This is a genomic window from Peribacillus alkalitolerans, from assembly GCF_010882125.1.
Classification (GTDB): Bacteria; Bacillota; Bacilli; order Bacillales; family DSM-1321; genus Bacillus_BN; species Bacillus_BN alkalitolerans.
In genome coordinates this window covers 403,701-461,371 of sequence record NZ_JAAGVZ010000001.1, presented here as the reverse complement: position 1 = coordinate 461,371, position 57,671 = coordinate 403,701, and the positions used below count along the sequence as shown (strand labels likewise).

At 40.4% G+C, this 57,671-nt stretch carries 60 protein-coding genes and 2 other annotated features (2 of these 62 cut by a window edge); of the genes, 56 read left to right on the top strand and 4 right to left on the bottom strand.

Annotated features, from left to right (window positions below; all coding sequences use genetic code 11):
- Nucleotides 1-934, top strand: the 3' portion of a protein-coding gene (locus G3O09_RS02230) for a CTP synthase (protein WP_163099576.1). It extends 668 nt beyond the left edge of the window; 934 of the gene's 1,602 nt are visible here — the last part of the coding sequence; its start codon lies off the left edge, out of view; the stop codon is at nt 932-934.
- 54 nt (nt 935-988) lie between these two features.
- On the opposite strand, the gene G3O09_RS02225 is transcribed toward G3O09_RS02230, so the two are convergent.
- The gene (locus tag G3O09_RS02225) at nt 989-1,534 is read right to left on the bottom strand and encodes a DUF2529 domain-containing protein (protein ID WP_163099574.1); all 546 of its coding nucleotides are present in this window, start codon (nt 1,532-1,534) and stop codon (nt 989-991) included.
- A 259-nt stretch (nt 1,535-1,793) separates the two neighbouring features.
- Between G3O09_RS02225 and G3O09_RS02220 the strand changes: the two genes are divergently transcribed.
- From G3O09_RS02220 to G3O09_RS02065, 32 genes are all read left to right on the top strand, one after another.
- Nucleotides 1,794-2,165: a response regulator gene (locus G3O09_RS02220; protein ID WP_163099572.1), complete on the top strand. Its 372-nt coding sequence runs from the start codon at nt 1,794-1,796 to the stop codon at nt 2,163-2,165.
- Nucleotides 2,166-2,371: 206 nt separating this feature from the next.
- On the top strand, nt 2,372-3,229 hold the full coding sequence (locus tag G3O09_RS02215; RefSeq protein WP_163099570.1) for a class II fructose-bisphosphate aldolase: 858 nt from the start codon (nt 2,372-2,374) through the stop codon (nt 3,227-3,229).
- A 173-nt stretch (nt 3,230-3,402) separates the two neighbouring features.
- Nucleotides 3,403-4,047: a fructose-6-phosphate aldolase gene (gene fsa / locus G3O09_RS02210; protein WP_163099568.1), complete on the top strand. Its 645-nt coding sequence runs from the start codon at nt 3,403-3,405 to the stop codon at nt 4,045-4,047.
- A 218-nt stretch (nt 4,048-4,265) separates the two neighbouring features.
- Complete coding sequence (locus tag G3O09_RS02205) at nt 4,266-5,552, top strand: UDP-N-acetylglucosamine 1-carboxyvinyltransferase (RefSeq protein ID WP_163099566.1); 1,287 nt, start codon at nt 4,266-4,268, stop codon at nt 5,550-5,552.
- Nucleotides 5,553-5,842: 290 nt separating this feature from the next.
- Nucleotides 5,843-6,805 (top strand): class II fructose-bisphosphatase, encoded by a 963-nt coding sequence (gene glpX / locus G3O09_RS02200; RefSeq protein WP_163099564.1) that lies wholly within the window; start codon nt 5,843-5,845, stop codon nt 6,803-6,805.
- Between the two features lie 406 nt (nt 6,806-7,211).
- Complete coding sequence (rho, locus tag G3O09_RS02195; protein WP_163099562.1) at nt 7,212-8,489, top strand: transcription termination factor Rho; 1,278 nt, start codon at nt 7,212-7,214, stop codon at nt 8,487-8,489.
- Nucleotides 8,490-8,659: 170 nt separating this feature from the next.
- On the top strand, nt 8,660-8,860 hold the full coding sequence (rpmE, locus tag G3O09_RS02190) for a 50S ribosomal protein L31 (RefSeq protein ID WP_108668837.1): 201 nt from the start codon (nt 8,660-8,662) through the stop codon (nt 8,858-8,860).
- A gap of 238 nt (nt 8,861-9,098) precedes the next feature.
- On the top strand, nt 9,099-9,719 hold the full coding sequence (locus G3O09_RS02185; RefSeq protein ID WP_163099560.1) for a thymidine kinase: 621 nt from the start codon (nt 9,099-9,101) through the stop codon (nt 9,717-9,719).
- A gap of 541 nt (nt 9,720-10,260) precedes the next feature.
- Nucleotides 10,261-10,734, top strand: coding sequence for a hypothetical protein (locus G3O09_RS02180; protein WP_163099558.1), 474 nt, complete (start codon nt 10,261-10,263; stop codon nt 10,732-10,734).
- Nucleotides 10,735-10,851: 117 nt separating this feature from the next.
- Nucleotides 10,852-11,922, top strand: coding sequence for a peptide chain release factor 1 (prfA, locus tag G3O09_RS02175; protein ID WP_163099557.1), 1,071 nt, complete (start codon nt 10,852-10,854; stop codon nt 11,920-11,922).
- A 1-nt stretch (nt 11,923) separates the two neighbouring features.
- On the top strand, nt 11,924-12,787 hold the full coding sequence (gene prmC / locus G3O09_RS02170; RefSeq protein WP_163099555.1) for a peptide chain release factor N(5)-glutamine methyltransferase: 864 nt from the start codon (nt 11,924-11,926) through the stop codon (nt 12,785-12,787).
- Between the two features lie 386 nt (nt 12,788-13,173).
- Nucleotides 13,174-13,935 (top strand): stage II sporulation protein R, encoded by a 762-nt coding sequence (gene spoIIR, locus G3O09_RS02165; protein WP_163099553.1) that lies wholly within the window; start codon nt 13,174-13,176, stop codon nt 13,933-13,935.
- Between the two features lie 119 nt (nt 13,936-14,054).
- Complete coding sequence (locus G3O09_RS02160) at nt 14,055-14,495, top strand: GNAT family N-acetyltransferase (RefSeq protein ID WP_163099552.1); 441 nt, start codon at nt 14,055-14,057, stop codon at nt 14,493-14,495.
- Nucleotides 14,496-14,693: 198 nt separating this feature from the next.
- Nucleotides 14,694-15,734 carry an L-threonylcarbamoyladenylate synthase gene (locus G3O09_RS02155; RefSeq protein ID WP_163099544.1) on the top strand — a complete coding sequence of 347 codons (1,041 nt, stop codon included), beginning with the start codon at nt 14,694-14,696 and terminating at the stop codon, nt 15,732-15,734.
- A gap of 184 nt (nt 15,735-15,918) precedes the next feature.
- Complete coding sequence (locus G3O09_RS02150) at nt 15,919-16,473, top strand: manganese efflux pump MntP (protein ID WP_163099542.1); 555 nt, start codon at nt 15,919-15,921, stop codon at nt 16,471-16,473.
- Between the two features lie 296 nt (nt 16,474-16,769).
- Nucleotides 16,770-17,210, top strand: a complete 441-nt coding sequence (locus tag G3O09_RS02145; protein WP_205439583.1) for a low molecular weight protein arginine phosphatase — start codon at nt 16,770-16,772, stop codon at nt 17,208-17,210.
- 22 nt (nt 17,211-17,232) lie between these two features.
- Nucleotides 17,233-18,522, top strand: coding sequence for a methyl-accepting chemotaxis protein (locus G3O09_RS02140; RefSeq protein WP_163099540.1), 1,290 nt, complete (start codon nt 17,233-17,235; stop codon nt 18,520-18,522).
- Nucleotides 18,523-18,603: 81 nt separating this feature from the next.
- Nucleotides 18,604-19,053, top strand: a complete 450-nt coding sequence (gene rpiB, locus G3O09_RS02135) for a ribose 5-phosphate isomerase B (protein ID WP_163099538.1) — start codon at nt 18,604-18,606, stop codon at nt 19,051-19,053.
- A gap of 18 nt (nt 19,054-19,071) precedes the next feature.
- Nucleotides 19,072-19,638, top strand: coding sequence for a TIGR01440 family protein (locus tag G3O09_RS02130; protein WP_163099536.1), 567 nt, complete (start codon nt 19,072-19,074; stop codon nt 19,636-19,638).
- A 476-nt stretch (nt 19,639-20,114) separates the two neighbouring features.
- The gene (gene glyA, locus G3O09_RS02125) at nt 20,115-21,356 is read left to right on the top strand and encodes a serine hydroxymethyltransferase (RefSeq protein WP_163099534.1); all 1,242 of its coding nucleotides are present in this window, start codon (nt 20,115-20,117) and stop codon (nt 21,354-21,356) included.
- Between the two features lie 145 nt (nt 21,357-21,501).
- A complete protein-coding gene (upp, locus tag G3O09_RS02120; protein ID WP_163099533.1) occupies nt 21,502-22,131 on the top strand; it encodes a uracil phosphoribosyltransferase in 630 nt (209 codons plus the stop codon).
- A 229-nt stretch (nt 22,132-22,360) separates the two neighbouring features.
- Nucleotides 22,361-24,580, top strand: coding sequence for a S8 family serine peptidase (locus G3O09_RS22685; RefSeq protein WP_275898289.1), 2,220 nt, complete (start codon nt 22,361-22,363; stop codon nt 24,578-24,580).
- A gap of 235 nt (nt 24,581-24,815) precedes the next feature.
- Complete coding sequence (locus G3O09_RS02110) at nt 24,816-25,037, top strand: AtpZ/AtpI family protein (RefSeq protein WP_163099531.1); 222 nt, start codon at nt 24,816-24,818, stop codon at nt 25,035-25,037.
- A gap of 8 nt (nt 25,038-25,045) precedes the next feature.
- Nucleotides 25,046-25,414 (top strand): ATP synthase subunit I, encoded by a 369-nt coding sequence (locus G3O09_RS02105; protein ID WP_163099529.1) that lies wholly within the window; start codon nt 25,046-25,048, stop codon nt 25,412-25,414.
- 22 nt (nt 25,415-25,436) lie between these two features.
- On the top strand, nt 25,437-26,171 hold the full coding sequence (atpB, locus tag G3O09_RS02100; RefSeq protein WP_163099527.1) for a F0F1 ATP synthase subunit A: 735 nt from the start codon (nt 25,437-25,439) through the stop codon (nt 26,169-26,171).
- An 81-nt stretch (nt 26,172-26,252) separates the two neighbouring features.
- Entirely contained in the window at nt 26,253-26,477 is a 225-nt protein-coding gene (gene atpE / locus G3O09_RS02095; protein WP_108668857.1) for a F0F1 ATP synthase subunit C, read from the top strand.
- A 176-nt stretch (nt 26,478-26,653) separates the two neighbouring features.
- Nucleotides 26,654-27,169: a F0F1 ATP synthase subunit B gene (atpF, locus tag G3O09_RS02090; protein WP_163099526.1), complete on the top strand. Its 516-nt coding sequence runs from the start codon at nt 26,654-26,656 to the stop codon at nt 27,167-27,169.
- A gap of 2 nt (nt 27,170-27,171) precedes the next feature.
- Nucleotides 27,172-27,708: a F0F1 ATP synthase subunit delta gene (locus tag G3O09_RS02085; RefSeq protein ID WP_163099524.1), complete on the top strand. Its 537-nt coding sequence runs from the start codon at nt 27,172-27,174 to the stop codon at nt 27,706-27,708.
- Between the two features lie 24 nt (nt 27,709-27,732).
- Nucleotides 27,733-29,241 carry a F0F1 ATP synthase subunit alpha gene (gene atpA / locus G3O09_RS02080; RefSeq protein ID WP_163099522.1) on the top strand — a complete coding sequence of 503 codons (1,509 nt, stop codon included), beginning with the start codon at nt 27,733-27,735 and terminating at the stop codon, nt 29,239-29,241.
- 42 nt (nt 29,242-29,283) lie between these two features.
- Complete coding sequence (locus tag G3O09_RS02075; protein ID WP_163099520.1) at nt 29,284-30,141, top strand: F0F1 ATP synthase subunit gamma; 858 nt, start codon at nt 29,284-29,286, stop codon at nt 30,139-30,141.
- An 80-nt stretch (nt 30,142-30,221) separates the two neighbouring features.
- Nucleotides 30,222-31,619, top strand: coding sequence for a F0F1 ATP synthase subunit beta (gene atpD / locus G3O09_RS02070; protein WP_163099518.1), 1,398 nt, complete (start codon nt 30,222-30,224; stop codon nt 31,617-31,619).
- 24 nt (nt 31,620-31,643) lie between these two features.
- Complete coding sequence (locus G3O09_RS02065) at nt 31,644-32,048, top strand: F0F1 ATP synthase subunit epsilon (protein WP_163099517.1); 405 nt, start codon at nt 31,644-31,646, stop codon at nt 32,046-32,048.
- A gap of 657 nt (nt 32,049-32,705) precedes the next feature.
- Here the strand turns inward: G3O09_RS02065 and G3O09_RS02060 are convergent.
- A complete protein-coding gene (locus G3O09_RS02060; RefSeq protein ID WP_163099515.1) occupies nt 32,706-33,392 on the bottom strand; it encodes a DUF421 domain-containing protein in 687 nt (228 codons plus the stop codon).
- Nucleotides 33,393-33,777: 385 nt separating this feature from the next.
- Between G3O09_RS02060 and G3O09_RS02055 the strand changes: the two genes are divergently transcribed.
- The 19 genes from G3O09_RS02055 (at nt 33,778) to trpA (ending at nt 52,917) form a co-directional block, all read left to right on the top strand.
- Nucleotides 33,778-34,152 carry an NADH-quinone oxidoreductase subunit A gene (locus tag G3O09_RS02055; RefSeq protein WP_163099513.1) on the top strand — a complete coding sequence of 125 codons (375 nt, stop codon included), beginning with the start codon at nt 33,778-33,780 and terminating at the stop codon, nt 34,150-34,152.
- The gene (locus tag G3O09_RS02050; protein WP_163099511.1) at nt 34,143-34,655 is read left to right on the top strand and encodes a NuoB/complex I 20 kDa subunit family protein; all 513 of its coding nucleotides are present in this window, start codon (nt 34,143-34,145) and stop codon (nt 34,653-34,655) included. Before G3O09_RS02055 ends, G3O09_RS02050 begins: the two co-directional genes overlap by 10 nt.
- Nucleotide 34,656: 1 nt before the next feature.
- A complete protein-coding gene (locus G3O09_RS02045) occupies nt 34,657-35,970 on the top strand; it encodes an NADH-quinone oxidoreductase subunit C (protein ID WP_163099509.1) in 1,314 nt (437 codons plus the stop codon).
- 3 nt (nt 35,971-35,973) lie between these two features.
- Nucleotides 35,974-37,074 carry an NADH-quinone oxidoreductase subunit D gene (locus tag G3O09_RS02040; protein WP_163099507.1) on the top strand — a complete coding sequence of 367 codons (1,101 nt, stop codon included), beginning with the start codon at nt 35,974-35,976 and terminating at the stop codon, nt 37,072-37,074.
- Nucleotides 37,074-38,081, top strand: a complete 1,008-nt coding sequence (nuoH, locus tag G3O09_RS02035; RefSeq protein ID WP_163099505.1) for an NADH-quinone oxidoreductase subunit NuoH — start codon at nt 37,074-37,076, stop codon at nt 38,079-38,081. Before G3O09_RS02040 ends, nuoH begins: the two co-directional genes overlap by 1 nt.
- A 114-nt stretch (nt 38,082-38,195) precedes the next feature.
- A complete protein-coding gene (gene nuoI, locus G3O09_RS02030; RefSeq protein ID WP_163099504.1) occupies nt 38,196-38,615 on the top strand; it encodes an NADH-quinone oxidoreductase subunit NuoI in 420 nt (139 codons plus the stop codon).
- Complete coding sequence (locus tag G3O09_RS02025) at nt 38,612-39,127, top strand: NADH-quinone oxidoreductase subunit J (RefSeq protein ID WP_163099502.1); 516 nt, start codon at nt 38,612-38,614, stop codon at nt 39,125-39,127. Before nuoI ends, G3O09_RS02025 begins: the two co-directional genes overlap by 4 nt.
- Nucleotides 39,124-39,438, top strand: a complete 315-nt coding sequence (gene nuoK, locus G3O09_RS02020; RefSeq protein ID WP_163099500.1) for an NADH-quinone oxidoreductase subunit NuoK — start codon at nt 39,124-39,126, stop codon at nt 39,436-39,438. The genes G3O09_RS02025 and nuoK overlap by 4 nt, the downstream gene beginning before the upstream one ends.
- A 311-nt stretch (nt 39,439-39,749) precedes the next feature.
- Nucleotides 39,750-41,618: an NADH-quinone oxidoreductase subunit L gene (gene nuoL / locus G3O09_RS02015; RefSeq protein WP_163099498.1), complete on the top strand. Its 1,869-nt coding sequence runs from the start codon at nt 39,750-39,752 to the stop codon at nt 41,616-41,618.
- Nucleotides 41,615-43,135, top strand: coding sequence for an NADH-quinone oxidoreductase subunit M (locus G3O09_RS02010; RefSeq protein ID WP_163099497.1), 1,521 nt, complete (start codon nt 41,615-41,617; stop codon nt 43,133-43,135). Before nuoL ends, G3O09_RS02010 begins: the two co-directional genes overlap by 4 nt.
- Nucleotides 43,136-43,141: 6 nt before the next feature.
- Nucleotides 43,142-44,665, top strand: a complete 1,524-nt coding sequence (nuoN, locus tag G3O09_RS02005; protein WP_163099495.1) for an NADH-quinone oxidoreductase subunit NuoN — start codon at nt 43,142-43,144, stop codon at nt 44,663-44,665.
- 273 nt (nt 44,666-44,938) lie between these two features.
- Nucleotides 44,939-45,640 (top strand): metallophosphoesterase family protein, encoded by a 702-nt coding sequence (locus G3O09_RS02000; protein WP_163099493.1) that lies wholly within the window; start codon nt 44,939-44,941, stop codon nt 45,638-45,640.
- Between the two features lie 285 nt (nt 45,641-45,925).
- Nucleotides 45,926-46,190: a binding site (T-box leader), on the top strand.
- Between the two features lie 44 nt (nt 46,191-46,234).
- Nucleotides 46,235-46,488: a binding site (T-box leader), on the top strand.
- Between the two features lie 60 nt (nt 46,489-46,548).
- Nucleotides 46,549-47,928, top strand: a complete 1,380-nt coding sequence (gene trpE / locus G3O09_RS01995; protein ID WP_163099491.1) for an anthranilate synthase component I — start codon at nt 46,549-46,551, stop codon at nt 47,926-47,928.
- Entirely contained in the window at nt 47,925-48,554 is a 630-nt protein-coding gene (locus G3O09_RS01990; protein WP_163099490.1) for an anthranilate synthase component II, read from the top strand. The genes trpE and G3O09_RS01990 overlap by 4 nt, the downstream gene beginning before the upstream one ends.
- Nucleotides 48,523-49,545, top strand: a complete 1,023-nt coding sequence (trpD, locus tag G3O09_RS01985; protein ID WP_163099705.1) for an anthranilate phosphoribosyltransferase — start codon at nt 48,523-48,525, stop codon at nt 49,543-49,545. The genes G3O09_RS01990 and trpD overlap by 32 nt, the downstream gene beginning before the upstream one ends.
- 15 nt (nt 49,546-49,560) lie before the next feature.
- The gene (gene trpC / locus G3O09_RS01980) at nt 49,561-50,328 is read left to right on the top strand and encodes an indole-3-glycerol phosphate synthase TrpC (RefSeq protein ID WP_163099488.1); all 768 of its coding nucleotides are present in this window, start codon (nt 49,561-49,563) and stop codon (nt 50,326-50,328) included.
- Nucleotides 50,325-50,936, top strand: coding sequence for a phosphoribosylanthranilate isomerase (locus G3O09_RS01975; RefSeq protein ID WP_163099486.1), 612 nt, complete (start codon nt 50,325-50,327; stop codon nt 50,934-50,936). Before trpC ends, G3O09_RS01975 begins: the two co-directional genes overlap by 4 nt.
- A complete protein-coding gene (gene trpB / locus G3O09_RS01970) occupies nt 50,933-52,135 on the top strand; it encodes a tryptophan synthase subunit beta (RefSeq protein ID WP_163099484.1) in 1,203 nt (400 codons plus the stop codon). Before G3O09_RS01975 ends, trpB begins: the two co-directional genes overlap by 4 nt.
- Entirely contained in the window at nt 52,132-52,917 is a 786-nt protein-coding gene (gene trpA, locus G3O09_RS01965) for a tryptophan synthase subunit alpha (protein WP_163099482.1), read from the top strand. The genes trpB and trpA overlap by 4 nt, the downstream gene beginning before the upstream one ends.
- Before the next feature lie 40 nt (nt 52,918-52,957).
- On the opposite strand, the gene G3O09_RS22920 is transcribed toward trpA, so the two are convergent.
- The gene (locus G3O09_RS22920; RefSeq protein ID WP_420850316.1) at nt 52,958-53,458 is read right to left on the bottom strand and encodes a DivIVA domain-containing protein; all 501 of its coding nucleotides are present in this window, start codon (nt 53,456-53,458) and stop codon (nt 52,958-52,960) included.
- A 142-nt stretch (nt 53,459-53,600) separates the two neighbouring features.
- Here G3O09_RS22920 and G3O09_RS01955 point away from each other — a divergent pair, with 142 nt between their 5' ends.
- The 4 genes from G3O09_RS01955 (at nt 53,601) to spoIID (ending at nt 57,231) form a co-directional block, all read left to right on the top strand.
- Entirely contained in the window at nt 53,601-53,840 is a 240-nt protein-coding gene (locus tag G3O09_RS01955; RefSeq protein WP_163099480.1) for a DUF1146 family protein, read from the top strand.
- Nucleotides 53,841-53,975: 135 nt separating this feature from the next.
- On the top strand, nt 53,976-54,698 hold the full coding sequence (locus G3O09_RS01950) for a YwmB family TATA-box binding protein (RefSeq protein WP_163099478.1): 723 nt from the start codon (nt 53,976-53,978) through the stop codon (nt 54,696-54,698).
- 32 nt (nt 54,699-54,730) lie between these two features.
- Entirely contained in the window at nt 54,731-56,035 is a 1,305-nt protein-coding gene (murA, locus tag G3O09_RS01945; RefSeq protein ID WP_163099476.1) for a UDP-N-acetylglucosamine 1-carboxyvinyltransferase, read from the top strand.
- Nucleotides 56,036-56,199: 164 nt separating this feature from the next.
- The gene (gene spoIID, locus G3O09_RS01940) at nt 56,200-57,231 is read left to right on the top strand and encodes a stage II sporulation protein D (RefSeq protein ID WP_163099474.1); all 1,032 of its coding nucleotides are present in this window, start codon (nt 56,200-56,202) and stop codon (nt 57,229-57,231) included.
- Nucleotides 57,232-57,442: 211 nt separating this feature from the next.
- Here the strand turns inward: spoIID and G3O09_RS01935 are convergent, their stop codons facing one another.
- Nucleotides 57,443-57,671, bottom strand: the 3' portion of a protein-coding gene (locus G3O09_RS01935) for a VanZ family protein (protein ID WP_163099473.1). 194 nt of this gene lie beyond the right edge of the window; the window shows 229 of its 423 coding nt (coding positions 195-423); its start codon lies off the right edge, out of view; the stop codon is at nt 57,443-57,445.

The window sequence follows — 57,671 nt, the reverse complement described above, 5'->3', positions numbered from 1 at the left end:
TAAAATTGCATTGTTCTGTGATATCGATAAAAAGTCTGTGATTGAAGCGCGTGACGCGGACACATTATACTCTGTGCCTTTAGCACTTCAAGATCAAAACTTAGATCAAATCGTATGTGATCATTTAAAGCTTGAAGCACGTGAAGCGGAAATGACAGAATGGAAAGCACTTGTGGATAAGGTATTGAACTTGTCCAAGAAAACAACAATCGCTCTAGTAGGAAAATATGTTGAATTACAAGATGCTTATATTTCAGTAGCGGAAGCATTAAAGCATGCAGGATACGCGTTTGATGCGGATATACAAATCAAGTGGATCAACTCAGAGCATGTCAATAAAGAGAATGTTGAAGAGTTACTTGGAAATGTTGACGGAATTCTTGTTCCAGGTGGGTTCGGTGACCGTGGGGTTGAAGGAAAAATCGTTGCAACTGAGTACGCACGTGTAAACAAAAAGCCTTTCCTTGGTATTTGCTTAGGAATGCAACTAGCATCCATTGAATTTGCTCGTAACGTTTTAGGATTAGAAGGAGCACATTCGGCTGAAATTGACCCGCAAACTGCACATCCTATCATTGATTTACTACCAGAACAAAAAGATATCGAAGATCTAGGTGGCACGCTTCGCCTTGGTTTATATCCTTGTAAGCTGATTGATGGAACAAAAGCAATGGCAGCATATGAAGACGAAGTAGTTTACGAACGTCATCGCCATCGTTATGAGTTTAACAATCAATACCGTCAAGCAATGGAAGCACAAGGCTTCATTTTCTCTGGAACAAGCCCGGATGGCCGTCTAGTTGAAATCATTGAATTGGAAGACCATCCTTGGTTCGTGGCTTCTCAATTCCATCCTGAATTCACATCTAGACCTACTAGACCACAACCATTGTTCCGTGACTTTGTTGAAGCATCTTTAAAATCTGCGGAATAAAAACATTTGTAAACAAAAACAGGCGAATCCTTCAAAAGGACCGCCTGTTTTATTTTATAACTCTTCTTCCTCATCTTCTAATTCACTCAATATTTCATCGAGGGTGAACTTGATACCATGATAGACGAATAAAGCAAGCATAAGGGCAGGATATCCAAATCGATTGCCTAATTCATCAGGCAATAACCCTTTTAGCAGCTTCAAGTCAATGTGCACATCCGCAATCGTATGTAATCCCACTTCATCTTTTTTTTCTAGGGTGGAAACTGCAACAAATGGAATACCTTGTTGCTCTAAAGTTTGGGCGATTTTTAAAGCTTCCTCATCATGTGAAAAGCGAGAGAAAAGCAGGGCGCGATCTATTGGTGTACAAGGTAATTCACCTGCAATCCATTCCAAGGACTTAGCGCGTGGAAATGGCTCTAAACCAAACAAAGCCTCTGACAAAACCCCGCCCATTTCATCTGAACCGTATAAATACACAGCTCCTTCTCCGACGATTGCTTGGGCAAGTAAACGGGCAGCTTCTTCTATAGAACCTTCATCATCTACAAATGGTTTGAATTTCCCTTGTAGTTGCGTAGAAAAAATTTTTAACATAAACGTTTTCCTTTCCTCACAAAACTCAATAATTCATGAAATTAGTTCAAATTATAAAGCATCGAACCTTTAAATGCGAATGTATAGGATACAAAGCGTTATAATAAAAATTAGTCCTTGCAGAAATTGTCTTTTCAACTTTTTTAAAATAGGAAGGAAATTTGAGCATTTTTACAGAATGTATAGTTTAGATATGTATACTAGAACAAAGAGTAGGATTTTTTCATAAAAGGGGTAACTATAAAAACGAGGTGCTGGAATGGGAGAAAAACTATTAATCGTAGATGATCAATTCGGAATAAGGATATTATTGAATGAAGTATTCCAAAAAGAAGGTTATAAAACTTTTCAAGCTGCAAACGGCATTCAAGCATTAGATATTGTTACCAACCATGCGCCAGATTTGGTGCTATTGGATATGAAAATCCCAGGAATGGATGGGATTGAAATCTTAAAACGTATGAAAAAACTTAATCCTGATATTCGGGTCATTATTATGACTGCTTATGGTGAACTTGATATGATTCAAGAAGCGAAGGATTTAGGTGCACTTACACACTTCGCAAAACCGTTTGATATTGATGACATGAGGAAGGCTGTAAGACAATACTTACCAATTAAAACATCCTAATCGGATGTAAGGCCTTTCATACATAAAATGTACGATTACACAGTGTATTTGTTGCCGTTTTATCGTTCAATTGATATGCTAAAGGTGTATTTTTTGTAGGGCTTATAAAAGGTTAGTATAGGGATTCTTCTTTTTAGGGAAAATTGAAAAGGGGATCTTACACCTTACAGCACTTTGGATAGTTTCTACTACAAGGAGGAAATAAAATGCCTTTAGTTTCAATGACTGACATGCTCAACAAAGCATTAAAAGAAAAGTATGCAGTAGGCCAATTCAACATTAATAACCTTGAATGGACTCAAGCTATTCTTGCTGCAGCAGAACAGGAGAAATCTCCGGTTATCCTAGGTGTATCCGAAGGTGCTGCTCGCCACATGGGTGGGTTCAAAACGACGGTTATGATGGTAAAAGGTCTGTTGGAAGATATGAAAATAACAGTACCAGTTGCAATTCACCTTGATCATGGATCAAGCTATGATAAGTGTAAAGAAGCGATTGAAGCAGGGTTTACATCCGTAATGATCGATGCTTCCCACGGTCCTTTTGAAGAAAATGTTTCCACTACTAAAAAAGTGGTTGAACTTGCTCATTCTAAAGGAGTTTCTGTTGAGGCTGAGCTTGGTACAGTTGGTGGCCAAGAAGACGATGTCATCGCGGATGGCGTAATCTATGCTGATCCAAAAGAATGTCAAGAGTTAGTGAAGCAAACAGGTGTCGATTGCCTTGCGCCTGCATTAGGTTCCGTTCACGGACCTTACAAAGGTGAGCCTAACTTAGGCTTTAAAGAAATGGAAGAGGTTCGTGATTTAACGGGCATTCCATTAGTATTACACGGCGGAACTGGAATCCCTACTAAAGACATCCAAAAGTCTATTTCTTTAGGTACGTCCAAAATCAATGTAAATACTGAAAACCAAATTGCATTTACAAAAGCTGTAAGAGAAGTATTAAGCTCTAATACTGAAGCTTATGATCCACGTAAATATATCGGCCCTGGTCGTGACGCGATCAAAGAAACAGTTATCGGTAAAATGCGTGAATTCGGTTCAAGTGGTAAAGCTTAATCCAAATACTTAAATTTAATGATGATTTTTGAAACCGCCCCATACAGGCGGTTTCCTTCGTCCTATCAGCATTGTCAGCTTAGATGTAGCTGTGTGTTGAAGTAAATAGAAAGTTTACGAGTAACTAAGCTAATAATAAAAAAGACAAAAGAACATATTTTGGAGGTATAGAGATGAAATTTTTTATTGATACTGCAAATATAGATGAAATTCGTGAGGCAAATGAACTTGGTCTTTTATCTGGGGTTACTACAAATCCATCATTAGTAGCCAAGGAAAAAAATATTTCGTTTCCTGAGAGATTAAAGGAAATCACAGAATTAGTAGCTGGATCCGTAAGTGCGGAAGTCATTGCACTAGACTATGATGGGATGATTAAGGAAGGCCTAGAATTAGCCGCGATTGCTCCAAATATCACCATTAAAGTTCCAATGACACCAGATGGTTTAAAGGCAGTCAAGACCTTTACTGAAAAAGGAATCAAAACGAATGTAACATTGATCTTTAGTGCTAACCAAGCCTTGATGGCTGCGCGTGCTGGGGCTACATATGTTTCACCATTTTTAGGGAGATTGGATGATATTGGTCAAGATGGATTGAAACTTATTTCTGATATTGCCGATATTTTTGCTATTCATGGAATTGAATCAGAGATTATCGCTGCATCAATCCGCCATCCAATGCATGTGACGGAAGCGGCATTAAAAGGGGCACATATCGCGACGGTACCATTTAAAGTGATTATGGGTATGTTCCACCATCCATTGACAGACAAAGGTATAGAAGCATTCTTAAAGGATTGGGCAGGAAGATCATAATGTAAGGGAATCTTTCTGTATAAACCGTTCGAATATTGTTACTATATCCTCATTTTAAAATTTTTTATCAAAATTTACATGAGAATAAGAATTTTGTGTAAACTATATAGATAAGAATAATGTCAAATTATGTTTGAATTTGTTGGTAAAACATGGATATAAATGAAGATGGTAATAAATTTCACTTTCGAACGGCTTTACGCAGAAGGGAGTATAATATGGAAAAGCTTAAGATTGCAGGCGGTTACCCTCTTAAAGGAACCATTCGTGTAAGTGGTGCAAAAAATAGTGCAGTGGCTTTAATTCCAGCAACCATTCTGGCAGATTCCCCAGTTACGATTGAAGGATTGCCAGAAATTTCGGATGTTGAAATCTTAAAAGGATTATTAGAAGAAATTGGCGGTACGGTTTCATTTAGCGATGGGGAAATGAGAGTCGACCCGAGCACCATGATTCCAATGCCCCTTCCAAATGGTCGCGTGAAAAAACTCCGTGCTTCTTATTATTTAATGGGTGCCATGCTTGGACGCTTTAAAAAAGCGGTCATCGGGCTCCCTGGAGGATGTTATTTAGGTCCAAGACCAATCGATCAGCATATAAAAGGCTTTGAAGCACTTGGGGCTCAAGTGACAAACGAACAAGGTGCGATTTATCTACGTGCTGACGAACTAAGAGGCGCAAAGATTTATCTTGATGTGGTAAGCGTAGGTGCTACTATCAATATCATGCTTGCTGCCGTCCGTGCTAAAGGGCGTACAATTATCGAAAATGCGGCGAAGGAGCCTGAAATCATTGATGTGGCCACTTTACTAACGAATATGGGTGCCAAAATCAAAGGGGCTGGAACCGATATTATTCGTATTGATGGTGTAGACAGCCTTCAGGGCTGCCGTCATACCATCATTCCTGATCGTATAGAAGCAGGAACGTTTATGATTATGGCAGCTGCAGTCGGAGAAGGCATCCTTATCGATAATGTCATTCCGCAGCATTTAGAATCATTGATTGCAAAGCTAAGGGAAATGGGTGTCAGTATCGAAACAAGGGATGATCAAGTCTTTATTTCACCAGGTCCATCCTTCAAATCTGTCGACATTAAAACCTTGGTCTATCCAGGTTTTGCGACTGACTTGCAGCAACCGTTTACTACTTTATTGACGAAGGCAACAGGTTCCAGTGTGGTGACGGATACCATCTATGGTGCCCGCTTCAAGCACATTGACGAATTGCGTCGAATGAATGCGAACATCAAAGTAGAAGGACGATCTGCTATCATCAATGGTCCTATTCAACTCCAAGGTGCAAAAGTGAAAGCTAGTGACCTTCGAGCAGGTGCAGCCCTTGTCATTGCTGGTCTAATGGCAGAAGGAATCACTGAGATTACAGGCTTAGAACATATCGATAGAGGCTACAGCCATCTAGTGGACAAGCTCAATGGATTAGGGGCTACAGTGTGGCGTGAAAAAATGACTGAAGAAGAAGTGGAACAACTGAAGAGCTCTTGATGATATAAGTTGAGCCTATTTTCAAACATATTTTGAGGATAGGTTTTTCTTATGTATTTTAGGTTATGTTAAACTTGTTGAATTCCGCTCCAATTACCAAAGTGCTATATCAACAATGAGCTTCAACAGAGCTTTCTATTAAATGTTTAACACTTCCATTAAAAAAATCTTGTTTACCTGTTACTAATCTGCACTATTGTGCTACAATATATTCGTCAATGTGTTATACGGATTATTAAGCGCATGTACCTTGTGCTTTTCTATATCGTTTCGTTTAGGAGGAAATCAGAATGGAAAGAAGTTTATCAATGGAACTTGTTCGCGTTACAGAAGCAGCTGCATTAGCTTCAGCTCGCTGGATGGGACGAGGAAAAAAAGATGAGGCAGATGGTGCTGCAACTTCTGCAATGAGAGATGTTTTTGATACTATTCCTATGAAAGGGACAGTTGTAATTGGCGAAGGTGAAATGGACGAAGCACCAATGCTTTACATTGGTGAAAAATTAGGGACTGGATATGGCCCTAGAGTGGACGTGGCTGTAGATCCATTGGAAGGGACGAATATCGTTGCTTCAGGTGGTTGGAATGCGTTAGCAGTGTTGGCTGTTGCTGATCACGGAAATCTGTTGCATGCACCAGACATGTATATGGAAAAAATCGCAGTTGGGCCTGAAGCTGTGGGTCTAATTGATATTAACGCTCCAGTTCTGGACAACGTAAGAGCAGTTGCAAAAGCGAAAAACAAGGATATTCAAGATGTTGTAGCAACAATATTGAATAGACCAAGACACGCGGAACTTATTCAAATCTTGCGAGATGCAGGTGTCCGAATCAAGCTGATTAATGATGGAGACGTTGCGGGTGCCATTAATACAGCGTTCGATCAGACAGGTGTTGACATCCTTTTTGGTTCTGGAGGAGCTCCAGAGGGAGTAATTGCTGCAGTAGCATTAAAATGCCTAGGAGGAGAACTTCAAGGTAAGCTACTTCCACAAAACGATGCTGAAGCAGAGCGTTGCGTGAAAATGGGCTTAGATACCAATAAAATCTTGCTAATGGAAGACCTCGTACGTGGCGACGATGCCATTTTTGCTGCTACTGGTGTCACTGACGGTGAACTTTTACGTGGGGTGCAGTACAAAGCCAACTATGGAGAAACACACTCACTAGTTATGCGTGCTAAGTCTGGAACTGTCCGTTTTATCGATGGTCGTCATAGTCTAAAGAAAAAACCGAATTTGGTAATCAAATAAAGAGTGACTGTCAGGTTTAATGTTGGTCAATCTTGACGATAGTAATAAAATAGCAAGTTTGAAGCGAGCTGTGATATGCTCGCTTCAACATTTAAGTTGAATATTCTCCTTGAAAAAAGTACAATAGAGTGAAACTTCCCCGAATAAATGACAAGCAGTAAATGGGTTATGTATTTGTGGAACAGAGTTCTATACTCAAAATTACTCCAACCCTTCAAGAGTTGTATAGTTTTCCTTCAATATTGTCTTCTTTAAAAAGAAAAACAAATTCCTTTATTTAAACATTAAAAGATTGAATTAGATTCCTAGCCTTTGGTAAAGACCGAGGTGCAATTACGCTTGCATTTTTTTCAATCGACTGTTTGTATTTGAATGATTTCTCAAAATAAAAAAGAGTGGTGTCACGATGAATTTAACGATTTCTAAGCTTGAACATATGAAATTAAAAGAGCTGTACGAGCTGGCGAAAGAATATAAGATTTCTTACTACAGCAAATTAACGAAAAAAGAATTGATTTTCTCTATTTTAAAATCACAAGCCGAACAAGATGGACTTCTTTTCATGGAAGGTGTACTTGAAATTATTCCTTCTGAAGGATTTGGTTTTTTAAGGCCAATCAATTACTCCCCTAGTTCTGAAGATATCTATATTTCTGCGTCACAGATTCGTCGTTTTGATTTGCGAAATGGAGATAAGGTATCAGGTAAGGTACGTCCACCTAAAGAAAATGAGCGTTATTTCGGACTCCTGCATGTTGAGGCAGTAAATGGAGATGACCCGGAATCAGCAAAGGAACGAGTCCATTTCCCTGGATTGACTCCTTTATATCCGAACCGCCAAATCAAGCTCGAAACAACACAGAAGAACTTATCAACTCGTATCATGGACGTAATTGCTCCAGTTGGTTTTGGACAGCGTGGTTTAATCGTCGCTCCTCCTAAAGCAGGTAAAACCATGCTTCTAAAGGAAATTGCGAATGCCATTACAACGAACCATCCTGAAGCTGAATTGATTGTCCTTTTAATTGATGAGCGTCCGGAAGAGGTTACAGACATTGAACGTTCTGTTGCTGGTGATGTGGTAAGTTCGACGTTTGATGAAGTGCCTGAAAATCATATTAAAGTAGCAGAATTAGTATTGGAACGTGCGATGCGCCTTGTGGAGCATAAACGTGATGTAATTATCTTAATGGATAGTATCACTCGTTTAGCACGTGCTTACAACTTGGTCATTCCACCAAGCGGAAGAACGTTATCTGGTGGTATTGATCCAGCTGCATTCCATAGACCTAAGCGTTTCTTTGGTGCAGCCCGTAATATTGAAGAAGGCGGAAGCTTGACAATATTGGCGACAGCCTTGATTGACACAGGTTCAAGAATGGATGACGTTATCTATGAAGAGTTCAAAGGAACGGGTAATATGGAGCTTCATCTAGATCGTCAATTAGCAGAAAGAAGAATCTTCCCAGCAATTGATATCCGTCGATCTGGAACACGTAAAGAAGAATTGTTGATACAAAAAGATCATCTCGATAAGCTTTGGGCAATTCGCAAAACGATGTCAGATACTCCTGATTTCGCAGAACGTTTCCTTCGTAAGCTACGTCAGACAAAGAGCAATGAAGAATTTTTTGCTATGTTGGAAGATGAGATGAAGAACAATACCTCTAAGCGAGGATCTTGATTTTTGAAAAAATGTAGGTTTTTCCTATGCATGCATACTATTGCAAAATGAAATTGACCTTGCTATAATCTAATAGTATGTTTTACAAAAATATGTGAAAAGCTAATATCACTTTATTAGTGCATATAACTCTGTTTCAGTATGATTCAGGGCGGAAGGAGATGAAAAGAATGAAAGCAGGAATTCATCCAAATTACAATAAGTTAGTTGTTAAATGTGCTTGTGGTAACGAATTTGAAACTGGCTCAGTAGCTAAAGAAATGCGCGTTGAGACTTGTAACGAGTGTCACCCATTCTATACTGGACGTCAGAAGTTCGCTGAAGCTGGCGGCCGTGTTGACCGTTTCAACAAAAAATACGGTATTAAATAATTTTAAACTTTTAAAACAGGCAAGAACTAAACCCCTTGCCTGTTTTTTTACTGCTTTAAAGGGAATTTTATATAAATATTAAGCTTTATTTCGATTTTTTAGTGGTAAATACAGATATGTGGTCTGCTTTAATAAAGGACCATGTTGTATTTACACTTTTCTAATATATATAAGCTGGTTTGGTCGTATGACGCTTCAGCTTTCCAATAGGGTACATAGGAAGGGAGAGGTCTCATTCATGTATGTAATGAAACAAACAGGTTGGATGGAACTGATTTGTGGAAGTATGTTTTCAGGAAAATCCGAAGAATTAATCCGTAGAGTACGCAGAACACAATTTGCCAAACAAAAAACAGTTGTGTTTAAGCCAGCGATAGATAATCGATATGCGGAAGAAGCAGTCGTTTCTCATAATGGCACTTCAGTAATGGCAATGTCAATCGCAAAATCTACTGATATTTTTAAATTTATCAGTGAGGATATTGACGTAATTGCGATTGATGAGGTCCAATTTTTTGATGAAGAAATTGTCCAAGTTGCCCAACATCTAGCAGATAGTGGCTACCGTGTCATTTTAGCAGGCCTTGACCAGGATTTTAGGGGAGAGCCTTTTGGACCCGTACCTAAGCTTATGTCTTTAGCTGAATTAGTTACAAAGCTACAAGCGGTATGCGCTGTATGTGGATCACCTTCTAGCCGGACTCAAAGGTTGATTAATGGGAATCCAGCTTCTTATGACGAACCCATCATTCTTGTTGGGGCTTCAGAGGCATACGAACCTCGTTGCCGTCACCACCATGAGGTGCCTGGCAAAACGGCTGAAACAGTGCAAACAAAAGCAATGAAAGAAACCATTTAGCCCAAAAGATCCTTATTATAAGGGTCTTTTTTTATTGTATCGGTAGTTCGGCTGCAAGATAGGGAAGAGATATGTAACTGAATTATTTTATAGGTTTTGATTTTATTCGGTTATTTTAAGCGTTGGTCAATAAAAACGAAAAGAAAACCTATTAAATGTGGACCTTTATCTCAATTCATGCACTTTCATCATCAATTCTATGTTAAAACCCATTATCTACTGCTGTTTTTAGAAGTAGTCCACTTTTTTATCGAAACTGGGAAAAATACATTCGAACCGGGAAAAATAAAATCGAAACGGCCAAAATAAAATCGATAATCCAAAAATATCGATTTTTCGACAAATCTGAGCCAAGGCCTAAACAAAATAAGATAAATTTTAGTATTTCAACTTTAGATTGGACCATTTGGGTGTTAGGTACCACTAAAGGTCCCTAAAATTTATATATTTGATGCTTCCTTCAGTGCATTATCTTTTGGCTAAAATTGCATTGTAGCCCCTTCATTAAAAGAGGAAAAGCTAATAGCAGGAGGTGCGTGACATGCACAAAATGCTAACAGTATCACTGATGTCAGTAATTTTCCTTTCAGCTTGTGGTATCAATAATAACGCTCATGAAAATAGACTTCAGGATGAAAATGGTACACGTTTAATTACAAATAGACCAAATGCTTATGAAGATGGTGGGATACGTTATAATCCAGAAAGAAGTTATGATCCAACCCTTAATCCATATGCGCAAAACAACCCTTACCCTTTAAGCGCAGGAGAGTATAATGCTGCACAAAACGCAGATGTAAATACTGCCAGATTGGTTGTATTGGAAAAAACACCATTTGTTCCAGGACCGATTACGCTAAATGGCAATGATTTATGGGTGAATGCCTATAGCAAAAAATTGTTTAAATCGGTTGAGGATAAAAGGAATAAAGAGGCTAGGCTCCATAGTGCTTTAACGAAAGCATTACCGGAGTATAACATTGAAGTGAAATTGGAAGAACAAAGATCTAGATAAGCTTCAAATCCCTTGTCAACTTTTGGCAGGGGATTTTACATACAGGGAATTTTGACGATAACAATTTATGTGTACTATAATAGTGAGAGGTATGGAAAAAATTCGAGGTGAAACATTGTGATAGATCGTTTGCAATCGGTTGAGGATCGTTACGAAAGATTGAATGAGCTTTTAAGTGATCCAGAAATCGTTAATGACCCAAAGAAATTAAGAGAATATTCGAAGGAACAATCTACTATTCAAGAAACGGTTCATGTGTATCGTGAATATAAAGAATTCCGTGAGCAATTACAAGAAGCTAAATCAATGCTAGAAGAAAAGCTCGATGCAGAAATGCGTGAAATGGTGAAGCAAGAAATCAGTGAGCTTGAAGAATCAATGGAAGAGCTTGAAGCAAAGCTGAAGGTTTTATTATTGCCTAAAGATCCGAATGATGACAAAAACGTTATCATGGAGATTCGCGGTGCTGCAGGTGGAGACGAGGCTGCTTTGTTCGCGGGAAGTTTGTATCGTATGTATAGCCGTTATGCAGAGGTTCAAGGATGGAAGACGGAGGTTATTGAATCCAATGCGACAGGATTAGGCGGTTACAAGGAAATCATCTTCATGATCAATGGACAAGGTGCTTATTCGAAGTTAAAATTTGAAAATGGCGCACACCGTGTTCAACGTGTACCTGAAACAGAGTCAGGCGGACGTATTCATACATCCACTGCTACTGTGGTTGTTTTACCAGAAGCAGAAGAAGTGGAAGTTGAAATTCATGACAAAGATATTCGTTTTGATGCATTTGCTTCTTCAGGAGCAGGTGGACAGAGTGTTAATACAACCATGTCAGCTGTTCGTTTAACACATATCCCAACTGGAATCGTGGTTTCGTGTCAGGATGAAAAATCCCAGCACAAGAACAAAGACAAAGCGATGAAAGTTTTGCGTGCTCGTGTTTATGATAAATTCCAACAAGAGGCGCAAGCTGAGTATGATCAAAACCGTAAGTCTGCAGTGGGAACAGGGGATCGTTCTGAACGTATTCGTACGTATAACTTCCCACAAAACCGTGTAACTGACCACCGAATTGGCTTAACGATTCAAAAGCTTGATCAAGTTATGGAAGGTAAGCTAGATGAAGTGTTAGATGCACTTATTTTAGTCGATCAATCCGACAAGCTTCAAAACGCAGGTGAGTAAGATGACCAAGAAGATATATGAAGCCCTCAATTGGGCTTCTTCTTTTTTAAAAGAACAAAATCGCGATGAAAATGCAGGGGAATTGTTACTTAGGCATATTTTAAGCATGGAGCGTTCTCGACTTTTCGCTAGCATGCAGGATTTTATTCCTGAGGAAGCATGGACGGAGTTTGAACAATCTGTTCATGAGCATGTGAAAGGAATGCCTATCCAATATATCATTGGGCATGAGGAATTTTATGGTCGCCGTTTTGACGTAAATGAAGAAGTGCTAATTCCGAGACCAGAAACGGAAGAGCTGGTATACCATACGCTTAAGAAAATCACCTCCATATGGGAGTCACAGGAACATCTAGCTTTGCTCGATGTTGGGACCGGTAGTGGTGCAATCGGGATTACGATGAAATTGGAGAACCCAAAGCTTGAAGTAACTGTCAGTGACATTGCAGCACCTTCATTGGAAGTAGCTAAAAACAATGCAAATGCTTTAGAGGCTGAATTGACTTTTGTAGAAGGAGATTTGCTTGTTCCTTTTATCGATAAAAGAAAAAGGTTTGATATCATCTTATCCAACCCGCCATATATTCCTCTTGGTGATATGGAAGAGATGTCGGTTGTCGTAACAGAGCACGAGCCACACCGTGCATTGTTTGCAGGAGAAGACGGACTCGATTTATATAGAAGATTTATGGAACAATTACCGAGTGTGATTAACGTTCCAGGACTTATCGGTTTTGAAGTAGGTGCAGGACAAGGAGAAGCTGTAAAATCCATGCTTCAAACAACTTTTCCTACAGCTGTAGTATCTGTCGAATTTGATATCAACGGAAAAGACAGAATGGTTTTTGCGGAAATTAAATCTTAAGAGTAATTTTTATGGGAAATGGGGTCAGACCTTATTTCCCATTTTTATTTGCAGGCTATGTTAAGCTCATTGTTGATTTTGCACTGTGTTGGTCGGAGTGGAAGGTGCGAGACTTTTCGAAAATGCATTCGTATTTCCTTCGGGCAGTTTTTATTCGAGGATACTGTTTCAATGTCCAACGAGAAAAGCGAGCGTCTGAAGCGAAAATCATAGTTTAGTTTAACAAAGCCATTTAATGATTCAAAAAAATAATAGAATAGTAGATTTCAAAAGCATAAGAGTCCATTTCCCATTTTTATTTGTAACCTAAAAAAATTTTGTATTTTACTAGTTTAAGATAAGTGATTTTTGACTAGACTTAGTGCTGTAAGGGAGGAGAGATAAACATGAAGATAAATAAAAAATACCTTTCAGCATTATATTTAGTTATCTTAACAATTGGAACAATTATAAGTTTATATATGCCTAAACAAGAACATGTAAATGCCATGGAAGAAACGGTGGTCATTCCAAAGGAAGCAATCCGACTCCGTATTCTAGCAAACAGTGATAACCACAATGACCAAGAGGTAAAAAGAGCAATCCGAGATGCTGTGAATGCAGATATCACAAATTGGGTGAAGGACTTAACAAGCTTAGAGGATGCGAGAACGGTTATTCAGCAACACTTGCCTGAAGTAGAAAACCGTGCGAAGGAAAAACTACAAGAATTCAAGTTGAATCAAAGCGTGAATGTCTCATTTGGAAAAGCGAACTTCCCGACTAAGTTATACGGTCAATACTTGTATCCTGCTGGAGAATATGAAGCCATCGTAATCACACTGGGAGAAGGAAAAGGTGCCAACTGGTGGTGCGTACTATTCCCACCTCTATGCTTCTTGGATTTCTCGAGTGGAACGGCCGTAACACAGGGTTCATTTGAAGATCAAGAAACAGGAGTAATCGAAACTGTGGATAAGGCTGTGGATTCTCCTGAAGAAGAGACAACACCTGTTACTAGCAACCTAGACGATAGTGAACGAGAAGATGAGGAAGAAAAGCAACCCGATGAAAGCCAAAATACAGAGAGCGAGCTACTTGTACAAGAAAACACACAGCCAATGGAAAGAAAATTCTTTCTCTTCGAGCTATTCAAAGACATATTCTAATCTAAAAAAAGGGAAATGGGGTCACACCCCGTTTCCCTTTCTCTATTTTTTGTTCTATTGTATACGAGTGAATTCATAGAGTAGTTAATAGAAGAGAAGAATAAGGAGGAGAATGAACGATGATGGTGATGAGGAAGGCGGATAGTGGTGATAGAGCAGGATTGATAGATTTTATTAAAGAAGCAGGATTGTCTACAGATGCTGTACACAATCTATCCACAGATTATTTTTTACTGGAGGATGTGGAGAAAAAAATCATAGCAACTATTGGGATCGAGCGCTTTGGGGAAATCGGATTGTTAAGGTCTTTTGTTTTTTCCCCGGGCTTCACTCCCAACAAGATTCCTGCATTTCTTCAGCAAACATTATTGATTGCCCATCAAAACGGAATATCTCGATTATTTCTTGCTAGCCATCATTCCAATAGTAGAGCATTGTTCCAAGCGATAGGTTTTGAATCATTTGAAAAAGACCAGCTTCCTGAGGATATTCTTTCATCCACTCATGTTGCTAGCCTAAATGACCATGAAAACATCTTTTTTATGGGGATAACTCTATAAAGGATGTAAATATCCACAAAGTTATCCACTATTTACGAGTTGTTATCCACATTTTGTGGATAACAACTTTTTTATTGTCAAGCATTACTTTATACTTTTCTCCCAAAATAGGTATGATAAAATAGGAAAGGTTAATAAATCAATATAATTCGTAACTCGAAAAATATATATCAGTGAATGATAGAAGGTGTAGATAAAGTGGAAACAAAAATGTGGAAAGTGGATAACTATGTGGATAAAAGTGAAAATAATCCACAAATATCACAGGCAGCTCAGCTATTAAAGAAGGGAGAAGTGGTAGCTTTTCCTACAGAAACGGTTTATGGCCTAGGAGCAGATGCAACTTGTGATGAAGCAGTGGAGAAAATTTTCAAAGCGAAAGGGCGTCCTAGTGATAATCCACTGATTGTCCACATTGCGGAAAGAGAACAACTTCCAATGTTGGTAGAACAAATTGGTCATCATGCAGAAATATTAATGGAGAGATTTTGGCCAGGTCCATTAACGTTAATCTTTAAGAAAAAAGAGGGTCTTTCAAAGCTTGTGACTGCAGGGTTAGATACTGTGGCAGTACGTATGCCAGATCACCCGGTTGCTTATTCTTTAATCAAGGAAAGTGGCCTGCCGATAGCGGCTCCAAGTGCAAATACATCTGGTAAGCCTAGCCCGACTCAAGCTGATCATGTAAAACGGGATCTTTACGGAAAAATAGCTGGAATTGTGGATGGCGGGGAAACAGGAGTGGGGTTGGAATCCACAGTCGTGGATTGTTCAGAGGCCATTCCTGTCATTTTGAGACCAGGGGGCATCACGATGGAACAGCTCGAGGATGCTGTTGGGGAAGTGAGACTCGATGCAGCTCTTGCAAATGAAAAGGAAACACCTAAATCGCCTGGAATGAAATATACTCATTATGCTCCATCTGCGCCGTTGACTTTAGTTAAAGGACATCGTTCTTTCATCCAAAAGCAAATTGACGAGGCGCAGGAAAAAGGACTACAGGTAGGCGTTTTAACGACTGAAGAAAATAAGTCCTTTTATCAGGCTGACCATGTTGAAACGGTTGGGACAGCTGCTCAATTGGAAACAGTGGCCTCTAAACTATACGAAGCTTTGCGGAATTTTGATGATTATCATGTGGATGTGATTTTTGGCGAAGTTTTCCCTGAAGAAGGAATCGGACAAGCGATTATGAACCGTCTGATGAAAGCAGCGGGGCATCGGATTATTGTGGAATAAGAAAAAATGGATTACCAAGCATCCATTGAACAAAATAATGAATTTCTGACACATGACGGAACAAGGATTTCTATCATGTGTTGTTTTTTTTAGGCGATGTGTATTTCAATCTCTTAACCAAATTATTCTATTTCCCCTTGGACGAACATAAGTTAAATGTAGGCACGTCCAAGGGGGTAGGGCATTGAATACAGTAGTCGGTGAAGCACTTACGCTATTAGTCATGGCTTTTGCATTAAGCATGGATGCATTCTCAATTGGTTTAGGTATGGGGATGTTCAAATTAAGGCTTAAAAGGATATTTATTATTGGCCTCACGGTCGGTTTCTTTCATATATGGATGCCGTTATTGGGAATGGCAACAGGACGCTTCTTATCAGATCAGTTTGGAATGTTTGCCTCATATGCCGGGGGCATCCTGTTGATTATCATGGGCGTTCAAATGTTTATTACAGGCTTTAAAGAAGAAGAGGAAACGATTCTTGCGCCTGTGGGAATAGGCTTAGTCTTGTTTGCGTTAAGTGTGAGCCTTGATAGTTTTTCAGTTGGATTGACATTAGGGATTTATGGAGCACGAACCTTGGTTACTGTATTATTTTTTGGACTTGCCGCAACGACTTTTACATGGGCTGGATTGATCCTTGGAAAGAAAGTACAAGGTTTTGCGGGGAAATATAGTGAATTCGTAGGGGGAAGCATCCTTATAGTTTTTGGAATTAAACTTTTGTTACCATTATAATCACTTCTGAAGATTTCCGAATTTACGTCGGTAATCTTTTTTGTTTTTTAAGAAAGTATAAATTGGCTGAGGAATAAAGTATGCGTGCAACGTATGCCTTTTGTTCGCCAATCGGCGAGTTTTCTAATTTAGTCCTAAGCCCCTAAATCTTGCTAATTCTGACACAATTAAAAAAGCCAATATTCATGCATGATTATCAAGAAAGACTAAGTGGAAATATAGGTGCGAAGGTATAATAGGGGTATAGAAAGAAGTTTGGATAATTTATACTACTTTTACAGGAGGTTCTTATTATTATGAATCGAGTCTTATTTGTTTGTACAGGAAACACATGCAGAAGTCCTATGGCAGAAGCCATCTTAAAAAGCAAGAACATTCCAGGTGTAGAGGTCAAGTCGGCTGGAGTGTATGCAAGCCATGGGCAACCTGCTTCCCGATATGCAAAGGAAGTCCTAGATGACAACCAAATTCCTCATAATCATGCTTCACGTTTATTGAGCGAAGAGGATTTGGAATGGGCAACTCATATTCTGACTATGACAGAGGGACATAAAAACGCTATCTCACAGATGTTTCCTAATGCCCAAGACAAAATATTCACTGTAAAAGAATTTGTTTCAACCGATGAATATAATAAGGACGTTTTTGATCCTTTCGGCGGGTCAAAGAAAATCTATGCGCAAACCTTTGATGAGCTGAAGGACCTAGTAGATAAACTAATAGAAAAAATGAAGTAACTTCATTAAGGGGAGAATGACTGTGGAGGAGAAAAAGCATTTCAAATTTGGGCTTAGAAAAAAACTTGCCTTGTTCATTACGGTTTTAGCACTTATTACATACTCGACAAGTGGATTATTTATTTCTTATGTCCATCCAATATTTTTTAGTGGAATGAATGAAGGTGTGTTTTCCATTATCACTCTAGGACTGGGGATATTCTGGTCAGGGGTACTAGCTTATTTTGCAGCTGGTTTCATAATTAAGCCGTTGCAAAAGCTTGAAAAAGTGGCATTAAAAGCAGCTGAAGGTGACATCAGAGAAGATTTAGAGCTCTCTAAATCAGATGATGAAATCCGTTCACTGGGCATTGCTTTCAATCATATGCTCTTCAACTTAAGAAGTATGGTTCAAAGTATTGATGAAAATTTCCGTGAGACAAATGAAAAGGTTATTGCAATTTCTAAAGAATCTTCACAAGCTGCTGAGCAGGCGGAAAATATCTCTCGCACCATCCAGGAAATTTCATTAGGAGCTGATAGCTCGGCCATTTCTATCCAAAATACAGCTGAATCCGTAGAGGATATCATCACAATTGCAAAAGAAGTACAAAATAAGGCAAATACGTCTTCCGTTACTTCTAATGAAATGCTTTCAGAACTATCAACTAGCAAAGAAGCGATTCATTCATTGATTATGGGGATCCAAAAATTAGCGGAAGAAAATCAAGAATCATTAGTGGCAGTTAAACGTTTAGAGGATAATGCAAAGAAAGTTGAACAAATCATTCAATTGGTAGGAGATATCGCTGCACAAACCAATTTGTTGGCATTAAATGCTTCCATTGAAGCCGCGCGTGCTGGGGAACATGGAAAAGGCTTTGCCGTCGTTGCGGAAGAGGTTCGTTTGCTGGCTGATGAAAGTGCAAAGGCAGTTCAAGGTATTTCTTCATTGATTCAGAATATCCAACATGATGTCCAATCTGTCGTAAAACAAATCAGTGAACAGGTTGTAACGGCAAATACTGAGGCGAAAAAAGGATCTGATTCAACAAGAGTCATCGCTGAAATGACAGAAACGATTCATAGTGTTGCAGCGGCAGTGCAGGACATTACAGTTCTAGTGGATAAACAAATGGAATGTATTGAAGAAACATCCAGTCAATCTCAGGAAGTCGCTGCAATCGCGGAAGAAACATCTGCAGGTGCAGAGGAGGTCTCTGCTTCCACACATGAGCAAACCAATGTGATTGCGAATGTAGAGGTTCTTGCAAATGAACTTCAAGGACAAGCTGAAAAATTAAAGCAAACCATTACAAGATTTCGAGTATAAGCTATAAAATGGGACCAAATGTCAGCTTTTCTGATAAGATAGGGAATAATAACTTTGGCTTAACGAAAAGGAGGACATGGCATGAAGGTTGCAATTGCATCAGATCACGGAGGATTAAATATCCGTGAAGAAATTAAAGCGTTGATGAAAGAAATGAATATAGAGTTCGAGGATTTTGGTTGTGAATGTGATACATCCGTGGATTATCCGGATTACGCCCTGCCGGTTGCTGAAAAGGTCGCGAACGGGGAGTTTGACCGTGGAATCCTTATTTGTGGCACTGGAATTGGCATGAGCATTGCTGCGAACAAAGTAAAAGGCATTCGCTGTGCTTTGGTCCATGATGTGTTCAGTGCTAAGGCTACTCGTGAACATAATGACAGCAATATGCTAGCAATGGGAGAAAGAGTGATTGGTGCTGGATTGGCTAGAGAAATCGCTAAGACATGGCTAATGACGGAATACGAAGGTGGCCGTCATGCGAATCGAGTTGGAAAAATCTGTAGTTATGAGGAACAAAACCTTTCATAAAAAAGGAGGATGTTTTTCATGAATCAAGATTTGCTAACTCAACAACTTCGACAAATACTCGATGATTTAGCGAAATCCGTTGATTTTAACGATAAAAAACTGCTAGTGATTGGTTGTAGTACAAGTGAAATAGCAGGTGAGAGAATCGGGACGGCAGGGACAATGGAGATAGCCAGCTCTATCTTTAACGTTTTACATGATTTTCATGAGAAAACAGGTGTCCAGCTCGCTTTTCAATGCTGTGAACACTTAAATCGGGCACTAGTGATTACTGCCGCATCTGCGCAGAAATATGGATATGAAGAAGTCAGCGTTGTCCCTGTCAGAAATGCTGGGGGAGCCTTGGGCACAACAGCTTTTGAACGACTAAATGGTGCAGTGGTAGTCGAGTCCATCAAGGCTGATGTGGGTATTGATATCGGTGACACCTTTATCGGTATGCATCTAAAGCCAGTAGCAGTACCTGTTCGAAGTTCACAAAAGAATATCGGACATGCTCATGTGACCATGGCGTATAGCCGTCCGAAATTAATTGGTGGAACTAGAGCCGTCTATGAGAAAGTCCCTTCAAATGAAAGTTGTTAAAGAATACAAGCTTTGCTTCAAGCAGGTGAGACGCCTGAGAAGCAGAGCTTTTTTATTTTAATTTCGTAAATTTGTCTGTTTGGTAATAAAAAGCTTATGTTCGGTAAAATCTGATGCCATTTCGGTAATATCACGGACCAGTTCGGTAAAAAAAGCATCAATTCAGTAATAAACTACCTATTTACGAGAAACTGGATCATTAGAAATTACTGAATTTTGAAATGATAGACTTGAGGAACTGGTCTTATGAAATTGGGATGATATGCAAAAGACGTACGTTATGATATTTTTATACAATAATGTTCGATATTATGTTGGATAAAATAATATTTCAAGAAAAAAAGACAATACTACCACTTAGAAGTCGAACGTGATAGAATATAGATGATTAAATCTTTCAAAAAGATATACTAGAAGATGAAAGACTGCGGGCGTGGATATTGAGGGCGTTCGGAGAAAGATGAAGGAGGATGGCAATGAATCATTTAGCAAAGCAAGATCAACAAGTGTTTCAAGCAATTCAACAAGAACTTGGACGTCAAAGATCAAAAATTGAGCTAATTGCTTCTGAAAACTTTGTAAGTGAAGCGGTCATGGAAGCGCAGGGCTCTGTTTTAACCAATAAATATGCAGAGGGTTATCCAGCTAAGCGCTATTATGGTGGATGCGAATATGTAGATATCGTAGAAGATTTGGCTCGAAATCGTGCTAAAGAAATCTTTGGCGCAGAGCATGCGAATGTTCAGCCTCACTCAGGCGCACAAGCGAACATGGCGGTTTATTTCACTGTTCTTCAACCAGGCGACACGGTTCTTGGGATGAATCTTTCTCATGGCGGCCATTTAACTCACGGAAGCCCAGTCAACTTTAGTGGAGTTCAATATAATTTCGTTGAATACGGTGTTGATCAAACTACACATGTCATCAATTATGAGGATGTACTTGAAAAAGCTAAATTGCATAAGCCGAAGCTAATCGTAGCAGGTGCGAGTGCTTATCCACGTGCGATTGATTTCAAGCGTTTCCGTGAAATCGCGGATGAAGTGGGCGCATATTTGATGGTTGATATGGCTCATATTGCAGGATTAGTAGCAGTTGGCCTTCACGAAAATCCAGTTCCTTATGCGGATTTTGTAACGACTACAACACATAAAACTCTTCGTGGTCCACGTGGTGGAATGATTCTTTGTAAGGAAGAATTCGCGAAGAAAATCGATAAATCAATCTTCCCAGGAATCCAAGGTGGTCCATTAATGCATGTGATCGCAGCAAAAGCTGTTGCCTTTGGAGAAGTGTTGAATGGTTCTTTCAAAGACTATGCACAAAAAATTATCGATAATTCCAAGCGCTTGGCAGAAGGCCTAGTGAGTGAAGGCTTTAACCTTGTTTCTGGCGGAACTGACAATCACCTACTATTAGTTGATGTACGCTCCACTGGATTAACAGGAAAAGTAGCTGAAAAGGTATTGGATGATATCGGGGTTACTGTCAATAAAAACACGATTCCATTCGATCCAGAAAGCCCATTCGTGACAAGTGGTATCCGTATAGGAACTGCTGCTGTTACTTCACGTGGTTTCGATCTTGAAGACATGGATGAAATCGCTGCAATCATCGGTTTAGCTTTGAAAAACCATGAAGATGAAGGCAAGCTTGAAGAAGCTAGCAAACGAGTGGAAGCTCTTTCTAGTAAATTTGTATTATATCCATCACTGTAATATATAGACCCTCAGCCTAACTAGCTGAGGGTTTTTCTGTGAAATAAAAAGAAATCAATCATTCTCTTTATTGCCCTTCCTTGTTTTTTTCTGTAAAATGTACAGAAGTGTGTTTAGAAGATGAATATGAATAGGAGAGATCCCTATGGCAAAGGTTTATGTGTTCGACCATCCATTAATTCAACACAAATTGACTTTCATCCGTGACAAAGCAACTGGAACGAAAGAATTCCGTGAGCTAGTAGATGAAGTGGCTACATTGATGGCGTTTGAAATTACGAGAGACCTTCCTTTAGAGGAAGTTGAAATTGACACTCCAGTAAGCAAGGCAAAATCAAAAGTACTTTCTGGTAAAAAATTAGGAATCATCCCAATCCTACGCGCTGGTATTGGGATGGTTGATGGAATCCTGAAATTGATCCCTGCTGCAAAAGTAGGCCACATCGGTCTATATCGTGACCCAGAAACATTAATGCCGGTTGAATATTACGTAAAGCTTCCTAGTGACGTTGAAGAAAGAGATTTCATCGTGGTTGATCCAATGCTAGCAACAGGTGGATCTGCTATCGAAGCTATTCATTCTTTAAAGAAGCGTGGAGCGAAAAACATTAAATTCATGTGCTTGATAGCAGCTCCAGAAGGGGTAGAAGCGGTTAAAGCAGCGCATGATGATGTTGATATCTACATCGCGGCTTTAGACGAAAAGTTGAATGAAAAAGGATACATCGTCCCAGGTCTAGGAGACGCTGGCGATCGCCTGTTTGGAACTAAATAAATTGCTTTAAGTGAGATGGCTCAACTAATTGTTGAACCATCTTTTTTTGTGTTTAAGAACGGATCAGAAAAGATACGAATCGAAGCGCAACTTCCATTCTGTCCTGGCAAGTTTTATATTGAATACAAACCAGACTGGCTTCATGATAGAAAAACTTCTCTAAGGAGAAAGTCGAATATCATGAATAGGAAAGGTGACAGGTGACACGATATGGAAAGGAGGGATGAATATGCTAAAAAAGGTCTTTCTTTTCATTCTAATTTTTTTAACTAGCACAACTTCATTTACATATTCCAGAATGCTTTCTATACCTAATCTGCCTACCCAATCGGAAGAAGAAATTATTGCGATTGTTACGACCAAGGAAAGGAATAGTAAAAAGCAAATTGACCAACTTCTTTCTACTTATAACGGTCTAGAGGTACGGCAAGTCTATTCTTTTGCCCTTCAAGGCTTTTCAGTCAAAGGGAAAAGGGCACAGGTTGAGCAGTTGGCCAAGCATCGTTCGGTGGAGACAGTATCTGAAGTAGCTTCTTACTACACAGAACTAAAAGATAGTGTTCCTTTTATTGGAGGAAATGCTATTAGAGGCTATTATGATGCGCAAAATCGGAGGCTGACTGGGAAAGGAGTAAAGGTAGGCGTAATAGACACAGGGATTGATTACATGCATCCGGATCTCCAAAGGTCCTACAAAGGGGGAAGGGATCTAGTTGATGGGGATTTAGATCCGATGGAGACGAAGAACGCCGGGGATTTGTCTACCCAGCATGGGACTCATGTGGCGGGGATTATTGCCGCAAATGGCAAGTTGATGGGTGTCGCGCCTGAGGCAGAAATTTATGCTTATCGAGCTTTAGGTCCAGGCGGGTTCGGAAATACAGAACAAGTCATTGCGGCCATTGATTACGCCATTCAAGATAAAGTAGATGTGCTGAATATGTCATTAGGTAATTCGGTAAATGGACCAGATTTACCGATATCCATTGCCCTTAATAACGCAGTTGACCAAGGAATTATAGCCGTCACTTCCAACGGGAACTCGGGACCGAACGTCTGGACAGTTGGTTCACCCGGCACTGCAGATAAAGCGATATCCGTTGGTGCGTCCACTCCGCCCTTGCAGCTACCTTTCATGAAGGCAGGAATAGGTGCTTACTCGAAAAAAATAAATGTTCATCCCATTGAGGGCTCTAAATCATGGGAATTTCCATTTACAGAAGATATAGTGGACGGTGGAAACGGAGCAGAGAACGAATTAAGAAAAGCGAAGCAAAAGATTGTCCTCGTAAAACGGGGGGGATTGACTTTTTACGAGAAAATCCAGAATGCCAAGAAAGCTGGGGCTAAGGGAATTATCATTTATAACAATACAAAGGGTAATTTCTTTGGACAGACACCAAAAAAAGTGGATATTTCAGCTGTCTCTATTTCTAAGGAAGATGGAGTAGGATTACTTGCCTTGTTAAAGAGGGATGGAAAGGTCCAAGTGAAGTCATTTTTTCAGAAAACATCTGATCAAATTGCTTCATTTAGCTCTAGAGGTCCTGTTACGGTCACTTGGAATATAAAACCTGATGTTGTGGCTCCTGGAGTATCAATCGATAGTACTGTTCCAAATGGATATATATCTATGCAAGGGACAAGCATGTCAGCTCCTCACGTGGCTGGCGCGTGTGCTCTTTTGAAACAAGCACACCCTGATTGGAAACCAGAGCAATTCAAATCAGCTTTGATGACGACGGCAAAGCAACTTAAAAATGATCATGGTGACTTTTATCGAACGTTCGAACAGGGTGGGGGAAGAATCCAAATAGACAAAGCAGTTCGAGCGGATACATTTTTTTATCCTTCATCGCTATCCTTTGGAATGTACGAAAATGCAAAAGGCAATGATGAGCATAGGAGAAAGTTAGTCGTACAAAACAGTAGTCGAAAGACAAAATTTTATTCCTTCAAAATCCCTAAGAAGGAAATAGGCTTAACGTGGAACCTTCCTATCACATTTAAATTGTTGCCTGGCGAAAAAAAGGAGGTAAACGTTGGTCTTCACATTGACCAATCGGAATTAAAAAAGGGAATATATGACGGTTATTTAGAGGTGAAGGAAGGAGCTACCTCCTTACATCTTCCTTATTTATATGTAAAAGAAGAACCAGACTATCCAAGGGTTATGGGCTTTGAAATAGGGGCTGGCGACCATAAGGATTCTCTACGGTATGAAATGTATCTACCCGGCGGAGCGGATGAAATGGGAATCGCACTATACGACGCAGATACGTATAGGTTCATTGGGTTCTTGGATTCATCCAAAAAATTGCATCGAGGCATGATTTCAAAAGAAATAGAAAAGAAGCAACTTCCACCAACAGGGGTCTATCATGCAATAATCTTTGCCAAAAAAGCAGATAAGGAAGATCGCATCGAAACGCTGATAGAAATTCCATAAGAAAAACAAAATTGGGTATTTTTTACAAAAGTATGATAAAAATGTGAACAACTGTACAATTAAGACAAAGTGTGACATTTTTCACGTTTGACTCATTGACATTGCAAATGGCCTATTGTATGCTAACTAAGGGTGTGAAATGGTAGGGTTTTCATAAGTATGTGCACGCCTGATTTTCCACTAAAGTGCACATCATATCATCTTCAACCTATTTGATTTTTTGCGAGGATTCACAATGAGTCAAAAAAATCGCCATCCGTTTCAAGCAATGGCACTTATGTCTGCCATTCTCTCACAACTAGTTGGAACTCTTCTCATCGGTATCTTTTCAGGAAGATGGGTTGACCAGAGATTCGACACCGAGCCACTTTTTCTAGTGGTAGGCCTTCTTTTAGGACTTGCTGCAGGTATTTTCTTCGTACTTCGCACAATCCGACAATTTTTCTCAGGAGAATAAATCATATAATGCCGGATTTAGAATTAATGTTTGTAAGGGCCCGAAGGTACATATACTTTCTGTTGGCGTTTTATGTATTAGGTGCTGGATTTAGTCCTTATTATACTGTCTTCCTTGGTTTGATCCTTGGGACAACCATGAGCCTCTTCATCCTTTGGTCGATGGTCCAAAAGAACAGGAAATTCACCAAAATGGCTGTAGAAGGTAAAAAAATGCGTTCCCTAGGCACATTAACTAGGATGTCTGTAGCGGCTTTAGCTGCGGTAGTAGCGATGGAATATCCTGAACTGTTTCATATGATAAGTGTGGTTATAGGATTAATGACTGGTTATTTGGTCATTATGATAGATTTTTTTATTCAAAAATTACGACGGTAGTAAAGAAGAGAGGTGAATACTGTTGAATCATGAAGCTCCAATCAGGGAATTTATGGGATTGAATTTCAACATGGCAAACGTCATGATGATAACTATTGCCAGTCTTATAGTCTTCATTATTGCTGTAGCGTGTACTCGTCGTCTTGCGTTGAAGCCAAGCGGAGCCCAAAACTTTATTGAATGGGTATTGGATTTCGTAAAAGGTTTAATCAACAGCACGATGGATTGGAACACAGGTGGACGCTTCCTAATACTGGGGATGACTCTAATCATGTACATATTTGTTTCAAATATGTTAGGTCTTCCTTTCTCAGTAGTTATAGGACATGAGCTGTGGTGGAAATCACCGACAGCAGATCCGGCAATTACCTTAACATTAGCAGTAATGGTAGTCGGGTTGTCTCATTATTATGGTGTTAAAATGCTTGGTGCAAAGGGTTATGGAAAGACTTATTTTCAACCAATGGGCTTTATGTTCCCATTGAAGATTATTGAAGAATTCGCAAACACGCTGACTTTAGGTCTGCGACTTTACGGTAATATCTATGCTGGTGAGATTCTATTAGGATTACTTGCTGGTCTTGCGACAAGTGGATATGGCGATGGAATTGGCAGTGGTATATTAGGTACACTTATGGCTGCTCCACCAATGTTGGCATGGCAAGGGTTTAGTATTTTTGTAGGTACAATTCAAGCATTCATTTTCACAATGTTAACAATGGTTTTCCTATCACATAAAGTGAGCCAAGACCATTAATTATAAAATTTGTTCATTAAGAACATATCTAATTTTTTGTAACATAAAAAAAACTTACATTTTTAAGGAGGAAATTTTATCATGACAGGTTCATTAGGTCTAATAGCAGCTGCTATCGCAGTTGGTCTAGGTGCATTAGGTGCAGGTATCGGTAACGGTCTTATCGTAGGACGTACAATCGAAGGTATGGCTCGCCAACCAGAAGCAAAAGGTATGCTTCAAACTACAATGTTCATCGGGGTTGCATTAGTTGAGGCCCTTCCTATTATCGCGGTAGTAATCGCATTCATCGTAATGGGTCAATAAGATAATTAAAATGTTCAATAATGGCGAAGATCATTCCATAAGAACCTTCGCCATTCATTTATGCTTTAAATCTAATTTTTCTAAGTAATTCAACCTTAAAAATCCCTTTTCAAAGCATACAATTTTGAAAATTTAAAGCTTTTATAAGTGAATCTCTTGAAGGGAGTGAACCGAGCGTGTTAACAAGTGGTCTTGTACTTGGGTCAGCAGGTGCCCAGTTTAATAGTGGAGATGTAATTTTCCAGCTTGTCATTTTTATCATTTTGTTAGCGTTGCTTAAGAAATTTGCTTTTGGTCCGCTAATGGGAATCATGAAAGAACGTGAAACTCATATTGCGGGTGAAATCACAGCGGCTGAAACTAGCCGTGTAGAAGCAAGCAAGCTTTTAGAAGAGCAACGTGAACTTTTAAAACAGTCACGTGTTGAAGCGGGACAACTTATTGAAAACGCGAAAAAACAAGGTGACGTGCAACGCGAAGAAATCATCTCGGCAGCACGCATGGAAGCTGAGCGTATTAAAGAATCAGCTAAGCGTGAAATTGTCCAGGAGAAAGAAAAAGCAGTTGCAGCTCTACGTGAGCAAGTTGCTTCCTTATCTGTACTTATTGCATCTAAAGTGATTGAAAAAGAACTTTCAGAAGCTGATCAAGAAAAATTGATTGATGAGTACATCAAAGAGGCAGGAGAATAACTATGAGCGATACTTCAGTAGCAAAGAGATATGCCGTAGCTCTTTTTCAAATTGCTCAAGAACAAAATCTTCTCGATCAAATCGAAGAAGAAATTCGCGTAATTAAAGAAGTTTTCTCTAATAATCAAGAACTGGTAACGTTCTTAACACACCCGAAAGTTTCTTCTGAACAGAAAAAATCTTTCATTAAAGAAGTTCTTTCCAATACATCTATTCAAGTTCAAAATACGATTGCCTTGATGAATGATCGTCATAGAACGGACGCTATTGCAGCAATGGCATCGGAATTCATTGAACTTGCAAATGAGTTCAAATCAGTGGCAGAAGCGCAAGTTTATTCTGTTCGTCCACTAACTGAGGCAGAAAAAGAAGCCGTTTCTACTTCATTTGCTGCAAAAGTTGGTAAAAAGACATTAAGAATTGAAAATATAGTAGACCGTAGCATTCTTGGTGGCATTAAGCTTCGAATTGGCAACCGTATTTTTGACGGAAGCGTAAGCGGCAAGCTTGAGCGCCTTGAGCAGCAACTATTAGGATAACATTCGTAGATAGGGGTGAAATTCATGGGCATCAAAGCTGAAGAAATCAGTGCGCTGATTAAAAAGCAAATTGAAAACTATCAGTCAGAAATTAAAGTAAGCGATGTAGGTACTGTAATCGTTGTTGGTGACGGTATCGCGCGCGTTCATGGTCTTGACAATGTAATGGCTGGAGAGCTCGTAGAATTCTCAAATGGTGTCATGGGTATGGCACAAAACCTTGAAGAGAATAACGTAGGTATCGTTATTCTTGGACCTTTCAAAGAAATCCGTGAAGGTAGCGAGGTTCGTCGTACTGGACGTATCATGGAGGTTCCAGTTGGTGAAGAATTAATCGGACGTGTTGTAAATCCTCTTGGACAACCGGTTGACGGTTTAGGACCAATCAACACGACTAAAACTCGTCCAATTGAAAGCCCAGCAACTGGGGTTATGGACCGTAAATCAGTTCACGAGCCACTTCAAACTGGTATCAAGGCGATTGACGCTCTTGTACCTATCGGACGTGGACAGCGTGAGTTAATCATCGGTGACCGCCAAACAGGTAAAACATCTGTAGCGATCGATACAATCTTGAACCAAAAAGATCAAAACATGGTATGTATTTATGTTGCGATCGGTCAAAAAGAGTCTACTGTTCGTGGAGCAGTTGAAACTCTTCGTAAGCATGGTGCATTAGATTACACTATCGTAGTAACAGCTTCTGCTTCTCAACCTGCTCCGCTATTATTCTTAGCTCCTTATGCAGGTGTTACTATGGGTGAAGAATTCATGTTCAACGGTAAACATGTACTTGTTGTATATGATGATCTTTCTAAGCAAGCTGCGGCATACCGTGAGCTTTCACTATTATTACGCCGTCCTCCAGGTCGTGAGGCATTCCCAGGGGATGTATTCTACTTGCACTCCCGTTTATTAGAGCGTGCAGCTAAATTGAACGACACTCTTGGTGCTGGTTCTATCACTGCACTTCCATTCGTTGAAACACAAGCTGGAGATATCTCTGCGTATATCCCAACTAACGTAATCTCCATCACTGATGGACAAATCTTCTTGCAATCAGACCTATTCTTCTCAGGCGTACGTCCTGCGATCAACGCTGGTCTTTCCGTATCACGTGTAGGTGGATCTGCTCAAATTAAAGCAATGAAAAAGGTTGCAGGTACACTGCGTCTTGACCTTGCTTCTTTCCGTGAGCTTGAAGCATTCGCACAGTTCGGTTCTGACCTAGATAAAGCAACTCAAGCTAAGCTTGCTCGTGGTGCTCGTACTGTAGAAGTACTGAAACAAGATCTAAATAAACCATTAAAAGTGGAAAAGCAAGTTATGATTCTTTATGCATTAACTCGTGGCCACTTAGATAGCATTCCAGTTGAAGATATCCGTCGTTTCGAAAGCGAGTACTTAAACTGGTTAGATTCTAACCGTTCAGCTTTATTAGACCATATCCGTACGACTGGCGATCTTCCAAAAGACGAAGAGATCGTGTCTGCGATCAACGATTTCAAAAAGACATTTATTGTTTCTGAATAATCGTTTGAAGTCTAATGAAAATGAAAAGGATGGTGAGAATCGATGGCATCTTTACGCGATATAAAGACTCGTATTAATTCCACAAAAAAGACGAGCCAAATTACAAAAGCGATGGAAATGGTATCTGCAGCTAAATGGAACCGTGCTGAGGGGAATGCGAAAAAATTCGTACCTTACATGGACAAAATCCAAGAAGTTGTTGCCAGCATCGCGCTTGGTAGTAAAGGTGTGACTCATCCGATGCTTGTATCTCGTCCTGTTAAAAAGACGGGTTACCTTGTAATTACATCTGATCGTGGACTTGCAGGAGCTTACAACAGCAGCATCCTTCGTCACGTCTTTCAAACCATTAAAAAACGCCATAAATCTCAAGATGAGTATGCAATCATCACCATCGGTCGTGTAGGTCGTGATTTCTTCCAAAAACGTGGCATGAATGTCGTGTTGGAAAGAACCGGTGTACCTGACCAGCCTTCCTTTGCAGATATTAATGAGATTACAAAGTCAGCAGTCGGATTGTTCTCAGAGGGAACTTTCGACGAACTGTACTTATGTTATAACCATTATGTAAGTGCGATTCAACAAGACGTAACAGAGAAGAAGCTATTACCATTAACGGAAATTGCGACTTCCACAAAGCTTACATCTTATGAATTCGAACCTTCTGCAGAAGAAATTTTGGAAGCTTTGCTTCCTCAATATGCGGAAAGTCTAATTTATGGAGCGTTATTGGATGGAAAAGCGAGTGAGCATGCAGCGCGTATGACAGCAATGAAAAACGCGACTGACAATGCGAAAGAACTTATTAGCTCTCTATCCCTACAATATAACCGTGCACGTCAAGCAGCAATCACTCAGGAAATCACTGAGATTGTCGGCGGTGTAGCTGCATTAGAATAGGAAATGGATACCGGTAGCTGTTCGATGTGCTGCCGGTGTATCTTGATTGACCCGTAAATGTTACGTTAGGAGGGAAAACGATGAATAAAGGACGCATTACCCAAGTAACAGGTCCGGTTGTTGACGTAAAGTTCGATAACGGTCAACTTCCTGCGATCTATAACGCGTTAACAGTACAAAAAGCAGCGACTGGCGAAACCTTGACTCTAGAAGTAGCCCTTCATCTTGGTGATGATTCAGTTCGTACAGTAGCTATGGCTTCAACGGACGGATTAACTCGTGGTGCTGAAGCATTAGATACAGGTGCTCCTATCTCTGTACCTGTAGGTGATATTACTTTAGGTCGTGTTTTCAACGTATTAGGTGAAAATATTGACTTAGAAAGCCCAATCGAAGCAGGCGCTCGTCGTGATCCAATCCACAGACTAGCTCCTACATTCGAGCAACTTTCAACTACAGTTGAAATCCTAGAAACTGGTATCAAAGTAGTAGACCTTCTTGCACCTTACATCAAAGGTGGGAAAATCGGTCTATTCGGTGGTGCTGGTGTAGGTAAAACAGTACTTATCCAAGAATTGATCAACAACATCGCACAAGAGCACGGTGGTATCTCCGTATTCGCAGGTGTTGGTGAGCGTACTCGTGAAGGAAATGACCTTTTCCACGAGATGACTGATTCTGGAGTTATCAAGAAAACAGCGATGGTATTCGGACAAATGAACGAGCCACCTGGAGCACGTATGCGTGTTGCCCTAACTGGTTTGACAATGGCTGAATACTTCCGTGATGAGCAAGGTCAGGACGTGTTATTCTTCATCGATAACATCTTCCGCTTTACTCAAGCAGGTTCTGAGGTTTCTGCCCTACTTGGTCGTATGCCATCTGCCGTTGGTTACCAACCAACTCTTGCAACTGAGATGGGTCAGCTTCAAGAACGTATCACATCTACAAGCGTAGGTTCTGTAACATCTATCCAAGCGATTTACGTTCCAGCCGATGACTACACGGATCCGGCTCCAGCAACTACATTCGCTCACTTAGATGCAACTACAAACCTTGAGCGTAAACTATCTGAGATGGGTATCTACCCAGCGGTGGATCCTCTTGCTTCAACTTCTCGTGCATTAACACCTGAAGTTGTTGGAGAAGAGCACTACTCAGTAGCACGTCGCGTACAGCAAACACTACAACGCTACAGAGAACTTCAAGATATCATCGCTATCTTAGGTATGGATGAGCTTTCTGAAGATGACAAGCTTGTAGTAGGTCGTGCACGTCGTATCCAGTTCTTCTTATCTCAAAACTTCCACGTTGCTGAACAGTTTACTGGACAAAAAGGTTCTTATGTTCCTGTAAAAGAAACTGTTAAAGGCTTCAAGGAAATTTTAGAAGGTAAGTACGACGATCTTCCAGAAGATGCATTCCGTCTAGTTGGAAGAATCGAAGAAGTGGTTGAAAAAGCTAAACAAATGGCGTAATAAAGGGACCTAGGAGGGTATGGAATGAAGACGGTACAAGTCAGTGTTGTTACTCCCGATGGCCCAGTATATGAAGCAGACGTAAGAATGGTCAGCACAAAAGCGAAAAGCGGGGACCTAGGAATTTTGCCTGGTCATATTCCAATGGTTGCTCCACTTGAAATTGGTGCTGTTCGCCTTAAAAAGGAAGACGGAACAGATTACATCGCAGTAAACGGTGGATTCTTAGAAGTTCGTCCTGATAAGGTGACAATTCTTGCACAAACTGCTGAAAGAGCTGAAAATATCGATGTTGCTCGTGCAAAAGCTGCTAAAGCTCGTGCTGAAAAGCGCTTGCAGGACAAACAAGAACACGTTGATGCTAAACGTGCAGAGCTCGCTTTAAAACGTGCCATCAACCGTATATCAATATCAGAAAGTAAGTTTTAATATAAAAAACCCTTCCGGATGGAAGGGTTTTTGCTTGTTTTCATTTGGGCTGAAAAGTATTTGTGAGTTGTGTTTTTTAGTTATATTATGACAACTGTGGTCCCTATTTTATCAATCACTTTACACTCGATATCATTCACTTACCCTCAGATATCCTGCACTTTTGGAGGATTTACCCTTCACATTTTGAAATTTATCCTTCACTTTTTGGAAAAGTCCACATTTTATCCACTTATTTTTGTTTTTACTATTTTTTAGTTGCCGATATCCATCACTTCGTTCATTTACCGACCGCTAAAGCCCTGATATCATACACACTCCACCGGATATCCTTCACTTCTGGAGGATTTACCCTTCACTTTTCAAAATTTACCCTACACTTTTTGGAGAAATCCACATTTTATCCACTTATTTTTGCCTTTACTATTTTTTAAAAGCCGATATCCACCACTTCGTTCATTTATCCACTACTATATCCCTGATACCATTTAGAATCCACCGGATATCCTTCTCATCCGGAGGATTTACCCTTCACTTTTTAAAGAAATCCACATTTTATCCACTAATTTATGCATTCACGAATTATTAAGTGCCAATATCCATCGTTTCATCCACTTATCCACCACAATAGCCCCGATTTCAATCTACATCGTAAGGTTAACGATTCGTAACAGAGTAGGTATCCACAAAAAGCGAGCCATTACTGTTGATAACTGCGTAATAAATATCTTCTACCTTCAGGTTTCTTTTATCACATTCCTTTTGAATCCATTGCAAATTATAGTGGCTGTTTAAGTTTTTTAAAATTATCTTCCCGTCCATAATTAATTCAATTGGTAAGGGAACTTTGGACAATGGAAAATGGAAATCTTTTATTGTAGTTTCTTTAAATTCATTCCTTTTCAAGATGGACAGTTCACCACTTGCTTCTAATAATGCAAACTCTACTTCATTAATATCAAATACTCCGAGTTCTCTCATACGTTGAGTGAGATCATCCACAGTGAATTTAATTTTTTTCATGTTTTCATCAAGTATTTTCCCATGTTCAACCAGAATAGTAGGTCGACCAGAAAGCCACTTTCGAAGCTTTTGGCTTCTAGTGGATAATAGTAAAGATACATAGAACATTAGAATGACCGTAGTAAATGAAAACAGGAAGGTTAAAAAGTCAATATTGATATTAAATCCCATGTTGGCTATAAATGACCCGAGGGTTACTGAAAAAGCAAAACTATAGTAGTTTTTATGAGAATTTATATTCTTTCCAACGAAATAAGTAACTAGTATCAAAATAATATAACTGGCTATAGATCTGAAAACAGCTTCAAGTATGTTTTCCATGATTTCACCTTTGTTCCAAGAATTTTACATTGTATTAGTATTTACCAAAATAACAACCCTTACTAGCTCATTTGTGAGTATGTGGATAAGAGCCAAAACTTCAAAAGCTCAAGAGTACGTTAAGAAAGATCTGTCAAAAACAACATTCGAATAATCAAACCCAATGATTCATTAATAAATCTCCATTAAATTGGACAAATTTTTCCCAACAGTTGGACATATATTTAAATTGTGTACTATTAGCAAACATTGGCAGGTATTATCGACACGTTTTTCCATCAGTGATATAATGTATTCGGTTACATTTGAAATTTCTGAATGGTCAGTTTTTTTAAGAGTTTATTGATTCTAATGGTTTGACACTAAAAAACAAAGGGGGATGGGCATGGAGCTATTAAACCTGTATCAGAACAACTATCTGATTGTTTTTGTGTTTCTGTGTCTAGGGGTATTGCTTCCGGTTGTGGCGTTGTTTTTAGGGAAATTGTTGCGACCGTACAAGCCGATTGAGGCGAAGTATACAACGTATGAGAGTGGGATGGAACCATTCCATGATTCGAGAGTCCAATTTAATGTCCGCTATTATATTTTTGCCCTGATGTTCGTCATTTTTGACGTAGAGACAGTGTTTCTATATCCGTGGGCTGTAGCGTACGAAAAATTGGGCATTTTTGCATTGATTGAAATGATGATTTTCGTATTTATGCTTATCATTGGACTTGTTTATGCTTGGAAAAAGAAGGTGCTGAAATGGACTTAAAGTTAGAGGGAATTTCTCCAGAAGAAATGGAAGAGTTAAGGCAAAATGTTTTCATGGCAACCTTGGAACAAATCAAGGCTTGGGCTCGAAGCAATTCGTTATGGCCAATGACATTTGGTTTAGCTTGTTGCGCCATTGAGATGATGGGAGTAGGCTCGTCTCATTATGACTTAGACCGTTTCGGCTCTTTTTTCCGAACATCACCTAGACAATCTGACGTCATGATTGTTTCTGGAACTGTAACGAAAAAAATGGCACCTATCGTAAAGCGTCTATATGACCAAATGCCTGAGCCAAAATGGGTCATTGCAATGGGATCATGTGCTACAGCAGGCGGACCGTATATCAAGTCATATAGTGTCGTAAAAGGTGTAGACCAAATCGTTCCAGTTGATGTATACATACCAGGATGTCCTCCCAATCCTGCTGCACTCATGTACGGGATTAATAAATTGAGAGAAAAGATTCGCCACGAAGCAAAAACCGGAAAGAAGGTGATGTAACGTGAGTGAAGGGAAAGACCTTGATCAATTAAAAAAAGAAGCGGCTGCAAAAGCGAAGGCTGCTGCCCTGGCTAAAATGAAAGCTAAGGAACAAGGAGCTGCATTGGCTACATCCGCATCGACCGAAGAGGATGATACAGACTTAGCGAAGCAAAAAGCCGCTGCAGCCGCGAAAGCGAAAGCTGCCGCCTTAGTTAAGATGAAGGCGAAGGAGCAGGAGAGTGTAGACGCGCCATCCGTCCCAACCGAAGAGGATGATACAGACTTAGACTTAGCGAAGCAAAAAGCCGCTGCAGCCGCGAAAGCGAAAGCTGCCGCCTTAGCCAAGATGAAGGCGAAGGAGCAAGAAAGTGCAGAAGCACCATCCGCAACAACTGTAGAGGATGATACAGACTTAGCGAAGAAGAAAGCCGCTGCAGCCGCGAAAGCGAAAGCTGCTGCCCTTGCTAAGTTGAAGGCGATCGAACTAGAAAGTAATGAAGGCGGAGCAGAACCAGCAGGCGATGATGAAAAAGCGAAAGCCGTCGCAGCTGCCAAAGCTAAGGCCGCCGCGGCAGCCAAAGCGAAAGCAGCAGCACTAGCAAAACAAGGCGGAGCAGAGCCAGCAGGCGATGATGAAAAAGCGAAAGCTGTCGCAGCCGCAAAAGCCAAGGCCGCTGCAGCCGCAAAAGCGAAAGCAGCAGCACTAGCAAAACAAGGCGGAGCAGAGCCAGCAGGCGATGATGAAAAAGCGAAAGCCATCGCAGCCGCAAAGGCAAAAGCCGCCGCAGCAGCGAAAGCAAAGGCTGCTTCCACGGGTACATCCACAGATAAACAACTAGAAGAAGTGCAACCATCACCAAACCAGCCATTATTAGATAAATATATTAAAGTGATAGAAGATAATTTAGGAAAAGACATGTTGGAATCTTCCTATATTAATAGACTATCGAAAGATGTTCCTACTTTGGTAGCAAAGAAAGATAGCTATTATAAGATTGCTGAATTCCTTAAGTACAATGAGCAGTTAGGTTTCGACTATCTTTCTAGCATTCATGGGACTGATTATGTTACGCATATGGAAGTGTACGCACATCTTTACTCATATAAGAATAATCAACCCGTCGCGTTAAAAGTGAAAGTTGATCGCGAACATCCGGAGATTCCATCTCTTGCGCCATTATGGCAAGGGGCGAATTGGCCAGAAAGTGAAACCTATGATTTACTAGGAATCCAATTTACCAATCATCCAGATTTGAAGAGAATCCTTCTTGGAGAAGAATGGATTGGATATCCATTACGTAAAGATTATCAGCCGTATGATGAAGAGGTGTAGCATATGATACGCACAGAAGAAATGCTCTTGAATGTAGGACCTCAGCATCCAAGTACCCACGGTGTGTTCCGACTTGTCATAAAAATTGACGGGGAAATCATTAAAGAAGCAACCCCTGTAGTAGGCTATTTGCATCGTGGAACGGAAAAGCTGGCAGAAAACCTTCAATATACACAAATCATTCCTTACACAGACCGAATGGATTACTTGTCTGCCATGACGACCAATTATGTTCTATGCCATGCTGTAGAAACAATGATGGGATTGCAAGTTCCTGACCGAGCGGAATACTTACGTGTCATCTCGATGGAATTGGGACGCGTTGCCAGCCACCTTGTTTGGTGGGGTACTTACTTATTGGATATTGGGGCAATCAGTCCTTTCCTATATGCATTCCGTGAAAGAGAAATGATCATTAACATGTTGAATGAGCTTTCCGGCGCGCGACTTACCTTCAACTACATGCGGGTGGGGGGCGTGAAATGGGATGCTCCTGAAGGATGGATCCAGAAGGTTCGAGAATTCGTTCCTTATATGAGAGAACAGTTAGCGGGTTATCATGAACTTGTGACTGGCAATGAAATCTTCATGAAACGTTTAATTGGTGTAGGCACTTATTCGAAAGAAGATGCGTTGAACTATTCACTTAGTGGAGCGAACTTGAGAAGCACAGGCGTGAAATGGGATTTACGAAAAGATGAACCATACTCCATTTACGACCGTTTTGACTTTGATGTCCCAGTCCGTACGGAAGGGGATGCATGGGCTCGTTACCATTGCCGTCTTGGCGAAATAGAAGAGTCGTTAAAAATCCTTGAGCAGGCAGTCGAGCAATTCCCGAGTGATGGAGAAATCCTTGCGAAAGTGCCTAAAATCATTAAGGCGCCAGCCGGAGAGGCTTTTGTACGAATCGAATCACCACGTGGTGAAATCGGTTGTTACATTGCCAGTGATGGAAAAAAAGAGCCGTACCGTTTAAAATTCAGACGACCATCCTTCTACAATCTGCAAATCCTTCCAAAACTGTTGAAGGGTGAAAACATCGCTAACCTAATCACGATATTAGGTGCGATTGACATTGTACTTGGGGAGGTTGACGGCTAATGATATCAGATTTATTGCATTCCTCAGCAGGCTTGATGAATTTCGCGATTTTTTTCTTGTTAGCCGTTGTTTTACTTTTGGTCGTACTTGGTTTTGTAACCTATGCGATTTTAGCAGAGAGAAAAGTCATGGGCTTCATGCAAATTCGTCAAGGTCCAAACCAGGTTGGGGGGAAATGGGGACTTTTACAAACGGTGGCTGACGTATTAAAGCTGCTTTTAAAAGAAGATACCATTCCAAAAGCTGCAGACAAGCCACTGTTCATTTTGGCGCCAGTCATCGCTTTTGCTCCAGCATTTATGGTGTTGGCGACCATTCCATTAACGGATAAATTACAATTTGCTGATATTGGCGTTGGTTTGCTTTACTATATTGCTATATCCGGAATTACGACGGTTGGTGTTGTTGCAGGTGGATGGGCATCGAATAATAAATATGCGTTGCTTGGTGGAATGCGTGCGGCAGCACAGATGATTTCATACGAAATTCCTCTCGTCATGTCCGTAATCGGTGTTATTCTGGTAGCTGGAAGCTTGAATTTAAATACCATTGTGGCAGCACAGGAAGACTTATGGTTCATCATTATGCAGCCTATTGGATTCATAATATTTATCATTGCTTCCGTAGCGGAATTAAATCGTACACCATTTGACTTACCAGAAGCAGAATCAGAGCTAGTAGCCGGATTCCATACCGAATACTCTGGCTTCCGTTGGGCATTCTTCATGCTGGCGGAATATGTGTACCTTTTTGCAATGGCTTCTTTAACAACGGTATTATTCCTAGGTGGTTGGAACGCTCTCCCTTTCCTTGATTTCATACCAGGGGCCGTTTGGTTCGCATTGAAGTTCAGTGTTGTAGTTTTCGTCTTAATTTGGATCCGTGCGACATTCCCACGTCTACGTGCAGACCAATTAATGGAGTTTGGATGGAAGGTTCTCCTTCCAGTAGCCCTGGCGAATATATTCCTGACTGCACTTGTAAAAGAACTTTTAAAGCTATGGTAATAAAATTGACTAGCTACAGCTTTAACTTTGGTGATTGCCAAGTTAAAACTAATACTATCAACCGACTCCCATGTCGAGCATTTTAAAGATAGTACAAAACAAGGGGTGACAAAAATGTTTGGATTGGTTAAAGGTTTGAAATATACCCTGAAAAACCTAACCCGTGAAAAAGTGACGTATAATTATCCAGATGAGCCGCTTCCGTTGCCGGATCGATTCAGAGGAATACAAAAGTTTTATCCGGAAAAATGTATCGTCTGCAATCAATGTTCAAACATTTGTCCTACTGATTGCATCAATTTAACTGGTAAAAAACATCCCGATCCTACGAAAAAAGGAAAGATTATCGACACATACGATATAAACTTCGAGATTTGTATTTTATGCGATTTATGTACGGAAGTCTGCCCGACTGAAGCCATCATTATGACAAATAACTTCGAACTGGCTGAATACAGCAGGGATATGTTGTTCAAAAACCTAGAATGGCTAGATGAAAACGATACGAATATTAGGAAGGAGAATAAGGCATGAGCGGCGAGTTCTTAGCATTCATTTCTCTTTCTCTAGTAGCTGTATTAGGTGGGATTCTATTAATTAACCTTACAAAGGTCGTCCATATGGTAATCGCCTTGGTATTCACTTTCATCAGTGTTGCGGGCATTTATGTGATGCTATCAGCTGAATTTGTGGCCGTGGTGCAGATCTTGATTTATTCAGGAGCGATCACGATCATCATGATGTTTGGAATCATGCTCACGAAACATGATGACGAAAGTGTTGAAAAGACAGGCATATTCCGTAAGCTAGTGTTGATGCTGGCCATTGCAGGATTTGCTTTTGCCGTCTATATGGGGATTTATAACTTAGAAATTCCAGCACAGCAAACGAATCTCCATGAAAATAATACAGAACAAATCGGTTTGGCTCTGTATTCTAAGTATGTGATTCCTTTTGAGTTGACTTCGGTCATATTATTGGTGGCACTAGTCGGTGCAATCGTTTTAGCGAAAAAGGATGAACCAGAGGAGGCTGAGAAACAATGACGTCTGTGCCTCTTTCAGCATATCTGGTTCTAGCATTGATCTTATTCTGTATCGGCTTATATGGAGCCTTGACGAAAAGGAATACGGTTATTGTCTTAATATCTATTGAACTGATGTTGAATGCAGTTAACATCAATCTTGTTGCATTCAGCAAATATGGTGTCACTCCGTCCATCACTGGTCAAATCTTTTCTCTATTTGCGATTACGGTGGCTGCAGCTGAAGCAGCAGTGGGGTTGGCTATTTTGATTGCGTTATATCGTAACCGTAAAACGGTCAACATTGATGAAATGGACACGATGAAACACTAGGAAGCTACTTTCCTCTAAAAATAAGGCTATTTTCGTATAGTTTGTTGCTTTATTAGTGTAATTTAACACTATCTTAGTTGATTGTAGCGGAGGGCACTTGACTCCTGCGGGAAAAAGAGGGAAGTGGGAGACCCCACAGGCGGCGACGCCGAGGAGGCTCCCATCCCTCCCCGCGGAAAGCAAGTGCCTGGAGCGGAAATCAACGAAAAAGCTTTATTATTTAAAAAATACGAAAGAGCCAAAAATAAAGAAAAATAGTGCATGAAGTGAGGAGGCTTTGCCTTCACACGATGAGAAGGGGATTTGATACGATGATGGAGAATGCATGGCTCATACCGTTTTTCCCGCTATTCTCGTTCCTGTTCCTTCTTCTATTCGGTAGAAGATTAAAAGAATCGAGTGCCTATATTGGCATTCTTATGACGCTCGTTTCTTTCATCTATTCACTGTTGGTGCTCATTGAACGTCTATCGGCACCAACTTACAAAGCCGAAGCCACTTGGCTAACAATAGGGGATGTACAATTAACAGCGGGTATTGAGGTTAATCAGTTAAATGCTTTAATGTTAGTGATCGTATCGCTAGTCAGCTTCCTTGTACATATGTATTCAAAAGGCTATATGCATGGCGACGAGCGATTCCATACATTTTATGCTTATTTAGGATTGTTTACTTTTGCGATGCTTGGTTTGGTCATATCACCAAATCTACTTCAGCTTTATGTGTTCTGGGAGCTGGTAGGGCTAGGTTCATTCCTACTAATCGGCTTCTACTTCTATAAAGAAGAAGCAAAGAAAGCGGCAAAGAAAGCATTCATCATGACCAGGATTGGAGATGTCGGCCTTTTTATCGGCATGATTCTATTATTCTGGCAGGTTGGAAGCTTCGAGTACGATGAAATTTTCCATGCAGTAGAAGCAGGCACCATTTCAGCTACGATGATTACTTTGACTAGTATTCTAATTTTTATTGGGGCGATGGGTAAGTCTGGTCAATTCCCACTACACACATGGTTACCGGATGCGATGGAAGGTCCAACACCTGTATCTGCTCTAATCCACGCAGCTACAATGGTTGCAGCGGGTGTCTACTTAGTAGCGACCATGTTCCCACTATTCTCTGCAAGTGAAACGGCTATGCTGACAGTGGCAATCATCGGGGCTTTCACAGCCATTTTCGCAGCCAGTATTGGCCTGGTGCAAAAAGACATCAAACGTGTCCTGGCATTCTCGACGGTCAGTCAGCTTGGATATATGATGCTAGCTCTAGGTTCTGCAGGCTATGTAGCTGGGGTATTCCACTTAATGACTCACGCCTTTTTCAAGGCACTGCTGTTTCTAGCGGCAGGAAGCGTCATTCATGCAGTCCATACCCAGAACATTGATGAAATGGGAGGACTATGGAAAAAGCTCCGTATCACGGGACCTTTATTCCTAATTGGTACGTTAGCGATTTCTGGAGTTCCATTGTTCTCAGGATTTTTCAGTAAGGATGAAATTTTGATTGCAGCTTGGGCACATGGAAATTACGCTTTATTCTGGTTAGCACTTGCAGCCGCATTTTTGACGGCGTTTTATATGTTTAGATTGTTCTTCATGGTATTTGCAGGCGTATCGAGGGGCGATACATCACAAGTCCATGAATCACCAAGCATCATGACGATCCCGATGCTAGTATTGGGAGTTTTGGCTATCATAAGTGGATATGTGAATACTCCATGGTTTGGAACATTTTTAGGAGATTGGCTAACAGAAGGAAACCATGCATTAGGTCATGGCCATATTGAAGGTCCAGCGTGGATCATGATAGCTGCCACGTTGATTTCGTTAGCGGGAATTCTATTAGCTTACATGATTTATGGAAAACGAAGCATGTCATCGGATTGGCTCGGTGGAGAAGGATCGACAGTATATAGCATCCTGTCAAACAAGTATTTCGTGGATGAATTGTATAACGTAACCATCGTTCCAGTTACGAAGGGAATTTCATTTCTCCTATCCTTCATCGATAAGTTCTTGGTGGAAGGAATCATGAATACGGTGACGATTTCCGTTAAAGGCTTAGGAAAAATTGGTTCAAAACTGCAAACGGGCCAAGTCCAACTCTACGGTACCGTTGTTGTCCTAGGTTTGGCTGTGTTATTGGTAGTTTACGCGTTGACAGGGGGGTACGTAAGATGAGTGAATGGCTATTAACGCTATTAGTCTTCTCCCCATTGGTAGGGATTTTACTACTTTTATTTGTTCCTAAAACAAGTGAAAAGACTATAAAACTGGTTGGAGTCTTAGCAACCCTTCCTGCTTTATTATTGTCTCTATATATCTATTTGCAATTTGAGGCAGGAACGAGACTTTCCGAGTTTTCGAACAAAGTGAATTGGTTCCGATTTGGAAACTTAGAAAAATACGACAGCAAGCTTTTTGCGGTCGATTATGAACTAGCATTAGACGGTTTTGCTTTAGTGATGCTCTTGCTGACATCTATATTAGCTACTTTGGCAGCTATTGCTTCCATCCATATCAAAAAGGAATGGAAAGGCTACTTCATGCTATTCTTAATGCTTCAAATCGGCATGCTTGGCGTCTTTACAGCACAAAACCTGATTCTATTCTTCTTCTTCTTTGAGATTACTCTCATCCCGATGTTCTTCTTAATCGGTAAATGGGGTTATCTTGAAAAGGAAAAAGCGGCATACAGCTTCTTGATCTATAACGGATTGGGATCAGCCATCCTTTTAATCGTCATCATGATTTTATTTGCTCGTACAGGTACAACCAATATCGAAGCGTTAAAATATATCATGACGGTCGGAGGAGTCCCACTCATTGCACCTATTTCAGAGGCCATGAAATATACTTTATTAATTGCCTTGCTAGTGGCATTCGGAATTAAGCTTCCAATCTTCCCACTACACACTTGGATGTTAAGAGTACACGTTCAGGCACCACCTTCCATTGTAATGCTGCATGCTGGTGTTCTCTTAAAAATAGGTGCTTTTGGTTTAATCCGATTTGGAGTAGGGATATTCCCAGAGCAATTTAAGGAAATTGCTATTTTCATAGCAATTCTAGGTGTGATTAACCTTTTATATGGAGCGTTCTTAGCTCTGATTCAAACGGACTTCAAAATGGTCCTAGCCTACTCCTCGATTTCACATATGGGGATTGTACTGATTGGTTTAGGGGCATTGAATGAAGCGGGCATACAAGGTGCCATTTTCCAGGTTGTGTCCCACGGATTAATTGCAGCACTTCTGTTCTTCTTAGTCGGAGTGATGTATGAACGTGTCAATACCTCTCAATTGGGAGATTTAGGTGGCCTAGCAAAAGCGATGCCTTTGACTGCGGGCTTCTTGCTAGCAGCTTCGATGGCTTCGCTTGGTTTACCAGGGATGTCTGGATTCATCAGTGAGTTCATGGCTTTTCTAGGGCTATTTAAAGTAGAGCCGATCATAGCCTCCATTGGAGCCATCGGGATCATCTTGACGGCGGTATATGTTTTGAGAGCTGTTTTAGGCATTACCTTCGGAACGGCCAAGAAATCATACGCTGAATCACTGACAGATATAAAAGGCGCAGAGTTCGCACCAGTTGTGGTTTTATTGGCTTTGATCATTTTAATCGGCGTGTATCCAAGTGTGCTAACGGTACCATTGGAGTCTACGCTTGAAGCTATTTTAATAGGGTTAGGAGGGTGATGAAGGATGGATTTGGAAACCTTGCTTTCTTTTAACTGGGGAGTCATGATGCCAGAATTCGTCATCCTCGGTGTTGCGACATTACTTACATTATTAGATCTATTCATGCCAAAGTCGTCAAGCCGACGCCCTCTAGCATGGGTAGCTCTGGTCGGAATTCTCATCGCGATTGTTTCTTTAGTGGGTCTGTTCAATTCAGAAACAACGTCGATTTTGAATGATACATATCGACTGGATTCCTTCGCTAAGGCATTTAAGTTGATTTTCCTTGTAGGAGCGGCTATGGTCATCCTGCTGGCAGAAAGCTTCCAGCCAGCTGAAGGGATGAAAGAATACCGTGGGGAGTTCTATTATCTATTCCTAGCAGCTTTATTAGGTGCCATGATGATGGCCTCCAGTGGAGATATGATCACTCTATTCGTCGGATTAGAGTTATTATCGATTTCGTCATATATCCTAGCAGGGATGAGAAAAAATCATTTAGCCTCCAATGAGTCTGCCATGAAATACGTCATTAATGGTGGTATTTCTACAGCCATCACATTGTTTGGAATGAGCTATTTATATGGTTTGACGGGAACAACGAACCTCAAAGAAATGAGCGGAGTCATGTCCCAAATCATGGATGGACAATTTCAATACTTGTTCGGTCTAGCCTTTTTCATGATTGTGGTCGGTTTGTCTTTCAAGCTGGCGACTGCTCCATTCCATATGTGGGCACCGGATGTGTACCAAGGGGCACCAACACCAGTAACTGCATTTTTAAGTGTAGTCTCTAAAGCAGCCGGTTTTGTCATCTTGCTTCGAATTCTGATTACATTGTTCTTACCTGCGCCTGGGGATGAAATTGGTGCACTGAACTTTATGGAAAAAAATAAAGAGTATATCGGTTTCCTAGCGGCGATTACCATGATTCTAGGAAACGTTATTGCTTTGAAACAAACGAATATTAAACGCTTGCTAGCCTATTCAAGTATCGCTCATGCAGGGTATTTGCTTGTTGCGATCGCAACATTGGGATATTTCACGTTTGATGCGATTTGGTTCTATCTAGTAGCTTATGTATTTATGAATTTAGGAGCATTTGCCGTAGTCCAGTATATGTCTGACAAAACGGGCTCTGAAGAGGTATCTGTTTTTGCAGGATTGTACCAACACTCTCCTTTTCTAGCCATCATGATGGGAATTTATATCCTTTCACTGGCTGGTATTCCAGGGACAGCAGGATTTATCGGTAAACTGAACATATTCATGGGTGCCTTTGCGATCGAGCCAGGTCATTACGTCCTAGCGGGAATCATGATTGCAGTCACGGTCGTATCCTACTTTTATTACTTTGGCATCTTAACTCAAGTTTTCTTCCGCCCAGCACACTACTTGGCGTTGACGGAAAAAGTGAAGATACCAGCTAGCTTACTAGTCGTATTGCTCGTTTGTGCAATCGGAACCATCGGTTTTGGGGTTGTACCAAGCGCGGCACTGGATTTCTTACATCACTACTTTGGAAATTTTGATGATTTTATGCAGTGAAATATGGAGGGTGCTCTTTTGTAGAGCACTCTTTTTTGTGCTTTTTTTGTGCTGTGGTGACGCCCCGGAATTTGTCGTATGTTGTTAGGTGGGATGCCAAGAGTCAAGTGCCCTCCGCTACAATCAACTCAGATAGTTAAAGTTAATTTACACCCAAAAAAACAAGCTTTACCTAATATTGAATTCTCTCAAATAGGGAAAATTATGTAATTGATAGTTTACTTATATTATAATTATTAACATTAAAAATCTGGAAAGAAGGGTAATCTACTAATGAGAACTTTAGTGATAAGTGATATTCATGGAGAATTGGACAAGTTTGAACAATTACTTGAAAAAGTAATTTACAATCCTGAACAAGATCAATTAATTTTATTAGGAGATTACATAGACCGAGGCCCCGATTCAAAAGGTGTCATCGAAAAAGTAATTAGCTTAAAAGAAGCTGGGGCACGCGTTCTAAAGGGCAATCATGAGGATATGATGATTAAAGCGTTAACAACAGATGAAGAACGGGTATGGAATCGATGGGTTAAATTGAATGGTGGCAATCAAACTTTATGTAGTTACGGTTATTCCGAAAATGATTTTTCTACTAATGAAGAAGCATTTCAAAAACCCCTATTACATTCGGAAACACTTGAAAGACATTTAGAATTTATACAAGGTTTAGAGCATTTTATTGAAACGGATGATTATATTTTAGTTCATGGTGGCGTGGATCCAACTATTCCTGTTGCTGAAACGGAGCCACATACATTGATGTGGATTCGAGGCGAGTTTCATAACGGTTATACAGGAGAAAAAACCGTTATCTTTGGCCATACAGAAACAAATACCCTCCATGAAGACAACACTAATTGTGGTGTATATTTTGGCAACAACCGTATTATCGGTATCGATGGTGGAGCAGTATATGGCGGACAGTTAAATTGTTTAGAACTGCCTAGTCATAAAGTATTTTCGGTGAAATAGCCTAAAAATTGTATCAACTTTTGGTTACCACCCGGTTTTTGTCGAATAATCGATAAATGGCCATTTTCGATTGTAAATTTTGGATTTCGATTTTATTTTTTGGCAGTTTCGTGGATAAATTTCGAATATCGCTTTTAAAATCTCAACTTTCGAAGATAAACCTTGATGGACTTGCTTTGAGAGATTCTATCCGAGGTGAAAAGTCAGTTTTTGCCGAAAATTAAAAAACATTTTCTCTTTACATGGCCAATATGTGCATGTTACTATGAGAAAAATTCAAGAATCGGATTGGCGTTGACGAAGAGGAGTAGCTTCAACAGACATTTCAGAGAGCTGATGGTTGGTGAGAATCAGCATGAATGTTGTAGTGAATGGACTTCCGAGCTTCCAAACCGAAATCCCTTATGTAAGGGAGAGTAGGCTTTGGCGAATGATCTCATCGTTACAAGAGACGGATATTCAAGCGTTTGTTTACGTGCGCTTCGATATTGCAGAGTGGCTGTTATTAGACAGCAACAAAGGTGGTACCACGGGGTTTCTCGTCCTTTTAGGATGAGGCCCCTTTTTGTTTTCATGGGCAAAAAAATTTCATACATTAAATCGTTGAACAAGAGGAGTACATCAGCTTGAAGCGTTACAGAGAGCCGGGAAGGGTGAGAACCGGTACGATAGAGTTGGTCGAATGGACTTGTGAGAGGCACATTGAAATGAGAGTAGGTGTGCACGGGTTTCCGCCGTTACAAGGATAGGGTATAAGGAATAAAAATTCCCGTACCTGAAAAAGTGAAAGAAATGGAATTCTTGATTTCTTTAACAGAGGTGGCACCGCGGTGATAATCGTCCTCTACAGACAACAACTATGTCTGTAGGGGACTTTTTTTATTTTCTCACGAAAGGTAGGCAGAAAGATGAAAGACATTAAGCTACTTCGAAAAGATTTAGAGGGAGATATTCATACTCCCATCAGTATTTTTCAAAGCTTAGAGGGCAAAAAGAAATTCCTTTTAGAGAGTTCCTTGAAGCATGAACAGAATGGGAGATACTCCTTCATTGGAGCGGATCCTTTCTTGGAGTTGAAATCTTGTAAAGACAAGGTCCTCATACAACTAGCGGGAGAGAAAGAGGTTGTCAGAGAAGGAAGATTCTTAGACATCGTGAAAGAATACCTTCCACCAATCAGGCTAGACGAAGCTCCGTTTCCCTTCTTGGGAGGAGGGGTTGGTTATATCGGCTATGACCTCATCAGGCAATATGAAGAGATCGGTCTAGAAGGAATGGATGAATTAAATATGCCTGACGCACATCTGATGTTCTATCGTGAAGTCATTGTGTATGACCATTTCACAGGAATGATATCGATTGTTTCCCTCTCTCACGAGGATAAAAGGACTTTTGAGATCAAAGCGACAAAAATCATGAATGAGATAACCAGAGGCAAGGAAGTAAAAATGAGTTCACCCAAGAAACAAAGCATCAGTTTCCAACCCGAGATAAGCCAACAGCATTTCGAAAAACTCGTGAACATTGCTAAGCAGGAAATCATCAAGGGGGAGATTTTCCAAGTGGTCTTGTCCCAACGGTTCACATCGGAATTTGCTGGTGATCCGTTTCAATTTTATAGAGGTCTGAGGCGCTTGAACCCTTCACCTTATATGTTTTATGTCGATTTTGAAGACTATCAGGTGGTTGGGTCATCTCCAGAAAGCTTGATTAAAGGGGATGGCACTCATGTCACGACCAATCCAATAGCAGGTACAAGAAAAAGAGGCGACAGCGAGATCGAAGACGAAGCCCTTGAAAAGGACTTACTTCAAGACGAGAAAGAGATTGCGGAGCATCGAATGCTCATCGATCTTGGACGGAATGATCTTGGTAGAGTGTGTGAAATCGGTTCGATTGAGATTTCGAAATACATGCTGATTGAAAAGTATAAGTATGTGATGCACATCGTTTCGGAAGTAAGGGGGAGAAAGCTGCCTCACCTTCACAATACGGATGTTTTGGCTTCCTGTTTGCCTGCAGGAACCGTGTCAGGAGCCCCAAAAATCCAAGCGATGAGAATCATCAATGATCTGGAAGGAATCAAACGGAATGTCTATGCTGGAGCCGTCGGATATTTTTCCTATCATGGGAGCTTCGACTTTGCACTGGCCATCCGAACGATGGTGGTAAAGGATGGAAAAGCAATCATCCAAGCAGGAGCAGGCATTGTCTATGATTCTGATCCGGGAAAAGAGTATTTCGAAACCTTAAATAAGGCAAGGGCTCTCATGGAGGTAGAAGCATGATTCTATTAATTGATAACTATGATTCTTTTACGTATAACCTGTATCAGCAAATCGGTGCATTTTACAAGGAGATCCAGGTTGTAAGAAATAACAAGATTACGATTGAGGAGATTAAGAGGTTAAATCCTACCGGCATTGTGCTATCACCTGGTCCAGGAAGACCGGAGGATGCAGGGATTTGTATTGATATAATAAAGAATTTTTATCAGCACGTACCAATTCTAGGCATTTGTTTAGGACATCAATTGATCGCCTACGCGTTTGGAGCTAACATCATCTCAGCAAAAGAGATCATGCACGGAAAAGTATCGTCCATCAACCATAACGGATTGGGAATTTTCAAAAGTCTACCACCAACGATCAATGTTATGAGGTATCACTCTCTCGCAGTTGAACACAAGAGTTTACCTGAGAAATTGAACGTACTGGCATCCACAGAAGATGGGGAAATCATGGCGATACAGCACAGAGACTATCGGGTCATCGGATTGCAGTTCCATCCAGAATCGATAGGCACTGAGAATGGAGCAACATTGATCCAGTATTTCCTGTCATTATGTGAAAGCCAATCAAACAAAAAAGGAGGAAGTAATGATGAAGGTATATTTGCAAAAGCTTCTCGGTAAAGAAGCCCTTACAAAGGAAGATATGCAAATGGCTGCCGCAGAGCTGTTTCGCGAGGATATTTCCGACAGTGAGATTGCCGCTTTCTTAATTGCTCTAAAAGCGAAAGGAGAAACGGCTGGTGAAATTACAGAGATTGTCCAAGTTTTAAGGGAACATGCTCTTCCATTCACGAAACAGTTTCCAGGGGTGATGGATAATTGCGGAACAGGTGGAGATGGCTCGAAAAGCTTTAACATCAGCTCGACCTCGGCTTTTGTGATTGCAGGTGCAGGAGTGAAAGTGGCAAAGCATGGGAACCGAAGTGTCAGCAGCCGAACGGGAAGTGCGGATGTTCTGGAGTATCTTGGGGTCAGGCTTAATCTTCCCCAAAACGTATTGGAGGAGCAACTTGAAGAGGTCGGCATTTCCTTTTTGTTTGCCCCACACGTTCACCCAAGTCTCAAGCGAATCATGAAGGTGAGAAAAGAGTTGAATATCCCAACCATCTTCAATTTAATTGGCCCACTAACAAATCCAGTCCATTTGGATTATCAGCTTTTAGGAATCTATCAGAGAGAGTCCATCGATTTGTTTGCAGAAGTCTTAAGCAGACTGAATCGAAAACGAGCCGTGATTGTCAATGGAGCGGGATTTATGGATGAGGCTTCTCTGCAAGGGGAAAATCATCTAGCACTTATCGAAAAAGGGGAAATAACACGTTTTTTATTGCGTCCCGATGAAGTGGAACTTCCTTCTTACCATAATTCTGAAATACAAGGTGGGGACGCGAAGGATAACGCAAGGATCCTGCTTTCAGTTCTAAATGGAAAACAGGGTGCTTATCGAGATACCGTACTCCTTAATGCAGGACTTGGAATTTATGCAAGTGGGCTTTGTGAAAGTATTCAAGAGGGAGTAAAGCTGGCTAAGGAAAGCATTGATTCAGGGCAAGCGTTATCGAAGTTAGAAAGATTGATTCAATATTCAAATCGTTCACAAGCGATTGTCTAAAGGAGAGCGAAACCGATGAATATTTTAGAAAAAATTATAGAGGAAAAACAAAGGGAAGTATTGCTACTTAAACAACTAAACCTCAAAGAATCCAATAGAGCCACCATCTCACTTTTCATGGCCTTACAAGAAAAAACACCGGTCGGAATCATTGCCGAAATCAAAAGGGCTTCCCCTTCCAAAGGGATGATTAATGAAAGGGTGGATCCAGTTGAACAGGCAAGACTCTATGAAAAAAATGGAGCGGCAGCAATTTCTGTACTGACTGATTCAGCCTTTTTCAAAGGGAGCTTTGAAGATCTAGAAGCTGTCAGGAAAGCTGTGAACATCCCCATTCTCTGCAAGGATTTCATTATCGATCCAGTCCAGATTCAAAAGGCTAAGCAAGCAGGCGCAGATGCTATCCTCCTCATTGTAGCCGCTCTATCAAAGGAAGAATTACATCGACTGTTTGATGTAGCGAAACTTTATGGTCTCGAAGCCCTTGTGGAAGTCCATGACGAAAAGGAACTAGCTATTGCCATGGAACTAGGGGCAAAGCTGATCGGAATCAATAATCGAAATTTAAAAACATTCCAAGTGGATTTAGAAACGACAGAACGACTAGCTAAAGGGGGAGGGAACCACACTTTAATCAGTGAAAGTGGAATCGTTAATTCGGAGGATGTTCGTCGAGTTGTAAAAGCAGGTGCTAAAGGCATATTGGTTGGAGAAACCCTTATGCGAGCGGATAACATTGAAGCCGTTTTTCAAGAGCTATCTGGAGTGGGGACAATCGTATGAAGGTGAAGATTTGTGGAATCATGGATGTGAATTCAGCACATGTCGCGGTTCAAGCAGGTGCGGATGCCCTAGGCTTCGTATTTGCCAAAAGTAAACGTCAGATCACACCGGACCAGGCAATACAAATCATCGACTCACTACCAAATGATGTTGAAAAAGTCGGAGTGTTCGTGAACGAAGAACCTCAAGTCATAGAATCCATTGCACAATATTGTGGATTGTCCATGATTCAGCTACACGGGGAGGAATCCCCTGAAATGTGCCAGGAATACAGTTTACCGGTCATAAAGGCATTCGGGATAGGGAAAAAACAGGACCTCTTGAACACAGACGAGTATCCAACTGATTATGTATTAGTCGACAGTCCAAAGGGAGCGTTTCAAGGTGGGAATGGGCTTAGGTTTGATTGGTCCTTACTTAATGATTGGAACTCAAACAAAAAACTAATTTTAGCAGGTGGGTTAACCCCCGATAACGTGAAAGAAGCAATTACCGTCGTGCGTCCTTTCATGGTGGATGTATCTAGTGGAGTGGAAAGTGGCGGAAAAAAGGACCATGAAAAAATCAAAGCATTTATCGAAAATGCGAAGGGAGCGGAACATATATGAAACAATATGCCATGCCGAATGCAACAGGTCATTATGGACCCTATGGAGGAAGATTTGTCCCGGAAACACTGATGCAGGCTGTTTTAGAACTGGAGGAAGAATATCAAAAAGCAAAGGGAGATCCTGTTTTTCAAAAAGAGCTTAATGAATATTTGACGCAGTATGTAGGAAGGGAAACGCCATTATATTTTGCAAAGAATCTTACGAAGCATGCTGGGGGAGCAAAAATCTACCTGAAGCGTGAGGACTTGAACCATACTGGCGCCCACAAAATCAATAATACGATGGGGCAGGCGCTACTAGCTAAACGGATGGGAAAACAAAAGGTGGTGGCAGAAACAGGTGCGGGACAGCATGGTGTAGCAACGGCCACAGTAAGTGCGTTGTTAGGTATGGACTGTATCATCTTTATGGGAGAAGAGGATGTTAAACGACAAAAGCTCAATGTGTTTCGAATGGAGCTTCTTGGCGCAAAGGTCGTCAGTGTGAAACAAGGGAGTTCAACTTTAAAGGATGCCGTCAATGAGGCGCTTCGTTATTGGGTCGCCCATGTTGAAGACACTCATTATATTATGGGTTCAGTATTGGGACCCCACCCTTATCCAGAAATGGTTCGAGATTTTCAAAGTGTTATAGGAAGCGAAACGAAAAAACAACTGCAAACGATTGAAGGACGGCTTCCGGATACGGTGGTTGCTTGTATAGGCGGTGGCTCGAATGCGATGGGGATGTTTTATCCATTTTTAGAGGATGTCACCGTTTCACTATATGGAGTAGAAGCGGCAGGGGCAGGGTTGGATTCCGATAAGCATGCAGCCTCCCTGACAAAAGGAAGAGTAGGCGTGTTACATGGAGCGAAAATGTATCTCCTTCAGGATGAGTATGGACAGATCGAAGAAGCTCATTCCATCTCTGCTGGGCTGGACTATCCTGGTGTAGGACCAGAGCATAGCTTCTTAAAGGATGAAGGCCGTGTTCAGTATACTTCGGTCACGGATGCTGAGGCATTGGAAGCATTTCAACTATTATCAAGAAAAGAAGGAATCATCCCGGCATTGGAAAGCTCACATGCCATTGCGTATTCGATCAAACTGGCAAAAACGATGAGGGAAGATGAAATCCTAGTGGTTTGCTTGTCGGGCCGTGGTGACAAGGATGTTGAGTCAGTCAGACACTATTTAGGAGGGATTTCGTCATGACAAATCAAATTCAACTCGCAATTGAACACTCCGTAAATAAAGGAGAAAAGGCGTTTGTACCCTATATCATGGCTGGTGATGGAGGTTTAGACCGATTAGTCGAGCGATTGGAGTTTTTAGAACAAGCGGGAGCGACCGTCATTGAGATTGGCATTCCTTTTTCTGATCCTGTTGCAGATGGGCCGACTATTCAAGCGGCTGGACAAAGAGCATTAAAAGCAGGTACCACTTTAAAGGGCATTTTTGAAACACTAGAGCATGTAAGAAGAACGGTCACTATCCCATTAATCTTCATGACATATTTGAACCCCATCCTATCTTACGGAATAGATCAATTTGCAAAAGCATGTAAAACGATAGGATTGAATGGAGTCATCATTCCAGACCTTCCTCTAGAAGAAGAAGGAGAACTCAAACATGTATTGAAAGAAGCGGACATATCACTTATCCGGTTAGCAACTTTAACCAGTCCATTAGAAAGGTTAAAAACCATCACCCAAGATGCGGAGGGATTTATCTACGCCGTTACGGTGAAAGGGGTAACTGGTGCTCGTGGAGGTTTTGAAGAGGAAGTGACAAAGTTTCTAGGAAGACTCAAACTAATCAGCCCAATCCCAGTATTGGCTGGCTTTGGTATATCAAACACAGAACAAGTGAAAGAAATCACTCAATTTTGTGATGGAGTAGTGGTAGGCAGTCAAATCATCCAGCATTTTGAGAACGGAGAACAGGAAAAAATTAAACAGCTATTAAGTGGTCGATTATTAGTGAATATAAAATAAAGTTGAAAGAACCAGGGAACCTGGTTCTTTTTTATATACTCTAATGACCTCTTAATTTTTTAATATCTTCTTTTAGCATATTATTTTCTTTAATGAGCCCTTCTTCAACAAACTTATAATCTTTAATAATAATGTCTAAAAAATGATTAACCTCATCTTCATCATAGCCACCAAAGAATTTTTTTCTAAAGTCTTTATTATGAATCAGTTCTTTATTTAAAAGAATGTTTGGATGAATTCTATCTTTAGTAGAAGAGAGTGGTTCAATGATAAATGAATGGACTATGCCTTCGGTGTAGCGTAACAAAATTGTTTCTCCCAATTGAATTTCTATTATTAACTCAATTGTTGTATATGTGAGGTCGTGAACAGGAACTAAAGAGGATATATGAATATTTGTTAAAGTGTATCCATCACTAATTTTAAGTCGATAAGCTTCTTTTAATTGAGGGAATACTTGAATGAGTTCAAGTAATTTAGGATGCATTAATTTTCTCCATTCTTGAAAAGATTTGCTAGCCATCAATAATAAGGGATTCATACTATATAGTATCCTTTATTATTTTTTACTATTAAATAAGAAGAAAGCGGTTTTAAATCAAGGTTTTTACAAAAAATGTTTTTATATTTACCCTATTCATGTTAAAATTATAATTTGTATATAGGGTAAAGGAGGACTTTTCATGTTCGCGAATCTGGGTCAGCAAGCTGTGTTTGGCATAATCTCGCATTTATTTTTTATCGCCATTACATGGTGGGCGCTTCAGGCTTTGCATTTTGATAAGCTTCTTCGTGCAAATAAAGTGATACAAGCTAGAGTGTTGTACATTTTGTTGACTCTTACTATTGGATCGACGGTAAGTGGTTTCTTCTTAGACTACATAGCTTGGTCCAATCAATTACCATTCCTTTATAAGGAATAAACTAATTGTTTTTTCAGTAAATTTGTGAAATTCTGAACAATACTCCTTGTGCAGTCATGTCAAAATCTGACGAAAATTCATCAGTATGTCCTTATCCTAATTGGCAACAATGGGAATAAGGGGGCATGGATTATTATGAAAAAGATGATATATTTGGTTATAATTGGTTTTATTTTGATTGTGGCAGGGAATAGTAAGACGGAAGCAAACAACAGTACTGATTTCACAAAGCTAGTTGAGGTATTACAATCCGAGGACGTTTCCATCCAAGAATGGTCAATCTTGGCTAGAGGGCAAGCGGATATTCTTCGTACGAAAGAAAGTCTAGTAAACTATGTTTCGAGTTTGCGAGAAAAGCTTCCTAATCTTGTATGGGAGATCACCGAAGATAAAAATGGCTGGAAAGCTGTTGGTATAAGCCAACAGAAAAGTATTCATGAAAAGTTAGAAATCATGACTACCCCTAAAAATTCCCAAGAGAAATCGTATATCCTGTATGAGGTAAAAGGTAACGCTAGTCTAGCACAAGCACAGCACCTAGAGAAGGATCTCAAAAGCAGGATAAAAGACATATTTAGACAAAATCCCACAATTTTCACTTGTATTAAAGGGGAAATCAATGATACGCTAGCAAAGGTTTTATCTTCTAAGGTAGATTCTATTTTGGGAGAGTTCCAAGCGAAAGAAGTTGAGAGTTTAAGAGAAGAAAACTTTGTTTCAGTTTCAGCACACTCTCCACTTTTCACACAATTTATCACTAAAGAACAGTTGAATTTGCAAATTGCCATGAGAACTCAAGGATTGGGCGGACGGACTACCATCGTAGTTGGCACACCAATCATCACATTTGAATATTAATATAGAGATATTGGACGCGGAGGGGAATACTTTTGGAAAAGATCATCGTCCGCGGCGGAAACAGGCTGAGCGGGGAAGTTAAAGTAGAAGGCGCAAAGAACTCAGTTTTGCCTGTTATCGCTGCATCATTATTAGCAAGCGAAGGAAGAAGCGTCATTAAAGACGTACCCACTCTCTCCGATGTATATACAATCAATGAAGTACTGCGCAACCTAAATGCAGATGTTGCGTTTGATAATAATACGATTACTGTAGATGCATCAAGAGAGTTATTTGTAGAAGCTCCATTTGAATATGTTCGCAAAATGCGTGCATCCGTTCTTGTAATGGGATCATTATTAGGAAGAAACGGAAAAGCACGTGTGGCATTGCCAGGCGGTTGTGCAATCGGTTCACGTCCACTTGATCAACACTTAAAAGGCTTTGAAGCAATGGGTGCTACGGTTAAGGTTGGTAACGGCTTTTTAGAAGCTGAAGTGAACGGTCGTCTTAAAGGTGCGAAAATCTATCTTGATTTCCCTAGTGTTGGTGCAACGGAAAACATCATGATGGCTGCTGTCCTTGCAGAAGGAACAACAACTCTTGAAAACGTTGCGAAAGAACCGGAAATTGTAGATTTAGCGAACTTCCTGAATAAAATGGGTGCGAAAGTTAAAGGTGCTGGTACTGCTACAATCAAGATTGAAGGTGTAGACGTACTGCGCGGAGCTGAACACCACATTATTCCGGATCGTATTGAAGCAGGAACATTCATGGTCGCAGCTGCTATTACAAAGGGTAATGTACTTGTAAGAGGTGCGGTTCCAGAGCACATGACATCCTTAATTGCAAAAATGCAGGAGATGGGCGTTGAAATCCGTGAAGAAGCGGATGGTCTACGAGTAATCGGTCCTGACGTCCTTAAAGCCGTCGATATTAAAACGATGCCGCATCCAGGATTCCCAACAGACATGCAATCTCAAATGATGGCTCTTCTTTTACATGCTCGAGGAACTAGCATGATTACAGAAACCGTATTTGAAAATCGCTTCATGCACGTGGAAGAATTCCGCCGCATGAACGCGGAAATTAAAATTGAAGGCCGTTCCGTGATCATCAACGGACCATCAGACCTTCAAGGTGCAGAAGTAGCTGCAACGGACTTACGTGCAGCAGCGGCACTTACTCTAGCTGGCCTTGTGTCAGAAGGTGTAACACGCGTAACAGAATTGAAGCACTTAGACCGTGGCTATGTGAATTTCCATCAGAAGCTAGCTGCACTTGGTGCTGATATTGAACGTATTAACGAAGAAGATCATTCTGGAAGCGAGTCTTTCGTTGCAGATATGAATGCATAATAAGTAGTAACAATAAATCCCGCCAATGAGCGGGATTTTTGTCTTTGGTGAGATATAATATTCCATTTCTGATATGAAATCTCTTGTCATAAATGCTTGTCCAATCCCATAGATTTGAATAGAGAATCAACAAGTCTATTCAATTCGCATGAGGAGGCCCTTACATGAAATCTATGAAACCAGTCATTGCCGTATTAATCACAGTAGCCGTTGCCATCGTCCTTATTCCCGCCTTGCTTGTCCTCCCATTTTCTTCTGAAGGAGCAAAAGGAAAGTTAATGGAAAACTTGACCCATAAGAAGCAAGAACCTAGTGTAGCCGACCAACTAAATGAATCCTCAGTGGAAGTGGCAGTGTATCGTTCACAGCAACAAAAAATTCAAGCCATTCCACTTGAAAAATATGTTGCAGGCGTAGTGTCTGCCGAAATGCCAGCAGATTTTGAAGTGGAAGCATTAAAAGCTCAGGCCTTAACTGCTAGAACTTACATAGTCAATCAATTGTCGGAAAAAGATACGGTTGCTTTGCCTAAAGGAGCCCATGTTACCGATACTGTCCTTCATCAAGTGTATAAAAGTGATGATGAACTGAAAAAACTATGGGGCAAAGATTATGCATGGAAGAAAGAAAAGATTGCTAAAGCGGTTTTAGCGACTAAGGACCAAATTCTTACCTATAATGGTGAACCAATCACAGCCACCTTTTTCTCTACAAGCAATGGCTTTACGGAAAACTCCGAGGCTTATTGGAAGAACTCTATTCCATATTTAAAAAGTGTAGTAAGTCCTTGGGATAAAGATTCTCCTAAATTTTATGATCGGAAAGTCATTTCCATAAAAGAGTTTGAAGCTAAACTTGGTGTAAAGCTCTCACAAGGAAAAGAAATAGGGACGATCGTTGAAAGAACACCAGGTAAGCGAGTAGGGGCAGTTAAAATTAACGGTAAGCAATTAACCGGCAAACAAATCCGAGAAACCTTAGAACTAAAATCAACAGACTTTACTTGGGAACGAAAAGGGGACCAGATCATCATCTCTACAAAAGGCTATGGACATGGAGTGGGGATGAGCCAATACGGCGCGAATGGAATGGCACAGGAGGGTAAAAACTACCGCGATATCGTCACGTATTACTATCAAGGAGTTCAAATCACTTCATCTACAGCATTCTTGAATACAATTGTTGCGAATAAATAAAAGAAGGGGACCTCTTCCTATCGTCAGTGTACGAATAGGAAGAGTGTCCCCGTTTTGTTTTTTACTGTTTGATAATAAGTGGAGCCAGTTTGATAATAAACAAGCGCTATTTGATAATAAAATTTAAATTTTGATAATATATGAAGGTGATATGATAATATCCCTGCATGCGCATTCAAAAAATAAAGATAAAACTCATAAAGACCTCATTTTAAGACTCGCCCCAGTTCTCCAACTTATTCAACAAACTCTTTTTCCTCTTAAAATAATGAAAACGCACATGAAAATAGACTGCTGTCACTCCAATTATATCTTTTACAACATCAATCATGGTTGGGGTACGGGATGGTACGAAGGATTGATGGATTTCATCCGTAATCCCATAGAGTCCAGCGATGATAGCTGCAAATAAGCTCATTTTTCGAGTTAACTTCCCATTT

Excerpts from the sequence above, each read along its gene's own strand:
- G3O09_RS02225 (WP_163099574.1), bottom strand. The coding sequence starts at position 1,534 with ATGTTAAAAATTTTTTCTACGCAACTACAAGGGAAATTCAAACCATTT.
- G3O09_RS02220 (WP_163099572.1), top strand. The coding sequence starts at position 1,794 with ATGGGAGAAAAACTATTAATCGTAGATGATCAATTCGGAATAAGGATA.
- G3O09_RS02215 (WP_163099570.1), top strand. The coding sequence starts at position 2,372 with ATGCCTTTAGTTTCAATGACTGACATGCTCAACAAAGCATTAAAAGAA.
- fsa (WP_163099568.1), top strand. The coding sequence starts at position 3,403 with ATGAAATTTTTTATTGATACTGCAAATATAGATGAAATTCGTGAGGCA.
- G3O09_RS02205 (WP_163099566.1), top strand. The coding sequence starts at position 4,266 with ATGGAAAAGCTTAAGATTGCAGGCGGTTACCCTCTTAAAGGAACCATT.
- glpX (WP_163099564.1), top strand. The coding sequence starts at position 5,843 with ATGGAAAGAAGTTTATCAATGGAACTTGTTCGCGTTACAGAAGCAGCT.
- rho (WP_163099562.1), top strand. The coding sequence starts at position 7,212 with ATGAATTTAACGATTTCTAAGCTTGAACATATGAAATTAAAAGAGCTG.
- rpmE (WP_108668837.1), top strand. The coding sequence starts at position 8,660 with ATGAAAGCAGGAATTCATCCAAATTACAATAAGTTAGTTGTTAAATGT.
- G3O09_RS02185 (WP_163099560.1), top strand. The coding sequence starts at position 9,099 with ATGTATGTAATGAAACAAACAGGTTGGATGGAACTGATTTGTGGAAGT.
- G3O09_RS02180 (WP_163099558.1), top strand. The coding sequence starts at position 10,261 with ATGCACAAAATGCTAACAGTATCACTGATGTCAGTAATTTTCCTTTCA.
- prmC (WP_163099555.1), top strand. The coding sequence starts at position 11,924 with ATGACCAAGAAGATATATGAAGCCCTCAATTGGGCTTCTTCTTTTTTA.
- spoIIR (WP_163099553.1), top strand. The coding sequence starts at position 13,174 with ATGAAGATAAATAAAAAATACCTTTCAGCATTATATTTAGTTATCTTA.
- G3O09_RS02160 (WP_163099552.1), top strand. The coding sequence starts at position 14,055 with ATGATGGTGATGAGGAAGGCGGATAGTGGTGATAGAGCAGGATTGATA.
- G3O09_RS02145 (WP_205439583.1), top strand. The coding sequence starts at position 16,770 with ATGAATCGAGTCTTATTTGTTTGTACAGGAAACACATGCAGAAGTCCT.
- rpiB (WP_163099538.1), top strand. The coding sequence starts at position 18,604 with ATGAAGGTTGCAATTGCATCAGATCACGGAGGATTAAATATCCGTGAA.
- G3O09_RS02130 (WP_163099536.1), top strand. The coding sequence starts at position 19,072 with ATGAATCAAGATTTGCTAACTCAACAACTTCGACAAATACTCGATGAT.
- glyA (WP_163099534.1), top strand. The coding sequence starts at position 20,115 with ATGAATCATTTAGCAAAGCAAGATCAACAAGTGTTTCAAGCAATTCAA.
- upp (WP_163099533.1), top strand. The coding sequence starts at position 21,502 with ATGGCAAAGGTTTATGTGTTCGACCATCCATTAATTCAACACAAATTG.
- G3O09_RS22685 (WP_275898289.1), top strand. The coding sequence starts at position 22,361 with ATGCTAAAAAAGGTCTTTCTTTTCATTCTAATTTTTTTAACTAGCACA.
- G3O09_RS02110 (WP_163099531.1), top strand. The coding sequence starts at position 24,816 with ATGAGTCAAAAAAATCGCCATCCGTTTCAAGCAATGGCACTTATGTCT.
- G3O09_RS02105 (WP_163099529.1), top strand. The coding sequence starts at position 25,046 with ATGCCGGATTTAGAATTAATGTTTGTAAGGGCCCGAAGGTACATATAC.
- atpE (WP_108668857.1), top strand. The coding sequence starts at position 26,253 with ATGACAGGTTCATTAGGTCTAATAGCAGCTGCTATCGCAGTTGGTCTA.
- G3O09_RS02085 (WP_163099524.1), top strand. The coding sequence starts at position 27,172 with ATGAGCGATACTTCAGTAGCAAAGAGATATGCCGTAGCTCTTTTTCAA.
- atpA (WP_163099522.1), top strand. The coding sequence starts at position 27,733 with ATGGGCATCAAAGCTGAAGAAATCAGTGCGCTGATTAAAAAGCAAATT.
- G3O09_RS02075 (WP_163099520.1), top strand. The coding sequence starts at position 29,284 with ATGGCATCTTTACGCGATATAAAGACTCGTATTAATTCCACAAAAAAG.
- atpD (WP_163099518.1), top strand. The coding sequence starts at position 30,222 with ATGAATAAAGGACGCATTACCCAAGTAACAGGTCCGGTTGTTGACGTA.
- G3O09_RS02065 (WP_163099517.1), top strand. The coding sequence starts at position 31,644 with ATGAAGACGGTACAAGTCAGTGTTGTTACTCCCGATGGCCCAGTATAT.
- G3O09_RS02060 (WP_163099515.1), bottom strand. The coding sequence starts at position 33,392 with ATGGAAAACATACTTGAAGCTGTTTTCAGATCTATAGCCAGTTATATT.
- G3O09_RS02055 (WP_163099513.1), top strand. The coding sequence starts at position 33,778 with ATGGAGCTATTAAACCTGTATCAGAACAACTATCTGATTGTTTTTGTG.
- G3O09_RS02050 (WP_163099511.1), top strand. The coding sequence starts at position 34,143 with ATGGACTTAAAGTTAGAGGGAATTTCTCCAGAAGAAATGGAAGAGTTA.
- G3O09_RS02040 (WP_163099507.1), top strand. The coding sequence starts at position 35,974 with ATGATACGCACAGAAGAAATGCTCTTGAATGTAGGACCTCAGCATCCA.
- nuoH (WP_163099505.1), top strand. The coding sequence starts at position 37,074 with ATGATATCAGATTTATTGCATTCCTCAGCAGGCTTGATGAATTTCGCG.
- nuoI (WP_163099504.1), top strand. The coding sequence starts at position 38,196 with ATGTTTGGATTGGTTAAAGGTTTGAAATATACCCTGAAAAACCTAACC.
- G3O09_RS02025 (WP_163099502.1), top strand. The coding sequence starts at position 38,612 with ATGAGCGGCGAGTTCTTAGCATTCATTTCTCTTTCTCTAGTAGCTGTA.
- nuoK (WP_163099500.1), top strand. The coding sequence starts at position 39,124 with ATGACGTCTGTGCCTCTTTCAGCATATCTGGTTCTAGCATTGATCTTA.
- nuoL (WP_163099498.1), top strand. The coding sequence starts at position 39,750 with ATGATGGAGAATGCATGGCTCATACCGTTTTTCCCGCTATTCTCGTTC.
- G3O09_RS02010 (WP_163099497.1), top strand. The coding sequence starts at position 41,615 with ATGAGTGAATGGCTATTAACGCTATTAGTCTTCTCCCCATTGGTAGGG.
- nuoN (WP_163099495.1), top strand. The coding sequence starts at position 43,142 with ATGGATTTGGAAACCTTGCTTTCTTTTAACTGGGGAGTCATGATGCCA.
- G3O09_RS02000 (WP_163099493.1), top strand. The coding sequence starts at position 44,939 with ATGAGAACTTTAGTGATAAGTGATATTCATGGAGAATTGGACAAGTTT.
- trpE (WP_163099491.1), top strand. The coding sequence starts at position 46,549 with ATGAAAGACATTAAGCTACTTCGAAAAGATTTAGAGGGAGATATTCAT.
- G3O09_RS01990 (WP_163099490.1), top strand. The coding sequence starts at position 47,925 with ATGATTCTATTAATTGATAACTATGATTCTTTTACGTATAACCTGTAT.
- trpD (WP_163099705.1), top strand. The coding sequence starts at position 48,523 with ATGAAGGTATATTTGCAAAAGCTTCTCGGTAAAGAAGCCCTTACAAAG.
- trpC (WP_163099488.1), top strand. The coding sequence starts at position 49,561 with ATGAATATTTTAGAAAAAATTATAGAGGAAAAACAAAGGGAAGTATTG.
- G3O09_RS01975 (WP_163099486.1), top strand. The coding sequence starts at position 50,325 with ATGAAGGTGAAGATTTGTGGAATCATGGATGTGAATTCAGCACATGTC.
- trpB (WP_163099484.1), top strand. The coding sequence starts at position 50,933 with ATGAAACAATATGCCATGCCGAATGCAACAGGTCATTATGGACCCTAT.
- trpA (WP_163099482.1), top strand. The coding sequence starts at position 52,132 with ATGACAAATCAAATTCAACTCGCAATTGAACACTCCGTAAATAAAGGA.
- G3O09_RS22920 (WP_420850316.1), bottom strand. The coding sequence starts at position 53,458 with ATGAATCCCTTATTATTGATGGCTAGCAAATCTTTTCAAGAATGGAGA.
- G3O09_RS01955 (WP_163099480.1), top strand. The coding sequence starts at position 53,601 with ATGTTCGCGAATCTGGGTCAGCAAGCTGTGTTTGGCATAATCTCGCAT.
- G3O09_RS01950 (WP_163099478.1), top strand. The coding sequence starts at position 53,976 with ATGAAAAAGATGATATATTTGGTTATAATTGGTTTTATTTTGATTGTG.
- spoIID (WP_163099474.1), top strand. The coding sequence starts at position 56,200 with ATGAAATCTATGAAACCAGTCATTGCCGTATTAATCACAGTAGCCGTT.